Annotated in this window: 36 protein-coding genes and 1 pseudogene; 31 read left to right on the top strand and 6 right to left on the bottom strand. The window is 39.6% G+C overall.

Going from position 1 to position 41,231, the window contains the following annotated elements:
* Window positions 1-885 precede the first annotated feature (885 nt).
* The 11 genes from CQA63_RS07700 (at window position 886) to CQA63_RS07650 (ending at window position 13,930) form a co-directional block, all read left to right on the top strand.
* Window positions 886-1,080 carry a hypothetical protein gene (locus tag CQA63_RS07700; protein ID WP_104700102.1) on the top strand — a complete coding sequence of 65 codons (195 nt, stop codon included), beginning with the start codon at window positions 886-888 and terminating at the stop codon, window positions 1,078-1,080.
* 117 nt (window positions 1,081-1,197) lie between these two features.
* Window positions 1,198-2,577, top strand: a complete 1,380-nt coding sequence (gene pyrD / locus CQA63_RS07695; RefSeq protein ID WP_104700101.1) for a dihydroorotate dehydrogenase (quinone) — start codon at window positions 1,198-1,200, stop codon at window positions 2,575-2,577.
* Between the two features lie 3 nt (window positions 2,578-2,580).
* Entirely contained in the window at window positions 2,581-3,903 is a 1,323-nt protein-coding gene (locus tag CQA63_RS07690) for a M16 family metallopeptidase (RefSeq protein ID WP_411710158.1), read from the top strand.
* 6 nt (window positions 3,904-3,909) lie between these two features.
* A complete protein-coding gene (dapA, locus tag CQA63_RS07685; protein ID WP_104700099.1) occupies window positions 3,910-4,791 on the top strand; it encodes a 4-hydroxy-tetrahydrodipicolinate synthase in 882 nt (293 codons plus the stop codon).
* 29 nt (window positions 4,792-4,820) lie between these two features.
* A complete protein-coding gene (locus CQA63_RS07680; RefSeq protein ID WP_199770700.1) occupies window positions 4,821-5,591 on the top strand; it encodes an enoyl-ACP reductase in 771 nt (256 codons plus the stop codon).
* Between the two features lie 20 nt (window positions 5,592-5,611).
* Window positions 5,612-6,937, top strand: a complete 1,326-nt coding sequence (gene lnt / locus CQA63_RS07675) for an apolipoprotein N-acyltransferase (RefSeq protein WP_233706622.1) — start codon at window positions 5,612-5,614, stop codon at window positions 6,935-6,937.
* Between the two features lie 90 nt (window positions 6,938-7,027).
* Entirely contained in the window at window positions 7,028-7,792 is a 765-nt protein-coding gene (locus CQA63_RS07670; RefSeq protein ID WP_104700096.1) for a hypothetical protein, read from the top strand.
* A gap of 78 nt (window positions 7,793-7,870) precedes the next feature.
* The gene (locus CQA63_RS07665; RefSeq protein WP_104700095.1) at window positions 7,871-9,508 is read left to right on the top strand and encodes a tetratricopeptide repeat protein; all 1,638 of its coding nucleotides are present in this window, start codon (window positions 7,871-7,873) and stop codon (window positions 9,506-9,508) included.
* Between the two features lie 113 nt (window positions 9,509-9,621).
* Window positions 9,622-12,087 (top strand): DNA topoisomerase (ATP-hydrolyzing) subunit A, encoded by a 2,466-nt coding sequence (gene gyrA, locus CQA63_RS07660; RefSeq protein ID WP_104700094.1) that lies wholly within the window; start codon window positions 9,622-9,624, stop codon window positions 12,085-12,087.
* A 14-nt stretch (window positions 12,088-12,101) separates the two neighbouring features.
* Window positions 12,102-12,590, top strand: coding sequence for a hypothetical protein (locus CQA63_RS07655; protein ID WP_233706621.1), 489 nt, complete (start codon window positions 12,102-12,104; stop codon window positions 12,588-12,590).
* Window positions 12,587-13,930: a sigma-54-dependent transcriptional regulator gene (locus CQA63_RS07650; protein ID WP_104700093.1), complete on the top strand. Its 1,344-nt coding sequence runs from the start codon at window positions 12,587-12,589 to the stop codon at window positions 13,928-13,930. The genes CQA63_RS07655 and CQA63_RS07650 overlap by 4 nt, the downstream gene beginning before the upstream one ends.
* Here the strand turns inward: CQA63_RS07650 and CQA63_RS07645 are convergent.
* From CQA63_RS07645 to CQA63_RS07630, 4 genes are read right to left on the bottom strand one after another with little or no spacing between them, the layout of a single operon-like run.
* On the bottom strand, window positions 13,925-14,842 hold the full coding sequence (locus tag CQA63_RS07645; RefSeq protein WP_233706620.1) for a hypothetical protein: 918 nt from the start codon (window positions 14,840-14,842) through the stop codon (window positions 13,925-13,927). The genes CQA63_RS07650 and CQA63_RS07645 overlap by 6 nt on opposite strands.
* Complete coding sequence (locus CQA63_RS07640) at window positions 14,802-16,022, bottom strand: replication-associated recombination protein A (RefSeq protein ID WP_104700092.1); 1,221 nt, start codon at window positions 16,020-16,022, stop codon at window positions 14,802-14,804. The genes CQA63_RS07645 and CQA63_RS07640 overlap by 41 nt, the downstream gene beginning before the upstream one ends.
* A 9-nt stretch (window positions 16,023-16,031) precedes the next feature.
* Entirely contained in the window at window positions 16,032-16,394 is a 363-nt protein-coding gene (locus CQA63_RS07635) for a heat shock protein transcriptional repressor HspR (RefSeq protein ID WP_104700091.1), read from the bottom strand.
* A gap of 11 nt (window positions 16,395-16,405) precedes the next feature.
* Window positions 16,406-17,293, bottom strand: a complete 888-nt coding sequence (locus tag CQA63_RS07630) for a DnaJ C-terminal domain-containing protein (RefSeq protein WP_104700090.1) — start codon at window positions 17,291-17,293, stop codon at window positions 16,406-16,408.
* A 164-nt stretch (window positions 17,294-17,457) separates the two neighbouring features.
* Between CQA63_RS07630 and CQA63_RS07625 the strand changes: the two genes are divergently transcribed.
* The 9 genes from CQA63_RS07625 to CQA63_RS07585 all read left to right on the top strand — a co-directional run bounded on the left by CQA63_RS07625 (window position 17,458) and on the right by CQA63_RS07585 (window position 29,844).
* Window positions 17,458-20,331, top strand: a complete 2,874-nt coding sequence (locus CQA63_RS07625; RefSeq protein WP_104700089.1) for a RecB-like helicase — start codon at window positions 17,458-17,460, stop codon at window positions 20,329-20,331.
* Window positions 20,332-20,767: 436 nt separating this feature from the next.
* Window positions 20,768-22,300 (top strand): Na+/H+ antiporter NhaA, encoded by a 1,533-nt coding sequence (gene nhaA / locus CQA63_RS07620; RefSeq protein ID WP_104700088.1) that lies wholly within the window; start codon window positions 20,768-20,770, stop codon window positions 22,298-22,300.
* 22 nt (window positions 22,301-22,322) lie between these two features.
* Window positions 22,323-23,651, top strand: a complete 1,329-nt coding sequence (nhaA, locus tag CQA63_RS07615; RefSeq protein ID WP_104700087.1) for a sodium/proton antiporter NhaA — start codon at window positions 22,323-22,325, stop codon at window positions 23,649-23,651.
* 47 nt (window positions 23,652-23,698) lie between these two features.
* A complete protein-coding gene (gene yajC, locus CQA63_RS07610; protein ID WP_104700086.1) occupies window positions 23,699-23,995 on the top strand; it encodes a preprotein translocase subunit YajC in 297 nt (98 codons plus the stop codon).
* Window positions 23,996-24,009: 14 nt separating this feature from the next.
* On the top strand, window positions 24,010-25,770 hold the full coding sequence (secD, locus tag CQA63_RS07605) for a protein translocase subunit SecD (protein ID WP_104700085.1): 1,761 nt from the start codon (window positions 24,010-24,012) through the stop codon (window positions 25,768-25,770).
* A gap of 31 nt (window positions 25,771-25,801) precedes the next feature.
* The gene (secF, locus tag CQA63_RS07600) at window positions 25,802-26,773 is read left to right on the top strand and encodes a protein translocase subunit SecF (RefSeq protein WP_104700084.1); all 972 of its coding nucleotides are present in this window, start codon (window positions 25,802-25,804) and stop codon (window positions 26,771-26,773) included.
* A 9-nt stretch (window positions 26,774-26,782) separates the two neighbouring features.
* Window positions 26,783-27,124, top strand: coding sequence for a DUF6394 family protein (locus CQA63_RS07595; protein ID WP_104700083.1), 342 nt, complete (start codon window positions 26,783-26,785; stop codon window positions 27,122-27,124).
* A gap of 8 nt (window positions 27,125-27,132) precedes the next feature.
* Window positions 27,133-27,819: a hypothetical protein gene (locus CQA63_RS07590; protein ID WP_104700082.1), complete on the top strand. Its 687-nt coding sequence runs from the start codon at window positions 27,133-27,135 to the stop codon at window positions 27,817-27,819.
* A 9-nt stretch (window positions 27,820-27,828) separates the two neighbouring features.
* Window positions 27,829-29,844: a hypothetical protein gene (locus tag CQA63_RS07585; RefSeq protein WP_104700081.1), complete on the top strand. Its 2,016-nt coding sequence runs from the start codon at window positions 27,829-27,831 to the stop codon at window positions 29,842-29,844.
* 27 nt (window positions 29,845-29,871) lie between these two features.
* On the opposite strand, the gene CQA63_RS07580 is transcribed toward CQA63_RS07585, so the two are convergent.
* Window positions 29,872-30,321 (bottom strand): acyl-CoA thioesterase, encoded by a 450-nt coding sequence (locus CQA63_RS07580; protein WP_104700080.1) that lies wholly within the window; start codon window positions 30,319-30,321, stop codon window positions 29,872-29,874.
* Window positions 30,322-30,579: 258 nt separating this feature from the next.
* Between CQA63_RS07580 and CQA63_RS07575 the strand changes: the two genes are divergently transcribed.
* Both CQA63_RS07575 and CQA63_RS07570 read left to right on the top strand, forming a co-directional pair.
* Window positions 30,580-32,103, top strand: coding sequence for a flagellin A (locus tag CQA63_RS07575; protein WP_104700079.1), 1,524 nt, complete (start codon window positions 30,580-30,582; stop codon window positions 32,101-32,103).
* A gap of 284 nt (window positions 32,104-32,387) precedes the next feature.
* Window positions 32,388-32,807 (top strand): hypothetical protein, encoded by a 420-nt coding sequence (locus CQA63_RS07570; RefSeq protein ID WP_104700078.1) that lies wholly within the window; start codon window positions 32,388-32,390, stop codon window positions 32,805-32,807.
* A 218-nt stretch (window positions 32,808-33,025) separates the two neighbouring features.
* Here the strand turns inward: CQA63_RS07570 and CQA63_RS07565 are convergent, their stop codons facing one another.
* A complete protein-coding gene (locus CQA63_RS07565; RefSeq protein ID WP_104700077.1) occupies window positions 33,026-33,358 on the bottom strand; it encodes a c-type cytochrome in 333 nt (110 codons plus the stop codon).
* Between the two features lie 64 nt (window positions 33,359-33,422).
* Between CQA63_RS07565 and folD the strand changes: the two genes are divergently transcribed.
* The 9 genes and pseudogenes from folD to CQA63_RS07520 all read left to right on the top strand — a co-directional run bounded on the left by folD (window position 33,423) and on the right by CQA63_RS07520 (window position 41,045).
* Window positions 33,423-34,283, top strand: coding sequence for a bifunctional methylenetetrahydrofolate dehydrogenase/methenyltetrahydrofolate cyclohydrolase FolD (gene folD, locus CQA63_RS07560; RefSeq protein ID WP_104700076.1), 861 nt, complete (start codon window positions 33,423-33,425; stop codon window positions 34,281-34,283).
* Window positions 34,280-35,167: pseudogene (lepB, locus tag CQA63_RS07555) on the top strand (signal peptidase I); the annotation flags it as partial. The gene folD and the pseudogene lepB, both read left to right, overlap by 4 nt.
* A gap of 156 nt (window positions 35,168-35,323) precedes the next feature.
* Window positions 35,324-35,767 (top strand): ribose 5-phosphate isomerase B, encoded by a 444-nt coding sequence (gene rpiB / locus CQA63_RS07550; RefSeq protein ID WP_104700074.1) that lies wholly within the window; start codon window positions 35,324-35,326, stop codon window positions 35,765-35,767.
* Between the two features lie 13 nt (window positions 35,768-35,780).
* Window positions 35,781-36,125, top strand: coding sequence for a hypothetical protein (locus CQA63_RS07545; protein ID WP_104700073.1), 345 nt, complete (start codon window positions 35,781-35,783; stop codon window positions 36,123-36,125).
* 10 nt (window positions 36,126-36,135) lie between these two features.
* On the top strand, window positions 36,136-36,693 hold the full coding sequence (locus CQA63_RS07540) for an adenine phosphoribosyltransferase (RefSeq protein ID WP_199770699.1): 558 nt from the start codon (window positions 36,136-36,138) through the stop codon (window positions 36,691-36,693).
* Window positions 36,693-37,460, top strand: coding sequence for a DedA family protein (locus CQA63_RS07535; protein WP_104700071.1), 768 nt, complete (start codon window positions 36,693-36,695; stop codon window positions 37,458-37,460). The genes CQA63_RS07540 and CQA63_RS07535 overlap by 1 nt, the downstream gene beginning before the upstream one ends.
* Before the next feature lie 2 nt (window positions 37,461-37,462).
* Window positions 37,463-38,887, top strand: a complete 1,425-nt coding sequence (locus CQA63_RS07530; RefSeq protein ID WP_104700070.1) for a leucyl aminopeptidase — start codon at window positions 37,463-37,465, stop codon at window positions 38,885-38,887.
* Between the two features lies 1 nt (window position 38,888).
* A complete protein-coding gene (gene ychF / locus CQA63_RS07525; protein ID WP_104700069.1) occupies window positions 38,889-39,989 on the top strand; it encodes a redox-regulated ATPase YchF in 1,101 nt (366 codons plus the stop codon).
* Window positions 39,990-40,007: 18 nt separating this feature from the next.
* Complete coding sequence (locus CQA63_RS07520) at window positions 40,008-41,045, top strand: hypothetical protein (protein ID WP_104700068.1); 1,038 nt, start codon at window positions 40,008-40,010, stop codon at window positions 41,043-41,045.
* The last annotated feature ends 186 nt before the right edge of the window (window positions 41,046-41,231 follow it).

The raw sequence follows: 41,231 nt of genomic DNA, 5'->3' as shown, positions 1-41,231 counted from the left end.
AGAATCACCGCCTGATTCCCTAATACATTTGCCACTTTGTCAGCCCTAGATGGGGTGACAAGGACTGAAGAAACTAAATTATCTACTAGAGAAAGGGAAAGCAGGACTAGTGATTCTTGTGGAGATGCTTCACCCTTTTTGTAAAAGGCTGAAGCTGACAAAATTGGCTACCTTATAGGGTAGGCTTGCCCTTGTAAAGGAAATTAACTTGTAATCTCTTAGGGAAGGCGTAGCCTGATAGTCTCTAAATGAGCCACTAGAAAGCCAACAGAGATTCTTCACCTCCTAGCGGGGGGTTCAGAATGACAAGAGACGGGAGTCTTAATGGCTTAGAGAGAGATTCTTCGCTCAAGCAAGCTCCCCTTTAGAGCTGATAATGGGGCGAGAACTTCTAGTGGGTTTAATAGAGATATTTCGGGCATAAAGCCCTCTGCAAGAGCTTAAGCCTGCTCTATAAGGACACAAAATTTTGCCATAAGGGCTAAAGCGATTATTCTTAGATTCGGCACTAGAGACTATAATTTCTCCATACAAATGAGGAAGCGCAATGGGATAATGGCGTGATTTTGCATCGCCCTCATAATATTTCTATTGTTAAATTTTTACAAAAAAGGAGGTTTTTATGAAAAACAATAAATCTTTAATGCTTTTTACTATCTTGCTTGCTGTTTTTGTTGTGCCAAGTTTTATTTCAGCTACCGCTATTGCTTTACCCCTTATTGCCAAAGAACTGGAAAATTAAGCGAGTACTTTGCAATGGGTTGTGAATGCGTTTAATTTGTTTTTGCAAGTTTTGCGCTTATTTGGGGAGCAATGGCAGATAGATTCGGGACAAAAAATGTCTTTTGCTTGGTGTATTTATCTATGTGTTAGGCTCTTTATTTTTTGTTGCTAGATATAGCGTGTGTTTTAGCGGGGATTGGTGGGGCAAGTGTCTTTGTAAGTGCGAATCTTGCTATGCCTGAAGATAAAGCAATGGGACTTTCGGTGTATTTGCATTCTTTCTGTGCTGTTATGGGGGTTTTGGGTGTTATTTGTTGCTTCTTTTGTATGGCTATATGGAGATTGCTTAAGGAGTGAATTTAGAGGTGAGTATTGTGTTTTGTGAATTTAGCGCCTTTATAAAACAAGAGAGTTAGTTTATTTTTTTAGTTATAATAGTGTTTTTGTTTATTTTCCATATTGTAGAGGTGTTGTATGTCAGTGTATCAAAAGCTTTCGCCATATCTTTTTCGTTTTGATGCTGAGAGACTCCATTGTTTGGCTGAATGGACGCTTAAACATTTCGTGCCGCTGCCTTTGGTGCAAGATTGTGTTGTTTCACAACATTGCGTTTTTGATGAAAGTTTGCATATTCAGGTAGCAGGTATGAATTTTTATAATCCTGTGGGATTGGCTGCTGGTTTTGATAAAAATGCCACTATGATAAAAGGGCTTTCAGCATTGGGGTTTGGCTTTTTGGAAATTGGCACTATTACTCAAAATCCACAAGAGGGAAATGCAAAGCCACGTCTTTTTCGTTATGAGGAAGAAAAAAGCCTGCAAAATGCAATGGGCTTTAATAATGATGGCTCATCTAAGGTTGCTGCACGTTTAAAGGGATTGTATCCATACAGCATACCCCTTGGCATTAATGTTGGTAAAAATAAGGTGATTGCCCAAAGCGATTCATTGAAAAATTATGAAAATGTTTTATTGGATTGCTTGGAGGTTGGAGATTATTTTGTATTTAACCTTTCTTCCCCAAATACCCCCAAACTACGCGAGTTGCAAAATGTAACTTTTGTCCAAGAGCTTTTTGAAATGGCTCGCTCTCATACAAACAAGCCACTTTTTCTAAAAATCTCTCCTGATATGAAAAAAGATGAGATGTTAAAGCTAGTTGAAATGAGCATCAAAAGCGGTGCGAGTGGTTTAATTGCGACAAATACGACCATTGATTATAGCTTGATCGCTGGGGCTAAGGACTTTGGGGGCATAAGCGGTGGGGCTTTAAAAGAGAAGTCAAAAGAAGTGCTAAAGATTCTAAGTGAGGCGTTTTTTGGCAAAATAGCGATTATTTCTGTAGGCGGTATTGATAATGCCCAAGAGGTCTATGAACGTTTAAGGCTTGGTGCTTCACTTGTGCAGGTTTATAGTGGATTGGTTTTCCGTGGTCCAAGGCTATGTAGAGAAATTAATGAGGGGTTATTGGAGCTGCTTAAGCAAGATGGCTTTAGCACTATTGCAGATATTATAGGCTATGATATTACTCATCAGCCAAAGAGACGTGGAAGAAAGCCAAAGAATATACAACCTGAAGTGCGAGAAGTTGTAGCTGCTCCTAAAAAAAGAGGGAGAAAACCTAAAAGTGCTATGAGTACAGAGAGCATAAGTAGTCAAGTTGTGCAAAAAGATAGCACATCTAAAGTGCGTAATACTAAGACAAAGCAAGATAGGAGTGTAAATGTGCAAGCAAATAATGAGATAGCACAAGCACCTATTCCCACTAAAGAGGAGCCCTCTAGCAATATATTAGAAGATGATAAAAGTGTGTCATCTTTGCCTAAAGATGTGCAGAAAGATTCAAAAGAGTAGATTGTGAAGTTTTTTATTTTAGGAGTTTTGATGAGTATTTCTCATATTATCAGTCCTTATATTGGCATGACGGGGAGTTTATTACCCAAGCATTATAGTAAGACACTTGAAAATGGCTTGCAAATTGTAGTTATACCGCTTCATAACCAAAGCGGGGTGATTCAAACAAATGTGTTTTATAAGGTCGGTAGTCGTAATGAAGTGATGGGTAAAAGTGGTATTGCGCATATGCTTGAGCATTTGAGCTTTAAATCAACTCAGAATCTTAAGGCTGGAGAGTTTGATGAAATTGTCAAAGGATTTGGCGGGGTAAATAATGCTTCTACAAGCTTTGATTATACGCGTTATTTTATTACATCAAGCAGTGGAAACCTTGATAAATCTTTAGAGCTCTTTGCAGAGCTTATGAGCAATCTTTCTTTAAAAGATGAGGAATTTGCTCCAGAACGTAATGTTGTCGCAGAGGAGCGACTATGGCGGACAGATAATTCCCCTATGGGATATTTGTATTTTCGTTTTTTTAATACAGCTTTTGTGTATCACCCTTATCATTGGACTCCTATTGGCTTTATGGAGGATATTAAAGGGTGGCATATTGATGATATTGTTTCTTTTTATCGCACATATTATCAACCACAAAATGCAATTATAGTCGTAAGTGGGGATATTACACCTAATGAAGTGTTTGAGAGTGCTTCTAAATATTTTAGTGCGATTGAAAATCATGCCCCAATCCCTGAAGTTAAGGCGAAAGAACCCAAACAAGATGGAGCAAGAAGAGGCATTGTAAGGAAAGATTCTAAGGTTGAATATATCATTATGGGATATAAAATACCTAACTATTTAAGCAAAGACCAAGTCGCTTTAAGTGCGATAAGCGAGATTTTGAGTGCTGGGAAATCAAGTATATTCCAAAGAGAGCTTGTTGATAAAGAACAAATAGCAACAAGTGTATATGCTGATAATATGGAGCTTAGAGATGAGGGTGTGTTTTTGATTGTAGCGAGTGCTAAGCAAGGCGTGCATGCAGAAAAGATTGAGCAAGAGATTTATAGAATCTTAGAGGATATAAAGCAGGGTAACATTTCTCAAGAGCAGCTTGATAAGGTGAAAGTTAATACAAGGGCGGGCTTTATTTATAGCCTTGAGAGTGCTGCGTCTGTGGCTGGTCTTTTTGGGAGTTATTTGGTGAAAGGGGATATGACCCCATTGCTTACTTATGAGAGTGATATTAATGCCTTAAGCATAGAGCAGATTCAAGAAGTGGCGAAGAAGTATTTTACTGAAGATTCCTTAAGTGTGCTTATTTTAAAAGACAAGGAGTGATAGAGTATGGTTTTTGGAGCAATGAGCGCACTTATCACTCCTTTTAAAGATAATAAGGTTGATTTTGAAACCTATGAGAGATTGATTAAGCGGCAAATCGCTTATGGTATGGACGCTTGTGTGCCTGTGGGTACAACGGGTGAATCTGCCACACTCTCACATAAAGAACATATGGAATGTATAGAAGCTGCGGTGGAAGTTTGCAAGGGGAGCGGAGTAAAGGTGCTTGCTGGGGCAGGGAGCAATTCTACCAATGAGGCAAAGGAACTCGCACTTTTTGCTCAAAAATGTGGAGCAGATGCTCTCTTGTGCGTTACTCCATATTATAATAAACCTACTCAAAATGGCTTGTTTGAGCATTATAAGGCTGTAGCTCATGCTGTGGATATACCCGTAATGCTCTATAATGTCCCATCTCGCACGGGTGTAAATATTGAGCTAGAAACGGCAAAAGCCCTTCATGAAGAATGTAAGAATATTTATGCTATCAAAGAGGCAGCTGGGCTTATGGATAGGGTGGTGGCATTTGCTGCTAAAACCCCCACTCTTGCCCTTTTTAGCGGGGAAGATATGATTAATTTCCCTATACTTGCCAATAATGGAAAGGGCGTTGTATCTGTAACGGGCAATCTCTTACCCCAAGATATTGCAGATTTGACACATTATGCCATCAAAGGTGATATGCAAAAAAGCTATGAAATTAATACAAGACTTTATGAAATCAATAGAGTGTTGTTCTGTGAGAGTAACCCAATACCTATTAAAGCGGCTATGTTTTTAACAGGCTTGTTGCAAAATTTAGAGTATCGCTTGCCATTAGTAGCGCCTTCTAAGGAAAATATGGCTAAAATACAAGCAATTTTAGAACAATATGAGGTGAAATCATGAAAAATGCACAAACTTCTACGACAGATTTTATGAAGGGCAAAACGCTTGTGATTAGCGGGGCTACACGGGGGATAGGTAAGGCTATTTTATATAAGTTTGCTCAAAATGGCGTGAATGTCGCCTTTACTTATAATAAAAATGAAGAAGAGGCACGCAAAATTGCACAAGATGTTGAGAGTAAATATGGCATTAAGGCACGATTCTATCCTCTTAATGTGCTTGAGCCTGAGCAGTATGTTGAGCTTTTTAAAACAATTGATGGCGATTTTTCACGTATTGATTTTTTTGTATCTAATGCCATTATTTATGGTAAAAGTGTCGCAGGGGGCTTTGCGCCATTTATGCGCCTTAAACCAAGGGGACTAAATAATATCTATACAGCCACGGTACTTGCATTTGTGGTAGGAGCACAAGAAGCAGCTAAACGTATGAAGGAAGTTGGTGGAGGGGCGATTGTATCTCTTAGCTCAACGGGGAATCTTGTGTATATGCCAAATTATGCGGGGCATGGGAATTCTAAAAATGCAGTAGAGACAATGGTGAAGTATGCGGCTACTGAGCTTGGAGAATGGGGCATACGCGTTAATGCAGTGAGTGGGGGACCTATTGATACAGATGCACTTAAGGCATTCCCTGATTATGCTCAAGTGAAAGCTAAGGTTGAAGAAGAATCTCCGCTTAATCGTATGGGAACGCCTGAAGATTTAGCAGGGGCTGCATTTTTCCTTTGTGATGAGACACAAAGTGCTTGGCTTACTGGGCAGACAATAGTTATCGATGGTGGCACCACTTTTAAATAACCTTAATCTTGCTTTAGTATATGATGAAACCAAAGAATATGCCGCTTTTGCAGAGGAGGGCATTTTCATGGCGTGAAGTTGATACTTACATACCTGCTTTGATGTGGCTAGGAATCTCTTTAGCTTATGCTCTCTTGTGTGTTGCGCCTTTTTATGCCCAATGGCTTTATCAGCAATACACCACAGATGATATATCCCCACTTTTGGCTTCAATACTTGGTCTTTTGAGTGTGGCAAGTGTGCTTTTCACTCCCAAAAACCGCCGTTTTAGCGTGGGATTTTTTGTTGGAATCTTGTGGTTTTATTGGATTCCATTGGGTATGAGATATTTTGATATGGACCTTTTTATCCCAATAGTGATTATGTTAGAGGGGATATTTGTGGGGCTTGTATTTTATATCGGTTTATGGTGTGAATGCCTGCCCATACGACTTCTTTTTTTACTACTTTTAAGCTTTCTTATGCCGCTTGGATTTGATTGGATCGTGCTTGAGAGCGTGTTTGCTTATAGCTACATAGGGGTGGATAAGCTGAGTTTTGCCTTTGTCATACTTGCCCTTTGGCTGCTTGTGAAATATCAGACTTGGCGGAAACTTATTGGCATTCTGTGCCTTATTTTAGCTTGCGATTGGCATGGGATTATGCAAGATTTCTCTATAAGTATGCCTTTAAGGATAAAGCTTATTCAAAGTGATGTGAAGCAAGATCTCTCATGGCGCACAGAAGAGATGGATTTTATTTTTAGGAAGCATATTGAGGACATTGCAAGTGCGATTGAATCTGGCTATGATGTCGTTGTGTTGCCTGAGAGCGCCTTTTATGTACCGCTTGATTCTGTATATTTTACACATTTGGACACGCTTTTATCTTTAAGTAAGAAAATTGTCATTATCACAGGGGCTTTACGCGTTGAAAAGAGCGATGATGGGAGTTTATCTTATTTTAATAGTATGTTGAAAATTGATAATACCAATATAAGCTTTTATGATAAAGTCTTGCTTGTCCCATTTGGAGAATACCTCCCCTCTTTTTTAGAATCATTTATGAATGTATTTTTTCAAGGTATTGGCGGATTTAGTGCGGGGAAGGAATTTGGGTATTTTCATATTAAGGGTGTGGATTTTAAAAATGCCATTTGCTATGAGGGGACAAATGGCAGATTCTATGAAGATAATCCTCCATTTGTGATGATGATAAGCAATAATGCGTGGTTTGTCCCCAGCATTGAGCCCATTTTGCAAAAAAATTTGCTCAAATACTACGCACGTATCCACAAAAGTGTGATTTACCATGCGAGTAATCGTTCAGCAAATGCGGTTATTACCCCCAATATAAGCCCACTATAAGATAGTATGCAAGGTTGAAAAAACACTTTTAAAGCCGATGTTAGTTTGTTGTGGTATGATACGCAATTTCATTTTAACAAGGAGTGGAACATGGTTTCTTTGAAAAATATTACTTTAGCGCTTGCAGCAGCTTTTAGCTTAACATTTGGTGCTACAAGCAGCACTACCAATCTCAATACTGCTAAAAAGCAACTTTTGGGGAATTTTGCAAGCGGCTCGATTCTCAATGGCTCATCTCAAGCTGGAAGTGTGCAACGTTGGTATCTCTTCAATGAGGGGCATGTAGGTTATTCATATAGCAAGCTTGGAGCATTAACTTTGCATTCTGCAGATGTTGGTTATTCAGTTTATATTACTTCAATTAAATCAGCAAGCGGCTTACGCCCATATATTGGTACAGAAATTACCGTACCTATATATGTAAAGTCCTTAGGTGAGTCAAATGCGTTTTGGGCAGATAAAACAACAGGCTTGCCCGGAGACAAGGCGGTTATGACGGATTTAGGGTTTAATGGTTGGGGCATACAAGTGCCAGTGATTTTAGGTGTGCAGGCAGGGTCGTTTTATATTCAAGGTATGGTAGGGTATTCTTACCATAGTATTACCGATAATTTTTATGTAAGTGAAAGGCAAAATGATACTTCGCTTGCTAATATTTATCATGGTCTTACTTATGGGCTTGGTGTTGGAGCGAAGTTTTCAAATGTATTTAGCATAGGTGCTCGATATGTAATGGGTGAGCTTACAAGCTCTTCACGTACGCCTGAAGCTGGTATCAATGTAGATAGTGTGCGCACTAAAGATTTTAAAAACAACTATCAAAGATTTTCTGTTATTTTTGGTGTAGTGTTTTAAGACTTCTTTTTACTTCTTGCCATTTAATGGTATTTTTTTTGCTTCTCCCCCTTGAAATACCACAAGGGGTTTGGGAGCATGTCTCAACAAAGTTTTAATGTTATTTCAGCGGCTGATATGGCATATCAGCTTTATCAATCAAAGCAATATCATGAATGCGTAGATATGTGTATCCAAGTTTTGGCACTTGATTGTACTCGTGCTGATATATGGAATCTTGCGGGTATTGTGATGCTTGAACTTAAACTCTATGAGAGGGCGATAGAATATTTCACTCAAGCAGCCCAATCTCAGAGAGAACAACCTCATTATAGTATTAATCTTGCTGAAGCCTATCGCCGCAATGGTGAGCCCCAAAAATGTATCACACTTCTTTGTGATTTATTAAATACCCATAGTCAGCTGCAAGAGAATTCAAGTTTGCATTTTAATCTTGCAAAAGCATATTCAGATAAAGAAGATTCTCATAATTCCATTAAGCATTACACAATTGCCATTAAGCTTGACCCCAATGATTTAGGTGCGATGTTTAATCTTGCTAATGTGCGAGTAGGCTTGAAGCATTTTGGCGAAGCTATAGAATTATATCTCCATGCTTTGAGTAAGGGCTATCTTGATGCAGGTGTGAATCTAGCGAGTATTTACACACAAATGGGGCATTTTGGCGAAGCTATAAAGATTTATCAAGCACTCCATACGCACTATAAAGCTGATAGCGATTTTTTATTTAACTATGCCAATGCGCTAAACTATGCCAATGTAGATATGCAATCCACGCAGATACTTTACAAACAGGCTATTGCATTAAATGGTTTGAGGGCGGAGTATTATATTAACTATGCGCATTTTTTGTTTAAAATGTTGCAATTTGAAGAGGGTTTTAGAATCTATGAGGAGAGAAAAAAGCTCCCCAATATGATACCCCAGGACATTACGAATATATGGCAGGCTGATGTAGGTTTAAATGCACTTGTAAATCAGCATGTGCTTGTTTATTATGAGCAAGGCTTTGGCGATAGCATTATGTTTGCACGTTTTTTACCGCTTTTAAAAGAGATTGTAAAAAGTGTATGTGTGATTATACAAGAGCCGCTTATCCCGCTTTTTACAAAACTACAAATCCCTTGTGTAGGCTCTATAGAGCAAGTAGGGCATTATGATGTGGCTATTTCTCTTCTCTCTTTACCCTTAGCATTTGGAGTGAAAAGCATACAAGATTTACAAATAATGCCCTTTATGCTTAAAGAGAGAAGCCCGCATAATAAGGTGAAAAACATAGGCATTTGCTTTAGTACAGATTCTCAATTTAGCCAAGCCGCGAATAAAAGTATCCCCCTTGAGACATTAATGAACGCCTTGCAAGAATATGCCCCATTCATAAAACTATATTCTCTGAATAAGCCCCAATGTGATACATTAGCCACATATCATATTGCCCAAAGAGCGATGAATGATTTTGGCGATACTTATGAAATTATTAAAGATATGGATTTAGTCATTAGTATTGATACGGCTGTGGCGCATTTAAGTGCGAGTATGGGCAAGCCTACATTGGTTTTGCTTCATAAGCTTTATGATTGGCGTTGGGGTAATGGCATAAGAACTCCATGGTATGAGCATGTGATATGCTTTACACAAAGTAAAATGCACCATTGGGAAGATGTGATGCTAAATCTCAAGGCATATTTGAAAGAATGGCTTTCTTTATATCCCTAAAAGGCGTAAATCTATATCAACTTTTCTTATACATTTTTTAAGATTCTAGCCTATTTTTAAGCAAGATAGGCTAGAATCAGCGTTTAAAATACAAGCTTTGGGAGCGAGCCATAATGGAGAGTTTATTAGAAGAGAAAAGCATAGATATACAAATTGATGAATCAATTAAGGGGAGTTACCTTGATTATTCAATGAGTGTGATTGTGGGGAGGGCATTACCTGATGCAAAAGATGGCTTAAAGCCCGTGCATAGAAGAATTTTATATGCAATGAATGAGCTTAGTCTCTCCCCTCGCCGTCCTTATAAAAAGAGTGCGAGGATTGTAGGTGATGTGATTGGTAAATACCACCCACATGGCGATACCGCCGTATATGACGCGCTTGTGCGTATGGCACAAGATTTTTCAATGCGTCTTGAACTTGTCGATGGGCAGGGTAATTTTGGCTCTATTGATGGGGATGGTGCGGCTGCTATGCGTTATACAGAGGCACGTATGACAACTGCTAGTGAGGAAATGCTACGTGATATTGATAAAGATACCGTGGAGTTTGTGCCAAATTATGATAATACATTGCATGAGCCAGATGTGTTACCTACAAGATTCCCAAATTTGCTTGTAAATGGCTCAAGTGGTATTGCCGTAGGTATGGCGACTTCTATCCCTCCTCATCGTATTGATGAGATTATTGATGCGCTGATTTTTGTTATTGATAATAATACGCAGAATGTAGAAGATGTGCTTGATATTGTGCAAGGACCAGACTTCCCTACAGGTGGGATTATCTATGGGAAATCAGGCATATTAGAGGCTTATCGCACAGGGAGAGGGCGCATACGCGTGCGTGCAAAAGTGCATATTGAAAAGACAAAGACAAAAGATGTGATTGTGATTGATGAAGTGCCCTATCAAGTGAATAAAGCAAAGCTTGTAGAGCAAATCTCTGAGCTTGCTAAAGAGAAGATTATTGATGGTATTGCTGAAGTGAGAGATGAGAGTGATAGAGAGGGCATTCGTGTGGTAATTGAGCTTAAACGCGATGCGATGAGTGAAATTGTGCTGAATAATCTTTTTAAATCTACAGCAATGGAGAGCACTTTTGGAATCATTCTTCTTGCGATTAATAATAAAGAACCCAAGATTTTTAATCTTCTTGAACTTTTGCATATTTTTATTTCTCATCGTAAGACCATTATCATTCGTAGAAGTATTTTTGAGCTTGAAAAGGCAAAGGCTAGGGCACATATTTTAGAGGGATTGATTATCGCCCTTGATAATATTGATGAAGTGATTAAGACGATTCGTGCTTCAAAAGATACTGATGAGGCGAAAAATGCTTTAGTTAGCACATTTCATTTAAGCGAGTTGCAAGCAAAAGCCATACTTGAAATGCGACTTCAAAGACTGACAGGTTTAGAGCGCGATAAGATAAATGAAGAATACGCCCAGCTTCAAGAGCAAATCGCATATTTAGATTCTATCCTTAGAAGTGAAGAAAAGCTTAAAAGCATAGTCAAAGAAGAGCTTTTAGAAGTGAAAGAAAAATTCAGCACGAAAAGACGCACACAAATTGAAGAAGATTATGATGCCATTGATATAGAAGATTTAATACCTAATGAAAAAGTGGTTGTTACGATGAGCCATCGAGGGTATGTGAAGCGAGTGTTGCTTAAAACATACGAGAAGCAAAATCGCGGTGGTAAGGGCAAGGTGAGCGGCAATACGCATGATGATGATTTTATAGAATCATTTTTTGTAGCCAATACCCATGATACGATTATGTTTGTAACCAATAAAGGTCAGCTTTATTGGTTAAAGGTCTATAAGATTCCAGAATCTGGGCGAACTGCCATTGGCAAAGCGGTAGTAAATCTTATTCAGATTCAACCTGATGAAAAGATTATGGCGACTATTACTACTACAGATTTTAATGATGATAAATCGCTAGTGTTCTTTACTAAAAATGGTATTGTGAAGCGCACTAATCTTAAAGAATATGGAAACATTCGAAGCGTGGGGGTTAGGGCGATAAATCTTGATGAGAATGATGAGCTTGTAACAGCACATATTATTCATTCAGATGTCAAAGAGCTATTTATTGCTACTTATCATGGTATGTGCATTCGCTTTAGCGTTGATGAACTCCGTGAAATAGGCAGGGTGAGTCGCGGGGTAAGTGGTATCAAATTTAAGGTAAATGAAGATTATGTCATTGCTGCTACGACTATTACAAGTGATACAGATAAACTCCTTACCGTGAGTGAGCAGGGTATTGGTAAGCAAACACTCGCGGGAGAATATCGTTTGCAAAGTCGTGCAGGTAAGGGTGTGATTGTGCAAAAACTCACATCAAAAACAGGCAATCTTGTGAGTGTAGTCAATATCAATGATGAAAATATGGATTTAATGGTGCTTACAAGCTCAGGTAAGATGATACGTGTAGATACTGAAGCCATTAGAGAGGCAGGGCGCAATACAAGCGGGGTGAAGATTGTCAATGTAGGTAAAGATAAGGTAGCATATGCCAATACCTGCCCCAAGGAGCAGCAAGATGACGAGCTACCTAGCGAAGAGATATAGCCATTGCTAGGGTTATGAAGCATTTTCTTTGCATTTTTTCTTTTATTACTTTTGTGAATATGCCAAGCTTATTTTATGGGGCAAATGCACTTGATATGCTACCATATAATGAGAGCTTTGATGGCGCAGAGGTTGAATTGCTTATTTCATATAAGATGATAAGTTACAATCATCTTCCACAAGGTGAGGCATATAGAGTATCTCATGTGATGAATTATCAAGCGAGTAAAGGCTATAGGGTCGTTAGGGTATGCGAAATTGATGCAAGTAGGTATCCTCTTATGGATGATATGCCATATTTTATTACCTCTGTTTTAAAGCTTGAAAAAGAGCAGGTTTTGGAGTGTTTATTAGGACATGAAGTATATATACGTGAGAGTGCCAGTGGGAGAAATAATGCCCTCTCTTCTAAAATGAGGCTTGAGATACCATCCACAAGGGTGCTTGCAAAATTACTCAACAAAAGCATTATGGTTTATATCCTATCAAAGGAGCAAACATGAAGATAGCTATAGTAGAAGATGACATTAATTATCGTAAATCTTTAGAGACTGCATTTGAGGATTATCCGGAATATGAGGTGGTGAGTTTTAAGAATCCTAAAGATGCGCTAAAAAAGCTTGATGATAGTTTTGAGGTAGTTATTACTGATATTAATATGCCTCAAATGGACGGACTAAGCTTCTTGCAAGAGCTAAATGGTAAATATGAAGCCATTGTAATTACAGGTAATGCTTCGGTGCAAAATGCCATTAAGTCCATTCGTTTAGGGGTTAAGGACTTTTTGATTAAAGGCTTTGAGATAGAGGCATTGATAGAGGCATTGCAACGTACCCATAGACTTAGCCAAATCGCTCATAAGGTCAATAAACCTACACCTAAAAAAGATGGGCAGAAAGATTTTATAGCCACTTCACCCAAACTTGAAGAGCTTAAAGCCCTAGCCCTTAAAGTAGCACCAACTGATGCGAGTGTGTTGCTTTTAGGGCAGAGTGGAGTGGGTAAAGATGTATTTGCAAACTTTATCCACAAGCATTCCCATCGCTCTAAAGCTCCTTTTATAGCTATTAATATGGCAGCTATCCCCGAGCATTTATTAGAATCTGAACTTTTTGGCTATGAAAAGGGTGCTTTTACAGACGCGACAAGCACGAAAAGCGGTATTTTAGAAGATGCAAATGGTGGAAGTGTGTTTTTAGATGAAATTGGCGAAATGCCCCTTTCACTTCAAGCAAAGCTTTTACGCGTCCTGCAAGAGAAAACCCTCACACGGCTAGGGAGCTCAAAGCCTATTAAAATTGATGTGCGCTTTATCTCTGCTACAAATGCCAATATACAAGCCAAAATTGCCAAAAATGAATTTAGAGAAGATCTCTTTTTTAGACTGCAGACTATACCTTTGTTTATCCCTCCGCTTAAAGAGCGTAAAGAGGAGATTCTGCCATTAAGTGAATGGAAGCTCCAATCTGTATGTGCGCAATACAATCTCCCTATAAAGCATTTCTCCAAAGAGGCAAAAGATGTGCTTTTAGCCTATGAATGGTATGGGAATGTGCGCGAGCTTTTGTCTGTAGTGGAGAGAGCGGGGATTTTAAGCGATGGAGATGAAATTAATGCAAAGGATTTATTTTTAGAAAATCGCACTAAGGCTTTTGGGGCTATCAATCTCCCCAATAATCAAGCACATATTGAAGAAAATAAAGTCGCTAAGCTTGAGAGGGAGCTTATTGGGCAAATCCTTTTAGAAAATGAGTATGACTTGCAACGTTGTAGTGATATATTAGGCATAAGCATAGAGCTTTTAAGGCATAAAATAGCGCGCTATGGCATTAAGGTTTTATAATCTGGCTTGTTCGCTTCGTTTGGTTCCATCGACAAAAACATATCCAAAAGAGAGTGAAAAGCCCACAAAGAGATTGCTCCCTTGCTCTTGTATGTATCGCCCTTGCAAGAGATAATACTTAATAAAAGGGGCAATGGAGAGATTTCTATAGAGTTTTGTATCTACGCGCATTTCCATTTCAAGCTGATAGAGTGGATTATATGTATCAGGGGCAGAGCTATGGAGATAATGACGCAAGTTTGTATAGTAGTAAAATTTTGAATCTTTATTGATTTTATACTCTATTTTTATGCCGCTCTCCCAGCCATAATTTTCTGATTCTGTGCTTCTTGCGAAGTCTTTTTCATTAAAGATATTGATATGAAAATCTTTGAGATAGATTCCATCAAAAAGCTTGATACCCGCATTTAAGCGCGTAATTTGACGCCTGTTTTCAAAGCCACTTTGATATGTTGCTTGAAGAAATGGACCTATTTCAAACCCACCGGCAAACGAGGGGATATACCAGATTCTGTGTGTATAGTCTGTGGAGATAAGGATTCTATCAAGTGTAGTGTTGGTAATGCGCTCATTGCCCCTAGCTAAGGTAGTGCGTCCATATTCTGCAAGGATTGAGTTAAACACCACATGACGTGGGGCATAGAAATCATATCCTAAGTCAAAGTAAGCCTGTGTGAGAAGTTGGGAATCACCGCTAATGCGGCTATCAGCAAAGCTTGCATATTTATCTTGCCCCTCTATGCTTGTGGAGCTAATGTTTGTAGCAATGCGCCTTAGCTCAATATGCCAACCGCGTTTATCGGGGTTTGTATCAATTTCTGCTCCATATAAGGTGAGGGTAAAACACATAAAAATATATAAAAAAAAGCGATTATGATTCATTGTTTTTAATCTCTTGTTTAATTTTTTCACACCATTCATTGAGTGTTTTTTCAAATCCTTTTGTCGTAGCTTCTACAAAATTTAGAGGTTGTGTAAGATAGTCTTGTTTGACCCAGCCGCCAAAATCATGCGGATAGAGATAGTTTGTAGCTTGGGGCATAATATGAGGAGGCACCTCAAGAATGCAGCCACTTTTAATTGTATCCAAAGCTTTGTTAATGGCATTGTATGCGGTATTACTTTTTGGAGAAGAGGCAAGGTAGATTACGCATTGGGAGAGGATTATGCGAGATTCGGGATAGCCGATTTTGCTTACTGCAAGCATGGTGCTTGTCGCAAGATTGAGTGCATTAGGATTGGCATTGCCAATATCTTCACTTGAGAGAATAACAAGACGTCTTGCAATAAACTCCGGATTTTCATTAGCAGCAATTAATCGCGCAAGGTAATATATGCTTGCATTTACATCGCTTCCGCGAATGGATTTAATAAGAGCGCTAATAAGGCTATAGTGGCTCTCCTCCTCGCTTGCCCCATCATGGAGCGCAAAAGGGCGCAATGAGTGCAACATATCAAGTGTGATATGCTTCTCCCCTGTGCTTAAAGCCGCATCAAGGAGGTTGAGTAATGCCCTTGCATCTCCGCCACTTGAGCTAATGAGATAATCTCTCACTTCTTGCGTGAGTGTAATATCCTCTCCAAAATGCTTTTGCATATATGCAAGAGCGCGTTTCAGCACAGAATCTAAGCTTTGAGGGGAGAGTGCTTTGAGTTCAAAGAGAAAGCTTCGTGAGCGTATGGCATTGGTGAGAGAAAAAAATGGATTATAAGTGCTCGCCCCAAAGATAATAGCACTATAAGATTCCATAATGGGCAGCAGCACTTCTTGCTGGGCGCGGTTGAGACGATGCACTTCATCAATAAACACAAGGGGTTGGAATAAGCTCTGCTCATAGCCTTTAATAAATGTTTTAAGCTCTTCGATTTTAAAATGCACGGCATTGTAGTATTGATAGGGCTTTTTAAGCTCTTGGGCTATGAGTTTAGCTAGAGTAGTTTTCCCCACACCCGGGGGTCCATAGAAAAAGCAATGTGCTAGAGCATTATTTTTAATCATCTTAAAAAGTGGAGTATGGGGAGTGAGGATATGCTCCTGTGCGATAAACTCTTCTAGGCTCTTAGGGCGGAGCAATTCAGCAAGGTTATACAAGATAGCACTCTACTTTTTTTTAAACAAAATAATTTCATATGAGCTTTCATGGGTTTTGAGGACATTGTTTTTACCCTTTTGTTTGGCGAGATCCTCGCGCAAATCCCCTGTCATTCTATCAAGCTCATCAAGCCGCTCTTTCAGACGGAGGATAATATCCACCCCAGCGAGATTCACACCCATATCGCGGGTAAGTTTTAAAATCGTTTTGATTTTATCTATATCGCGTTGAGAATATAGGCGCATTTTGCCATCAGTGCGCCCGGGCTGGATAAGCCCCTCTTTTTCATATTGCCTTAAGGTTTGGGGGTGGATTTCTAAAATCTTTGCCACCACGCTAATAAGATAAACAGGTTCATCATAGCTATACATCTTTAGCTCCTTTAAGAGAGTTGTTCTTTAAGCAAGGTTTGTAATTCTGGGCTTAATGTATCACTATGGGGTAAAATGATATTAGCCTTGAGGTATAAATCCCCTGTAATGCCGGTTTTGCGATTTTTGATTCCCTTAGCTTTGATGCGAAATTTTTGGTTGTTTTTGGTATTGGGTGGGATAGTGAGTGTTACATCACCATAAAGTGTGGGGAGTGTAACTTTACCGCCAAAAAGAGCGAGTTTAAGGGATATATCAAAATCTTTATACAAATCATCATCTTGGCGTGTGTATTCTGGTGAAGGGGCAATTTGGACTTTGAGGAGCAAGTCTCCACTGCGTCCGCTATGCGCGTTACCCTTGCCTTTAAGTCGGATGGTTTCACCATCTTTAATGCCAACAGGGATTTTAATATCAAAGCTCCCGCTTCTTCCGCTATAATGATAGCTCCCACCAAGTGCTGCGCTCTCAAATGGGATTTTGATATGCTCTTGTATATCTAAATTGGGCATATCAAATCCCCCAAAGCCAAAATCACTACCCCCTCCAAAACCTCCGCCAAAGGAGAATCTACTCCCATTGCCGGCATTAAATCCTCCTTGCCCAAAGAGCGAAGAGAGCAAGTCATCAAGATTTACATTGCTGCCTTGTGCGCGAGAAAAGTCGTGGAAATTCTGCCCGCCAAACATCGCATCACCAAATCTATCATATTGGGCTTTTTTATTTTCATCACTTAATACCTCATAAGCGGCATTGATTTCTTTAAATTTCTCTTCTGCACCCTTTTCTTTATTAATATCGGGGTGATATTTGCGTGCAAGCCTGCGATAGGCTTTTTTAATTTCATCACTTGAGGCATTTTCATTAATTTCAAGTGTATCATAAAGGCTTTTTGACATAATATAGCTCCTTTAATTTGTCTAAATGTAAGTTAAGTTTAAGCGTTATTGTATCATAAAAGTTTAGTAAAGTGTAATCAAGGTTTGTTTTTTGAGAGGGTTTTAGATGTGTTGCTTTAAATCTCTTTGATACAATATAAGAAATTGCATAATAAAGGATATGTGTGAGAGAGTCATATAGTCAATACCTAGCATTGAAAGCTTCAGCAGGAAGTGGCAAAACTTTTAATCTTGCTTTGAGATTCATATATTTGCTTTTTTGCGGGGCAAATCCTAATCAAATCCTTACCCTTACCTTTACAAAAAAGGCTTCAAATGAAATGCGCCAAAGGATTTACAAGAATCTCCAAGAGCTTAAAACTTGCCTTGAAGAAAGAAATTATGCCAATAATCATATTTATAAAGATTTGCTGGAAAAAGGCTTAGGGCATGAGTATTTGAGTGAAAATATACAGAGGGTGTATAGGGAATTTATGGAGAGTAATCCACGTATAGGGACTATTGATTCTTTCTTTCATGTGATTTTGAAAAAATTTTGTTGGTATGTGGGTGTTTCTGCGTATTTTGAAGTTGGCTCTTTAGATGAAGATGCGATCAATGAATGCTTTTTAAATGTATTTAGCCCAGATGAGCTAGATAGTTTTGTGAATTTTTGCTTTTATCACGGGGTAAAAATTGGTGATTTTTTAACATTTTTGCAAGAGCTTTATAGCTTGCCGGCTAATGATGTAAAGAGGGCATTGCAAACATTAAAAGAAGCACAAGATTCTAGCTTATCTGCCCAAAGTATTGAAGCCATAGAATTGGAAGTAAAATCCCTTATGGAGAGTATAGCTGAGCATGTCTCCGATAAGAGAGCAAAGGATCATTTTTTAAATAAAACTTGCAGGGAGATTCCAAAATCAAATTATTTATTGCGATGGAGTGAGCATAGAGACTTAAAAAAAGACGCTTCAAGTCTAAATGCGATAACGCATGTACGCGATAGAATCGTGGAGCTTATGAGCGCATATTTTGTTAAAAAAGAGCAAAATGTATTGGGGTTGGTTAGGGCATATCTTGAGCTTTATAGGCAGAGTATGCAAAAGCAACTTCGAGCGCAAAATTACCTAAGCCATAGTGATGTAGCCTTAAAAAGCTATGAGCTTTTGCAATTAAATGATGATATGATGGACTTTTTCTACTTCCGCCTTGATGATAAAATCACGCATATTTTGCTTGATGAATTCCAAGATACCAATCTCATACAATATCAAATTCTCCTGCCTCTCATTGAGGAGATACGTGCGGGAGTAGGGCGTATAGGTGAGCGGAGTCTTTTTATCGTAGGTGATAAAAAGCAAAGTATTTATATGTTTCGAGGGAGTTTCGCGGGGATATTTGAAGAAGCGACTAAAAACTTCCATGAAGAGAATCTCCCCTATAATTTCCGCTCAAGTGCTGAGGTAGTGAGCTTTAATAATCAAGTATTTCAAAAGTGTTATAAAGATTATGAACCCCAAAGCCCCAAAGCTACCGATGATAGCCCCATAAAGCAAGGCTATGTGCGCATACTGCCCCAAGCAGAAGATGAAGATGCCCTAAAAGAGCAGGTATATAATGAGCTCCAAGCATTGCTAGATAATGGAGCAGATGAAAATGACATTACTATTTTGGTTTTTACCAATGATGATGCCCTCTCACTCAAAGAGCATATCAATATGCGAAATGCGAAAATTCAAGTTATTACCGAGACTTCAGCCTCATTATTTGATAAGGCAGAAGTTAAAGCTATGCTATATGCATTTGAATACTTCAAACTCTCCCTTGTCAAAACAGAGCAGTGGGGGTTAAGAAATGCACTCAAATTGTATGAAAAAAGGATATGCAAGCTTTTAGGCTATGCGTATGAAGATTCAACTAAAGTGTATGAGGTGTTAAAAAGTATTGATACTTCTCTTTTGCCCGCAGAGATTGTTCTTGCGTTGATTGAGGGCTTTGGGCTTAGCCAAAATACCGCCTTGCGCTTTTTGGAATTAAGCTGTGAGTATGTAAGCATAGATTCATTGCTTGAAGCTGTATCAAAGATTACTTGCAATGCCCCCGCTCAAAGCAATAGAGGGGTAAAAATTATGACTATTCATAAGTCTAAGGGGCTAGAGTTTAAGCATGTGATTGTATGCGATAGAATGCGCAAGCCAAAAGCCGATAGCAATAAATTTATATGCTCCTATCAGGGCATTCATATTCAACATATATATTACAAACTTCAAGGGAGAGAGAGGTTTGATACAAACTACGCCAATGCCTTAGAATCTTACAAAGAACGCCTAAAGCAAGAAGCCTATAATGTGCTTTATGTAGCCTTTACACGTGCAGCATATGGCTTAAGCATAGCCCCTATGCAAAGTAGCAAGCATAAAAGTCAATTTGAGATTCTATCTTTAGAGGAGAGATATGATGAGTTGGGGCAGTTTGATAGGGTAGAAAAGCCAAAAGAGCAACATATCGGGCAGAAAAATGTGCTCCAAGATATGCAGTATTTTGGCAAACAAAGCGAGTTTTTAAAGCATGAGAGAGAATCTCACGCAGAGGTGCTAAGCATAGAGCAATGGCATAATATTAAATTCGGCGAGGCATTGCATAGTGTATTTGAGTTGTATTTAGGTTATAAAATGCCAGAAGAGGATATAGAGAGCGTTTTGTTTAATCGTTATGGCTTTGCGCTCTCTAAAGAGAGCATTGCCCAAGCGATGAAATATACCCTTAGCTGCATACAAAGCCCGTTTTTTATGGAAATAAGTGCGGGCAAGAGTGTTGCGTGCGAGGTAAGTTATATTACAGAGGATTGCCTTTATCGCATAGATACGCTTTTATATGATGAAAAAGAATATTGCGTGCTTGATTATAAAAGTGGCACAGGCAATTTTGAGACACAAAAAGAGCAAGTGATGAGCTATATGAAGTTTTTAGATTCTATGGATTCAAGGCGCGTGCGAGGGTTTATTGTCTATCCCCTTAAGGAAGATAAAGAGAGATTTTGCGAAGTGAGCTTATAGGCTTTAGCTTCTAAAAGAATGGCTTTTTTAAGTCTCTGGTGATTTTGTTAGAGATTCTTCGCCTGCTACGCAGGCTCAGAATGACAATAAGTCTAACCTGCAAGAAAAAACGACCCCACAATGGAAATTATTTTGTCGTCTCTAGAGGGGAGCAAAGCGACCCAAAGAATCTCTGTGCATATCACTAGAAACTCGAGCAGAGATTCTTCGCCTGTTTCATAGGCTTAGAATGAGAAGAGGGGTAGAGCCTCTTGTGATTCTATTTTTTCTTTTCCATAAGAGGGGAGGGCATTTGTGTGCTTGCGGGCTTGACTAGCCTTGTGCAAATCAGTATAATGCGCCTTTGCAATAAATAACACAATTCACTCATTAATCATTGCAATCCATAAATATTTACTTTTCCAAACAAAACACAAAATAAGGAGTTTATTTCTATATGATGGAGGCTAAAATCACGCACAATAGGCATTCTTATGTCAAAGATAAATTACAAGAGAGCTTAAATCGCTTTATTACCCATGAGTCTTTTGGTGGGATTTTGCTTGCCTTTTGTGTTATTGCAGCTATGGTTGTGGCGAATTCATCATACGCAAGCCTTTATTTTGAGTTTTTCCATAGTGAATTTGGAGCATTTTTTGGGGATTCTGTATTAAAGATCAGTTTGCAGGATTTTATTAATGATGTATTGATGTCCTTTTTCTTTCTACTTGTTGGGTTGGAGATGAAGCGTGAAATGCTCTATGGAGAGCTGGCAGGGTTTAAAAAGGTAAGTTTTTCTTTTCTCGCGGCATTTGGGGGTATTATCTGCCCGGTATTGATTTATTTGCACTTTAATGTAGATACGATCTATCAAAGTGGCTTTGGTGTGGCTATGAGCACGGATACTGCCTTTGCTTTGGGGCTTATTATGCTGCTTGGAGATAGAGTGCCTAAGATTCTTAAAATCTTTCTTGTAACACTTGCTGTGGCTGATGACTTGGGTGCGATTTCAGTGATTGCTATATTTTATTCTGATAATATTGATATGCAGTGGATTTATGCCTCTTTAGTCCTTATAGCCGTGCTTATTTATCTTAATTATCGTGATACGAAACATCTCTCTTTATATTTTTTAGTGGGTATTTTACTTTGGATTTGCGTGCATCATAGCGGTATACATGTAACGATCGCGGCAGTAATCCTTGCTATGGCAATCCCGGGAAGAACGCGTGTGAATAAGCGCTATTTTATCAATATGCTAAAAGAGTTTGATAAAATGAAAGTCGCCACCAATGGCTGGAATGATGTTATACACGCGCGAGAAGTAGAGAAAATGGGATTTTGGAGGGGGAGCTTAAAAAATATCAAAAACTTTATGTTTGGCACTGAAAATGTGGAAAAAAAGATAGATATGGCAAAGACTTCTCAACTTGTGCATATGCTTGATACTATAGGCACTTACTCACGTTATGCCCAAAACCCCCTTATCCGCCTTGAAATTGCGCTGCAGCCTTTATGTGCATATTTTTTCGTGCCGCTTTTTGCCTTTGCTAATGCGGGGGTATCGCTTGAGGGGGAGATTGATATTAGCCTTAATAGCGTGATGTTAGGCACGATTTTAGGCTTGGTGGTTGGCAAACCTATAGGCGTGCTTTTATTTTGCTTCTTGGGTGAGAAGCTTAATCTTGCTACACGTCCAAAAGATTTGAATTATGCGCATATTTTATCTGTGGGTATGATTTCTGGCATTGGCTTTACAATGTCTATGTTTGTGGCAAATCTTGCTTATAAAGATGATGTATTGAGTATTGATATGTCAAAGATTTCCATTCTTGTGGCAAGTTCTATTGCTGCTATATTAGGGCTTTTAGCGGTATATTTAAGCACAATAAAGCAAGAAGAGAGGGAAGATAGCATTAGCGAAGAAGATAAAACACATAAACTTGAAGATGAGATTCAAAAGTTAAAAGACACACAAAGTGTTATATAACATTCTATAAAGGAGCACATTGATGAGGGCTAGGGCAAATAAGATTTCAGAGATGTTGAGTAATTTTATTCGTGCAGAATCGTTTAGTGGGATTTTTTTGTTTTTTTGTGCTCTGGGTGCGATGATCGTTGCAAATTCTCCTTTATCACATTTGTATAAGGAATTTTGGGAGCAACCTTTGGGGCTAGAGTTTGCTGGGAGATTTTATGGCTTTAGCATACATGATTGGATTAATGATGTTTTGATGTCCATTTTTTTCCTTATGGTGGGCTTAGAAATCAAACGTGAGGTGCTTTTTGGAGATTTATCAGGCTTTCAAAAGGCAGCCTTTCCTGTAATTGGCGCACTCGGGGGTATGCTTGCTCCGGGCGTGATTTATTATGCACTTAATATGGGCACTCCCTCCTATCATGGCTTTGGCATACCAATGGCAACAGATATTGCCTTTGCTTTGGGTGTGATTTTATTACTCGGTAAGCGAGTACCTTTGGCTTTGAAAGTATTTCTTGTAACACTCGCTGTGGCTGATGACTTGGGTGCGATTGCTGTTATTGCGATATTTTATCCATCGCCTGAGGGTTTGCATTTTGCATATTTATTTGCAGCGGTGGGGATTATCGCATTACTTAGCTTTGTGAATTTTATTGGAGTGCGGCATTTAGGTGTATATATAGGTATAGGCATTATACTTTGGTTTTGCGTGCATCATAGCGGCATACACGCCACTATTGCTGCTGTGGCTTTGGCATTTTGTATCCCTGTGAAGCCAAAGATTGAAAGTAAGGAATTTATCCAAGTTGTATATCAAATGATAGAGATTTTTGCCAATAAAGATAAGGAGCGCAAAAGTATTTTGCTTGATTCTGAACAAATGAGTGCCATTGATTTGGCAGCAAGGGATTTAAAAAAGGTGCAAAATCCGCTTTTACGCTTAGAGCATGCACTTCAGCCCATTTGTGCGTTTTTTATTATGCCGCTTTTTGCCTTTGCTAATGCGGGCGTGGATATTAGAGGTGAAGTGAATTTTGATATTGATCATATTATGCTTGGGATTATACTTGGGCTTGTTGTGGGTAAGCCTATAGGTATTGTGGGCTTGACATTTTTATGTGAGAAGTGCAAAATTGCCGCCCGTCCTCAAGGTGTATCATGGAGTCATATATTTGGTGCGGGAATGCTTGCTGGCATTGGCTTTACGATGTCTATGTTTGTATCAAACCTTGCTTTTGATGCTCCTCATTCAGCAGATGTAGCAAAGATAGCTATTTTGCTTGCCTCAAGCATTGCGGGGATAGTGGGCTCATTATATTTGCTTGTGGATTACCGCATAAGGGCTAAGATAAAATCTTAACTATTCTAGGATAGAATCTAAGATAATTTCACTCACAAAGGATTAAAATGGAAAGTGGAAATGGATTTCAAGAGACCTTAATATCGTTACTCCCTATTGTATTTTTCATCGCTATTTTTTACATTCTGCTCATTCGCCCAGCTAATGTCAAACGTAAAAAACACCAAGAGATGATTAATGCCTTGCAAAAGGGGGATAAGATTATCACTACGGGGGGGCTTATTTGCGAGATTGTTAAGCCTGAGAAGACATTTTTTAGCGTGCGTTTGAATGATGATACCATTGTGCGCCTCTCTCGCGAGTTTATTGCCTATAAACTTGATGAAACACAAGAATCACAATAAATGGATTGTGCTAAATGGCAAAGCAGCAACCTCCTTTAAGAGAGAAAACGTTCAATTATAGGCTTTGGTCGCTTATTATCGCTGCATTGCTTGGTGTTATTTTTAGCTTGCCCTCTTTTACTCATATAGAGGGTCGTAAGATTTCATTAGGGCTTGATTTACAAGGTGGGCTTAATCTCCTTTTAGGAGTGAAAACCCAAGAAGCCATAAAGGCGAGATTTGCTTCCTTAGCTTCTCAAATTGACTTTGATAGTAGGAAAGAGAAAATACTTATTGATAATCTCAAAGCCACCGATGAGAGCGTGAGTTTTGAGCTTTTTGACCTTGATGAAAAGCCCAAGTTAGAGAAGATTCTCTCCCAAATAAATGGCTTGCAAATACAGCAAAATGAGGGTAAATATCTCATTACCTTTAGTGCAGAGTATCAAGAGGAAATTAAAGATAATGCCCTAAAACAAGCCATTGGGACGATACGTAATCGCCTTGATGAATTTGGCTTAAGAGAGCCAAGTGTAACCCAGCAGGGCAAAGAAAATATCCTTGTGCAATTACCGGGCATTAAAACCATACAAGAAGAACAGAGGGCAAGGGATTTAATCGCTAAACCCGCACATTTGCAAATGATGGCAGTAGATGAGGAGCGCAATATGCGCGTGGGCACAATGAGCGAACTTGAAGCACAAAAATATAATGATGTGATATTGCCCTTTGTTTCATCTCCTGCTGTGCAAAAAATGGAGCAAAAGCTCCTTAACCTTAAAGAGCAACTTAAGGCAAGTAGTCCTCAAAGCCCATCACATACACAACTTGAGAATGAAATTGCCTCACTTGAATCTGAAATTCATCTTAAAAGAGTGCAAGATAATCAAATTATTTTGCTTAAAGCCGTGCCTATACTTGATGGCTCAATGCTTACAGATGCACGTGCCGCATTTGACCAAAACAACCAGCCCATAGTGAGTTTTAGCTTAGATTCCAAAGGGGCGAAGATTTTTGGTGAGTTTTCAGGGGCTAATGTAGGCAAACGTATGGCGATTGTGCTTGATGGTAAGGTGTATTCTGCGCCTGTTATCCGTGAGAGAATCGGCGGTGGGAGTGGTCAAATTAGTGGGGGCTTTAGTGTGGAGGAGGCGAGCGATTTAGCTATTGCTTTAAAAAGCGGGGCATTGCCTGCTCCTATGGAAGTGCTTGAGAAACGAAGTGTTGGACCAAGTTTGGGAGAAGATTCTATTAGGGCATCATTGATTGCTCTTGTGAGCGGATTTGTGCTAGTTGTGCTCTTTATGATGATATATTATGCCCTTGCAGGAGTGATAGCGGTAGTGGCATTATTGGTAAATATTGTGCTTATTATTGCGGTTATGGCGTTTTTTGGTGCGAGTTTGACACTACCGGGTATGGCAGGTATCGTTCTTACCGTGGGTATGGCAGTAGATGCAAATATCATCATCAATGAACGAATCCGCGAGGCATTGCGCGGGGGCTTTGGCATAGCTAAATCCATAGAAATGGGGTATGCCAACGCTTCAAGGGCGATTTTTGATTCTAATCTTACTACACTCATTGCTGCCATTTTGCTCTATGCCTTTGGTACAGGAGCTATTAAGGGCTTTGCTATCACTATGGGGATAGGCATTAGCGCCTCTATTTTAACTGCTATTATAGGCACTCATGGGATTTATCAGGCACTCATGGGGAGAATCCTTAAAAGCGGTAATACTGCATTATGGTTTGGCATTAAAGCACAAGCCCATTTGAAGGCACAAGAAAGATAAGACGGAGAAGTATAAATAGAGAAGGATAAAAATGGAAATTTTCAAAAAAGTTAAAATATATGATTTTGTCAAATATAGCTCTTATGGATTGATTCTCTCAACACTTTTAATTATCGCTTCTTTTGTGCTTTTAGGATTCAAGGGCTTTAACTTAGGGATAGACTTTGCTGGAGGGACTATCGTGCAGCTACAATACACCCAAACCGCACCACTTGCTGATATTCGCACACTTTTATCACAAGATGAGCGTTTTAAAAATGCGCAAGTAAGCGAGTTTGGCTCTAAAGAAGAGGTGCTATTAAAAATCCCCTATACCCCTTTAGATGTCAATGACGACATTGCCCATGATATTCTCTCACTTCTTGCCTCAAGTGGGGATTTTGAGCTTCGTAGGGTAGATTCTGTAGGTCCAAAGGTGGGTGATGAGCTTAAGCAAAATGGCATTATCGCCCTCTCTTTAGCATTTATAGCGATGATGATTTATATTTCTTTCCGCTATGAGTGGCGATTTTCACTTGCTGGTGTATTAGCTCTTGTGCATGATGTGATTATTGTCTCGGGCGTAGTGATACTTGTGGGCATAGATTTTAACCTTGATGTACTTGCGGCGTTGCTTACCATTATTGGCTATTCTATTAATGATACGATTATCATATTTGACAGAATCAGGGAGCAAATGCTTATTAAGCGGCAAAAAGATATGAAATATGTGATTAATGAGGCGGTATCTTGCACACTTTCACGTACATTACTCACATCTTTAACGGTGTTTTTTGTGGTGCTGACACTCTATCTCTTTGGCGGGGAGATTATTATAGGTTTTTCACTTCCTATGCTTGTGGGCGTTATTATTGCGACTTGTAGTTCGATGTTTGTAGCGCCACGTTTGGCTTTGATGTTTGGCTTTAGCTTAGAAGAGTATTATCAAAAAGAAGCCAGCAAGCTTAAAAGGCAGGAAGAGAAAAAGCGATTGCGTGCGATGTATGAGAGGGGCACTGTATAAGGAGTAGTCATGGATTGGGGTAAGGTTTTTTTTGTATTCTTTAGTTTAATGAGTTTGACCTTTACTTTAGGGTTTTTATATGAAAGCAATATTGTTATACTTTTTATCGCTACGGCTATTAATTTTATCGCTACGACTTTACGCATAGGGGTTAAAAATAGCCTATCAGCAGAGCTTTTTGCAAGCTCGTTAGTGGCGGATTTGCATTTAATACCTGCTTTTATATTTTTGCAAGTTTTTGGTGATATTGAAATTACCACCGCGCTTGTTATCGGCGCAGTGGTGGCGAATTTATTTTCTGTGATTTTGCTTTGCGTGGGTGCTGCAAAGAGCAAGGAGAGCGATTATTAAGGCAAGATATGAAGTTTATCTATAAAGCGGCTTTAGGCATAATATATGTATTTGTATGTACTGCTTGTGCTACCTATAAACTTGAGGTAGAAAATGTTAGTCTGTATAATCAAGGTGTGCAGATAGTAGATTCTATAAAGCCAAAAAGCAAGGTACGCCTTGAAGTGGGGCAGGATATTTTAGGAGGGCTTAATAGCATACCTTTAGCACTTTTTGTATCTGCACTCAATTTTTCCAAAGAGGCAGTAATCTTTGATAGAGAGAATGTAACGCTTTGGCAGGAAGATAAAAAATTAAAGCCCCTCAGTGATGGGGAGCTAAAAAATAAAACCTTTGATTATGGCTATATTGTAGAATCTTATCATCTCTCTATCCCCCCGCTACCTTTGCCTCCCTCTCCAAATCCACCTGTGATTATGCCCTTTATTTATCGGGGCTATATGGGGGGATTTTATCTCTATGATGAGGTAATGCTCTCTGCTAGAGATAGATTGTATGCGCAAATTAAGCTTGATGCCCAACGTATTAGACGTGCAGCAGTGCTCTCTAATACTTTAGCTAAAAATACTTTGCAAAATGAGCCAAGAGGGGGCTTTGTAATCTATGCGCCACAAGCCTTGCGTGATGGGCGTTTGAGCTTGCATGTAATGGTAGGTGATGAGGAGCATATTTTCACCTTGTGGCTTAGGAAATAAGGAGAGGGTATGAGGGTTGTGCATATATTATGCCTTGTGTTATATATGTTGGTGGGAGTTGCTTGTAGTGATACACCAGAAGATGAGCCTATTGAGGATATAGAGCAAACACTCTTTATATTGCAAGGAGATGAGAGCCTTGATACCCTTATGGAGAAAGTCCTCTCATATTACACTTCCATAGAGTATCTTAGCCCCACTATACCCAGCACGAATGATTTCCCCCAGATAGAAGAAAAGCAAGCCCAGATAAATACGCTCCTTTGGGAAGCCTATAAGCAGAATCGGCAATTTAGTATCGCTAGCTCCACGCTTGAAGTGGCATTAGGCTTAGAGCAAGAGTGGTATATATTATGTGCTTCGCTTAAACCTTATATGCTAATCCCTCCTAATGAGCGACTTCAGGTAGAAATAACCCTAAACCTCGCCCTTTTATTGCTTAATAATAATCAAGGCGATAGCAGTGCGCTAGATTCACTCCTTGAGAAGCAGTATCAAAATGCCCAAGAGAGTGGGAATTTAAATACGATTATAGAATTTCAGATTCAAGTCCGTCTTTTGGCGCTTTTTGCCCTCTATCATCTAGATTCTATTAATCAAAATATGGAGCATTTAGCAAGCCATAAGGTGCGTATGAGCCTAGAGGCGGATTTGGAGCATTATAGAGACTTCTTGCCCTATAGCCATTATGTGCTCTATAGTCGGGCATTTAAGCTCCTTAAAGATGAGATTTTAAAGCACCAAGCCCCTATGGATAGGATATTTCTTAAGCTTTTGGAATATCCTAAGTCTATTAATGTCTCTTTATTGGAGGGCGAGGATTTATATTTGCATATTGGGCGATTAAAAAGGGCTTATGCCTTATTTAAAATGCATGATTTGAGTTCTCCTGCGGCTAGAGAAATTATACAAATTGCACGCAATCCTTTAAAAAATGTCTATGATAATGCGATAAATGCCCACTATCTCTATGGTCTTGATTATTTGAGTTTGTCATTTTTAGGCGATGATACTTACACGAATTTGCCCCTAGCACTAAAATATTTACAACAAGATTTTAAAAGCTTTCAAATTTCTCAGCATTATTTTGACCCGAATCTCTTTCAAAACTATATCGCCTCTCTTTTTAGTGGGGCTTATATCCTCTCTGAACGTTATGAGAATCAAGTGTATTTTGATGAGATATTGCGTATCCTTAAAGCCGAGATAGAGCAATATAGTGATGTGATTAGTGATGATGATATGGAGCTTTATGAAGATGCGCTTTTTATTTTAGAGAAGACAGATAGGAGCAAGTTTTTAGCCATTATGCTTGTGGAGAGTACACCCGAAGATGAGGCAGGTTATGTTAAAGTCCCTCTAAGCCTCTCCCCGCAGGAAATTGCTCAAATTAAGCATATTATCTCAAAGGAGCAAAGTGCCCTCCAAGAAGATAGAATCCCTTGCCTCTCACCCCTTGAGGTGAGTTTTATGCTCTCTCTCATTTATCAAGCATATCGTGCGCAAGGTTTTGAGAGTGTGCCTCCAGAGATGTTTAGAATCCGCCTAGCTGAGGTCTTTGGCATAGCACGTTTTTATCAAAACCCCTTAAAGCAGCATTTGATTGATTTTGATTCTTTTATGCTTTTAGGCGTGGTCGATAAGCCATGCTATGTCGATGCTATGCTTGCAGATGAGGCTTTAGAAATGCTCAAAAGAAAAGAAGAAGTCTGCGGGAATAATTTGTATTTTGAGAAAGAAAATGCCTTTGTGATTGATAATCTCCTCCCCTCGCAAATCTTAGAGCAATCAAGCGATGGGAGGGTGTATTACCGCTTGAGGCTTGCAGATATGTATCTTAATACCTTTTTGTTTCGTAATGACGAAGATGCACTTCAAGCGTTTTTGGACTCAGAAGATAAGGGAGAGATTTTGGGCACTTTGCTGGCATTTTTCCCCGATATAAAGGAGTATTTGCATAATCGCCTCTCTCCCCAAGATGTGCAAAAGTTTATGCAAGGTGCCAAGCCTAAGGCTTGCCCTTAAAGGACTTTAGGCTTGTAGCAAGCTCTGCTATTGTGAGCGGAATTCTTTGCGTTTTTTGGCTTCTTCAAAACGTTTCTTTTCAATTTCTGTGGTGGGATTAAGCGGAGGGATTTGGACTTTCTTGCCTTTATCGATAGCCACCATTGTGAAGTAAGAGCTCACACAATGTGTAACAAAGCGGTTTTTAATATCTTCGCTAATTACCTTAATACCTACTTCACAACTGCTGCTGCCTACATAATTCACAGAAGCTAAGAAAATGATAAGCGAGCCTATGGGGATAGGATTTTTAAACACCATACCATCAACGCCAATAGTGACCACCCCACAACCACAATAGCGCGTAGCACAGGCATAAGCGACTTGATCAAGGAGCTTCATTAGCTCTCCCCCATGCACGACACCGCTAAAGTTCGCCATACTTGGCGAGGCGAGCACGCTCATTGTGAGACATTTAGGGTCAAATATATCTTCCATACAGAACTCCTCCTAAAAAGAAAAATTTATTTTAAACTTTGATTATGCAATGCAAAGTTATTACTTATATAAATAGATAAAGAACTTTAGCTACATTCTCTTATAATGTCTCTAAAAGTAACTCTTAGGCTTTGTCTTAAGCAAAGAATTTTTAAAAGACAATGAATAAAAGAAAATAATTTAAATTTTTTTCTCATCGCCGATATGTATTTCAACCAAAGGCAAGGACGCCCAAGGATAAACACAAAAGGAGTTACTATGGCTTTTCAAGTTAATACTAATATCAATGCGCTTAATGCGCACGCTCAATCAACCTTTACTCAATATAATCTCAAAAATTCAATGGAGAAATTGAGTTCAGGTCTTAGAATCAACAAGGCAGCAGATGACGCCTCAGGTATGACAATCGCTGATAGTTTGCGCTCTCAAGCAAGTGCGTTAGGACAAGCTATTCGTAATACAAATGATGGTATGGGCATTATCCAAATCGCGGATAAAGCTATGGATGAGCAAATTAGAATTCTTGATACTATCAAAACTAAGGCTGTGCAAGCCGCTCAAGATGGGCAAAGCACTCAATCTCGCTCAATGATTCAAATGGACATTAAACGTTTGATTGAAGGTTTGGACAATATCGGTAATACCACTACTTATAATGGTATGGCATTACTCTCTGGTGCGTTTTCTAATAAAGAATTCCAAGTAGGTGCGTATTCTAACCAATCTATCAAAGCCTCAATTGGTGCGACTACTTCTGATAAAATTGGGCAAGTGCGTATCGAAACAGGAGCCCTTGTAACTGCAAGCGGAGATGTAACTGTAACCTTTAAAAATGTAGATGGTGTAAATGATGTTACTCTAGAATCTGTGAAAATCTCTTCATCTGCGGGCACAGGGCTAGGAGTGTTGGCTGAAGTGATTAATAAAAACTCTGATAAAACAGGTATCCGTGCTCAAGCAAATGCTATCACTACTTCAGATAAGTCCATTGCAAGCGGAAGTATCGCAGGGCTTATGATTAATGGTATCTCCATCGGTGATATTATTGGCATTAAGAAAAACGATAGCGATGGTCGTTTGGTGCAAGCATTTAATGCTGCGACTATGCACACAGGTGTAGAAGCTTACACCGATAATCTTGGGCGCTTAAATTTACGAAGCACAGATGGACGCGGTATAGACCTTAAAGCTACAGGAGCAGTATCTGGGCAAGGAGAATTGGCTATTGAGAAACTTAATGGCGGGCAAGAACTCACAACTGGCTCTACAAACTATGGACGTCTCTCACTTGTAAGGACAGACGCAAGAGACATCGTGGTAAGTGGGACTAATATCTCGAGCACAGGCTATAATGATGAGGGCAGAGTAGCTCAAACAACTGCAAACCTAAGAGATGTAACAGGTGTGTTTAACGCAGATGTCAAATCTGCTTCAGGGGCGAACTACAATGCAGTAATTGCTAGTGGTGGTGCAGACTTAGGTGCTGGTGTAACAAGCCTTAGAGGAGCTATGGTAACTATGGACATCGCAGAATCTGCACAAAAAATGCTTGATAAAATTAGAGCTGACCTTGGTTCTGTGCAAGGGCAAATGGTGAGCACAGTAAATAACATCACTATTACTCAAGTGAATGTAAAAGCCGCTGAATCTGGTATCCGTGAAGTGGATTTTGCCGCTGAGAGTTCAGAATTTAGTAAGCTTAATATCCTTGCTCAATCTGGTAGCTACGCTCTCTCTCAAGCAAATGCTATCCAACAAAATATCTTAAGATTGCTTAACTAATAAGCTATGCTCCCTCTCCCTCCAAGACTGGAGGGAGATTCCCTCTCTCTTAATATATCTTTATTATTTTTCTATCATTCTTATATCAGTCTCCAAAGTAGAACTAGCTGAAATATCTTGGTGATATTTGCTTGCATTATTGCCATATTGAGCTAAAACTTATGTGTGAGTAATTTATAGGCATACTTGCATAAATTCCCATCCGCATCGATCACTTACGCTCCTTTAATACGACAAACTTAGCTACCCGTAAGGGAAGTTAGCTTGTCGTCACGAGGGAAGGTGTGAGTGGAGGCGAAGAATTGCTCTTATCTACTAAAGACTCTTTAGGGGAATCACCAGAAATTCTCCAAGTTTGTCATTCTGAGGGAGCACGAAGTGCGACCGAAGAATCTCTTTCAAACCTACTAGAAAGCCCACAGAGATTCTTCGGGGCTGAAGCCCCTCAGAATGACAACAAGTCCAACCCACAAGATAAAACTACCTTACAGGGGAAATTACTTTGTCATTCTGAGCGAAGCGAAGAATCTCTAAAGGAATCACTAGTCGCTAAGAGAGATTCTTCGCTTGATTCTCAAGCTCAGAATGACAAACTAACAACATTTACTAGAAATCCAAAAAGCAATGATTCACAGAAAGCCAAAAGCAATTATTCACCCCTTATCAGAGTTTCTAGTGATTCCAAAAGAGTTTCTTTGCTTTAGGGACGATTTATGCCAGAGATGGCACAGATTCTAAAACCACGCAAAGTAAAAAAGAGGCAACAAGAGAGATGATACATAGAGACTTTGAGATTTGCTTGCAAGAAGATACCCATAAGAAGTATAAGGGCTATAGGATTACTTTTGCTTCAAGTCAAGAGAGCAATTCAATGGAACTAATTTAAGGAGACTTGGGCTATAAAATACAAAAATAAGCTTGATTATGGGCGATAGAGATAGATATACATAGCCTTTATCTCCTCATCAGTGAGATAATACATAGGCATAACACCCTTTTGTCTATGAAGAGCTTGTGAGAAAGTGCTAAAGTCGATATTATTGATACGTGGGGCGACAAGGGACTTCTCTATGCCCTTATGTTTATACTTTGCGATTATGCCTCCCTGCCCTTTATCGCCATGGCATTTATTGCACGCTATGCCCCTTGGATTTTCATAGAGGTTTTTACCATATTCATTTTCCTCCATTGCTTGCTTTTGCTCTCCCATAAGAGAGGCTATTACTATGGTAAGCAGCATGAGTTTTTTCTTCATAAATCCTCTTTAACTTTAATATCTTATATTATAATACCAAAAGCACAATCACAAAGGTTTCAAAATGACATTGCTTGATGGTAAATCACTTAGTGCGGAGATTGAAAATAGCTTAGCTAAAGACATCAGCACACTTTCCCATAATGGCATCACTCCCGGTTTGGCGGTGATTTTAGTAGGGAATAATCCAGCGAGTTGTGCGTATGTGCAGATGAAAGCTAAGGCTTGCAAACGCGTGGGGATTTACTCCTTGACCCATGAAATGCCCTCCACCATTACAGAAGAGGAGCTTCTCTCTGTGATTAGAAACCTTAATGATAATCCCAATATCGATGGTATATTAGTCCAGCTCCCCCTGCCTCCGCATATTCAAACTGCTAAAGTGCTTGAGTGCATTGACCCTAAAAAAGATGTCGATGGATTTCACCCCTTTAATCTTGGGCGTCTTGTGGCTAATGTAGAGACCTTTGCGCCTGCTACTCCTCTAGGAGTGATGAGACTTCTTAGCCATTATGAGATTAATCCTAGTGGTAAAGATGTGGTAATGGTGGGTATGAGTAATATCGTAGGTAAGCCCCTAAGTGCTTTAATGCTAAATGCGGGGGCGAGTGTGAGCTGCTGCCATATTCTTACCCGCGATGTGGGGGCTTACACAAGAGGGGCGGATATTGTATGCGTAGGCGTAGGCAAGCCCGGCTTGATTAAAGCAGATATGATTAAAACAGGTGCGGTTGTTGTGGATATTGGTATCAATCGCTTAGAATCAGGAGGCATAGTCGGTGATGTGGATTTTGAGCCTGTTGCAAAAAAGGCTAGCTTTATTACTCCCGTGCCCGGAGGTGTAGGACCAATGACGATTGCTGCATTATTGCAAAACACCTGTAAAGCCGCACTTTATCGATTAGAGAAGAAGGAAGCAAGATGAAAAGATTTTTTAATGCCCTGTGGGCTTTCACTTCAAGCTGGAGTGGCACGATTATTATAGTCCTTGTGTTGATATTTTTTATTATGCAGGCGTTTGTTATCCCTACTCGTTCTATGGTGGGCACGCTTTTGGAGGGAGACTTTTTGTTTGTTAAGAAGTTTAGCTATGGCATACCCACGCCTCGTATCCCATGGCTTGAAGTGAATGTGTTGCCAGATTTTAGGGGTAATGGGCATTTACTAGAGGGGAGTCGCCCACAAAGAGGCGATGTAGTGGTGTTTATCCCTCCACATTTAGAGAAGACTTATTATGTGAAGCGCACCTTTGCCGTGGGCGGTGATGAAGTGATTTTTGATAAAGATGGCTTGTATTTGCACCCATTTGAGGGCGATGAATATGTAAAAAGCCATTATTCTTCACATATTATCGTGCAAAGACTAGGCAAGCTTTTCGTCAAAGACCCTTATATGGCAGAGCATCCGGGCATTTCCTATCAAAGTGTATTTTATAAAACCCCATATAGCAGAGAATATTACTTCGCAGATAAAGAGGGCAAACTCTATCAAAAGGTATGCGTTGAGGGAAAGGGCGATACCAATAGCGGAGATAGGGGTATAGAGTGTGATTTATGGAGTAGGGTATATAGCTCTGAGGGTATAGAATCTTTTATTGAGGATAAAAACCTTGCCTATACAGATATGAAAAATGGCGTGATAATGAGTGCGATGACAAAGCTTGAGGGTGATATATTTTATAAAAAAATTGCAGATGATGAGTTTTTTATGATAGGTGATAATCGCAATAATAGCCTTGATTCACGATTTTGGGGGAGTGTGCCCTATAGTAATATCATCGGTCAGCCGTGGTTTATATACTTCAGTATCAATCAAGCAAATAGCCAAGAAGCCCTCGCTGATGAGGATAAGACTAAGCGCTATACGATCCGCTGGGATAGAATGTTTAAGAGTGTAGATATGCTTGAAGAGGCACTAATGGAAGCAATGCCAAAAAGCAAGTAGGGCAAATACATAAGGTGAGTGATGAAAGATATAACATATTTTATTGGCACAGATCACGCAGGACTCTCTCTCAAAGCATTTGTGATCACATTTTTGGAGCAAAGGGGCTTTAGAGTTGTGGATTTAGCGCCTAAAGATACGCAGAGAGTAGATTACCCTGATTATGCTAAAAAGGTATGTCAAGCGATACAAAATGAGCAGGATAGGGGGATTTTGATTTGTGGAAGTGGAATTGGAATGAGCATTGCTGCAAATCGTTTTAAACATATTCGTGCTGCATGTTGCACTGATTCATATATGGCGAAAATGGCACGCGCACATAATAATGCCAATGTGCTTTGTTTGGGTGAGCGTATCAGCGGAGTGGGCGAAGTGGAATCTATCCTTGAAGCGTTTGTAGATTATGATTTTGAAGGCGGCAGACATCTTTTGCGTGTGCAAAAGCTAGAAACTATGCAAGATTAAAAAGGAGTAGGCAATGGGAGGAACATTTATCGCACAATGGTTTTTCTTAACGGGCTTTATTTTATTTGTGCTTTATATGCTTGTGCGGACATTTTTTTATCGCTCAGTAGCCCAAAAAGAAGAACGTAATTCTGCTGCGATGAAGCTTACCCTTAATGAAGCGGAGATTTTAATTCGCAAACATCAACTTCAGCTGCAAAGGGCATTAGGTAATATTGACATACTCACCCAAGAGATGAATGCGCTTAAAAATGAAGTTAAAGTCTTAAAATCGCGCAATTCTCAATATAGAATCGAAACTGACAAATATAAAGCTCGCATTAAAGACTTAGAGCAAAAAATCGAGGCATTACTCTAGGAAATCTAGCATTGAGGAAATAGGAGAAAAAATGGATAAACAAAAGATAGCAGATTCTATACGAGCCATATATGACTACCCAAAGCCCGGTATTATCTTCCGTGATATAACAACCCTCATAGGCGATGGAGAGATATTCCATGAAGTCATTGAATTATTGAGGCAACGTTATCAAAATGAGCATATAGATTTTGTAGCCAGCATTGAGGCTAGAGGTTTTATCTTTGGTGCAGCCCTTAGCTATGCCTTGGGGGTGGGCTTTATCCCCATACGTAAAAAGGGCAAACTGCCTTATACTACCATGAGCGGAAAATATAGCCTTGAATATGGCTTTGATGAAGTGGAGATTCATATCGATGCACTCAGAGGCAAGGCAGAGGCAAGAGTGGTGCTTGTTGATGATTTGATAGCTACAGGCGGCACAGCAGAGGCGAGTATCAAGCTTTTAGAATCTATGGGCGCACAATGTATAGAAGCGGCATTTTTAATTAACCTCAAAGGCTTAGGAGGGGAGCAAAAGCTTGCCCCCACAAGCGTCTTTAGCATTGTAGATTATGAGGAAAAATAATGAATCTTTGGCAGAAAATCACATTTGCCCTTAAAAATAATCCTAAAGGTATTTTTATATGGAGTTTGGTGCTTGTATTATGTATAGGGCTTTTTATTCTTTATAGAAATTCGGGCTTTTCATTAGAAGCATTTATTACGCATTTATGGGAGCAATATGTAGAAGATTGGGGTTATGTCATTTTGTTTTTTTGGGGGATTTTAGAGGGAGAATTAGGGCTGATTTTTGCCGGACTTGCTGTGCATGATGAGAAAATGAATTTACTTTTAGCGATTTTTGTCGCTGGTTTGGGCGGATTTGTTGGGGATCAGATTTATTTCTACATAGGGCGTTTAAACCGCAGGAGAATCCAAGAGGAATTCACTTCTCAAAAACGCAAGTTTGCCCTTGCACACTTACTTTTGAAAAAATACGGCTGGCCCATTATTTTTATCCAACGTTATATGTATGGTATGCGTACTATTATCCCTATGAGTATAGGCACGACGCGCTATAGCAGCCCCAAATTTGCATTTATCAACTTCCTAAGTGCGCAAGTGTGGGCGGGGATTACTATTCTTTTGACTTGGTATTTTGGGGAAGAGATTTTTGTCGTGCTTGATTGGTTTAAAGACCATCCTTATTTGCTTATCCCTCTTGCTATTTGTATTGCTGGAGGGGTGTGGTGGTATTTTCATTCTCAAACCAAAAAGGTTGATAAAAAAATAGCAAAAATGGAGCGCGACTTTAAGGATAAGGGTAAAGAGAAAGTTCATTTTAAGGAGTAGATATGAAAATAAGTATTGCAAAAACACAAAACAAAGCACTCAAAGCAAGTGCGAATATAGTGCTTCTGCCAAAGAGTGCCTTTAGCAAATCCGCATATGCAAAGGTATGCAAGCCTTTTGGCTTTGAGGGGGAGGGGAGGTTTTTTATCCAGCAGACGCACACCCTCCTTGTATGTTTAGAGGCTTTTGAGGTAGATTGCATAAGAGAAGCGGGGGCAAATGCGATTAGGTATTTTAAGGCATTGCCTTATGAGAATGTATATATTCACTTGCAGGGTAAAATGGATAATGAGAGGGTTTATGCGTTCTTTTTAGGAGCATTATGTGGGCATTATGAGCATATAAGCTATAAAACTAAGAAGCCCTCTTTGCGTCTTAAGGAGCTTATATTGCTTGATAGTAAGGGTGAGCTAAAAGATGGAGAATTACTATTGCAAAAGGCGCAGATTCTCTCTTGCAATATCAATGACGTGCGCGAGCTTATTAATACTATCCCTCAAGTTGCTACGCCTAAATATCTTGCTAAATATGCGAAGCAAATAAGCAAAGATATAGCTCATATAGAGTGCAAAATACTTGATGAGGGCGATTTAGAGAGAGAAAAAATGGGTGCATTTTTAGCTGTAAATGCCGCTTCGACTAACCCCCCTCGTCTGATACATTTAAGCTATAAACCTAAAAATGCCAAAAAGCGCATTGTGCTTGTGGGCAAGGGTTTGACTTATGATTGCGGTGGTTTGTCACTTAAGCCTGCAGATTATATGGTAACGATGAAAGCAGATAAAAGCGGGGGTTGTGCGGTTATGGGCATTATTAAAGCTATAGCACAGCTTGGGGCAAATATAGAAGTACATGCGATTGTAGGCGCAGCTGAAAATATGATAGGAGGCAATGCCTATAAGCCCGATGATGTGCTTTATAGCAGAGAGGGTAAAACTATAGAAGTGCGTAACACAGACGCAGAGGGGCGCTTGGTGCTGGCGGATTGCTTAAGCTATGCACAGGATTTAAACCCTGATATTTTGATTGACTTTGCAACTTTGACAGGGGCTTGTGTGGTAGCACTTGGTGAATACACAAGCGGCATTATGGGGCATAATGCAAGGCTTAAGGAGCAATTTGGCAAAGCCGCAGAAAAAAGCGGAGAACTTATGGCAGAGCTCCCCTTTAATCGCCATATCAAAAAACTTATAGAATCTAAAATTGCTGATGTATGCAATGTCTCTACTTCGCGTTATGGTGGAGCCATTAGCGCGGGGCTCTTTTTGAGTGAATTTATCCGTGAAGAATATAAGCAAAAATGGCTACATATTGACATCGCTGGTCCTGCATATGTAGAAAAAGAGTGGGATATTAACCCAAGCGGGGCAAGCGGAGCAGGTGTGAGAGCGGGAGTAGAGTTTATCCTCTCTCAAGCGAAGGCATAATATGGGTTTATCAATAGGTATTGTGGGCTTGCCAAATGTCGGCAAATCCACGACTTTTAATGCCTTAACAAAAGCGCAAAATGCAGAAGCGGCAAACTATCCCTTTTGTACCATTGAGCCCAATAAGGCTGTTGTGGCTGTGCCCGATGTAAGACTAAATGAGTTAGCTAAAATTGTAAATCCCCAAAAGATTCAGCATTCTGTGATAGAGTTTGTAGATATTGCTGGGCTTGTACGCGGGGCAAGCAAGGGCGAGGGCTTAGGGAATCAATTTCTTGCTAATATTAAAGAATCTGATCTTATTTTGCATATTGTGCGATGTTTTGAAGATAGTAATATCACGCATGTAGAGGGGCGGGTCGATCCGCTTTTAGATATTGAGATTATCGAGCTTGAGCTGCTTTTTGCGGATATTGCAAGCCTCAATAAACGTGTTGAAAAACTTCAAAAAGAAAGTAAAGCAAAAAAGGGTGAAAATCCCAACCTTAGCATAGCTTTAGAGCTTCTAGCACATTTAGAATCTTCCAAACCTGCTAGAAGCTTCCCCAAACGTGAGAGCGAAGCCTTTATTTCACTCAATAAGGAGCTAAGATTCTTAACCAATAAAGAAGTGATTTATGGTGCAAATGTAGATGAAGAGGGATTGGCACAAGATAGCATTTTTGTGCAGCAGGTGCGTGAATATGCGGCTAAACATGGCGGGATAGCCATTAAACTTTGTGCCAAAATTGAAGAAGAAATGGTAGGTATGGAGGATAATGAGAGAGCAGAATTTTTAGAATCTTTAGGGGCAAAGGAGAGTGGGCTAGAGCAAATCATCAAAGAGGGCTTTGCGCGATTGGGGCTTATTAGCTACTTTACTGCTGGAGTGAAAGAAGTGCGTGCATGGACTATAAGAGAGGGTGATAGTGCCCCAAAGGCTGCAGGCGTGATACATAAAGACTTTGAAAAGGGCTTTATCCGCGCAGAGTGCATTAGCTATGCAGATTTTATTAAATACGGCGGTGAAGCGAAAGCAAAGGAAGCGGGGGCTATGCGTGTTGAGGGGAAGGATTATATCGTGCAAGATGGCGATGTAATGCACTTTAGATTCAATGTATAAAATGCTTGGGGGGCAGGTATGCTGAGGATTTTACTTTTAACTTTAGGTGTGCTCTGCTATGCCCAGAATCTTAGTGAATCCTTTATGCGCCAAGCCTTTAGCCAAACAAGCAAGGCAACTTTAGGCGGGAATTTGCAGTGTTTTACACAAGCGCAATATCGGTATGCAAAGCTCCCTGCTGATTTGCTTAAAATAAAAAGTGAGGTCAATGCTGAAGCTAAGGCACTTACTTTGATTGTAGATTCCATTCGTAAGTCCCGCTCTATGAGCCTTAAAAACCTCCAAGATACCCCTAATCTCAAAGAGATAGCAAGTCTTGTGAATGTATCTGCTTTAGCAAAGTTATATTTGTTGCAGCTATCAAGTGAGGCAAAAGATGACTGCCCCTCTTGCAAACGTATCGCACAAGAAGAAATAGGCTTTATGCAAGAGGGTTTAGAGCATAAGGCAGGGCAGTTTATATGGCATACGCCTATAGAAAATCAGTCTTTAGAGCCTTTGCTTAGCCTTGAAGTGCATGCCATCCTTGGGGAGAAATTGCTTTGCCAAGCGCTAAAGAGTAGGGATAGTCTCTCTTTAGTTGGTGCGTATGCGCATTTTGCTATGGCTGGTTTAAACACGCGTGCCCTTAATGCCCTGCTTCTCTCCGCACATAGTGGGAGTGCCGATGCGGCGACGTTGATTGTATTTTTATTAGATAAGGGATTTTATCTCCAGCAAAATAAGATTGCAGCTACATTGCTAGAGAATACGATCGCACAAGGTAACTATCTCCAAGCCCTCCAAAGTAATCCTATGATTTTGAAAAATTTTGTTGTCAATGAGGGTAGCTCAATTGCTGATATTTTTGAGGATTTTATACTTTGGGAGCAGGCGGCTTTATCAAGTGATGTTCCTTGGCAAGAGAGCAATATATATAAAGCTGCCGCCTTGAGCAAGGAGAGTATATATCTTGCAAGCCCACCAAAGCAAAAGGCGATATATAAAGATCTGATTTCCTTTAAAGGGCAGCTTAAAAATGTTAAATCTTATCCATTTTGTCAAACCCGGAGGTAAGCCATGCCATTAACGTTTAAACCTTTTAGCGGGGGGGGGGGGATAGTAGCACCTCAAAGCTAGAATCTCCCCTTACTCATAACAATTCTACAAAACATTCCAATACTCAAAAACACTCCCAAACCCCCACTTCTATAAATCAAAGTCAAAGCAATACGAGTGAAGTCAAAAGTGAATCTCTCACTT

Source organism: Helicobacter marmotae (assembly GCF_003364255.1).
GTDB lineage: Bacteria > Campylobacterota > Campylobacteria > Campylobacterales > Helicobacteraceae > Helicobacter_C > Helicobacter_C marmotae.
Note: the sequence above shows the minus strand (reverse complement) of the source record. Positions and strands in the feature narration are given on the sequence as shown.

What these genes read in the sequence shown, in the direction of transcription:
- pyrD (WP_104700101.1), top strand. Translation starts at nt 1,198, where the DNA reads ATGTCAGTGTATCAAAAGCTTTCGCCATATCTTTTTCGTTTTGATGCT.
- dapA (WP_104700099.1), top strand. Translation starts at nt 3,910, where the DNA reads ATGGTTTTTGGAGCAATGAGCGCACTTATCACTCCTTTTAAAGATAAT.
- CQA63_RS07680 (WP_199770700.1), top strand. Translation starts at nt 4,821, where the DNA reads ATGAAGGGCAAAACGCTTGTGATTAGCGGGGCTACACGGGGGATAGGT.
- lnt (WP_233706622.1), top strand. Translation starts at nt 5,612, where the DNA reads ATGATGAAACCAAAGAATATGCCGCTTTTGCAGAGGAGGGCATTTTCA.
- CQA63_RS07670 (WP_104700096.1), top strand. Translation starts at nt 7,028, where the DNA reads ATGGTTTCTTTGAAAAATATTACTTTAGCGCTTGCAGCAGCTTTTAGC.
- CQA63_RS07665 (WP_104700095.1), top strand. Translation starts at nt 7,871, where the DNA reads ATGTCTCAACAAAGTTTTAATGTTATTTCAGCGGCTGATATGGCATAT.
- gyrA (WP_104700094.1), top strand. Translation starts at nt 9,622, where the DNA reads ATGGAGAGTTTATTAGAAGAGAAAAGCATAGATATACAAATTGATGAA.
- CQA63_RS07655 (WP_233706621.1), top strand. Translation starts at nt 12,102, where the DNA reads ATGAAGCATTTTCTTTGCATTTTTTCTTTTATTACTTTTGTGAATATG.
- CQA63_RS07650 (WP_104700093.1), top strand. Translation starts at nt 12,587, where the DNA reads ATGAAGATAGCTATAGTAGAAGATGACATTAATTATCGTAAATCTTTA.
- CQA63_RS07635 (WP_104700091.1), bottom strand. Translation starts at nt 16,394, where the DNA reads ATGTATAGCTATGATGAACCTGTTTATCTTATTAGCGTGGTGGCAAAG.
- CQA63_RS07630 (WP_104700090.1), bottom strand. Translation starts at nt 17,293, where the DNA reads ATGTCAAAAAGCCTTTATGATACACTTGAAATTAATGAAAATGCCTCA.
- nhaA (WP_104700088.1), top strand. Translation starts at nt 20,768, where the DNA reads ATGATGGAGGCTAAAATCACGCACAATAGGCATTCTTATGTCAAAGAT.
- nhaA (WP_104700087.1), top strand. Translation starts at nt 22,323, where the DNA reads ATGAGGGCTAGGGCAAATAAGATTTCAGAGATGTTGAGTAATTTTATT.
- yajC (WP_104700086.1), top strand. Translation starts at nt 23,699, where the DNA reads ATGGAAAGTGGAAATGGATTTCAAGAGACCTTAATATCGTTACTCCCT.
- secD (WP_104700085.1), top strand. Translation starts at nt 24,010, where the DNA reads ATGGCAAAGCAGCAACCTCCTTTAAGAGAGAAAACGTTCAATTATAGG.
- secF (WP_104700084.1), top strand. Translation starts at nt 25,802, where the DNA reads ATGGAAATTTTCAAAAAAGTTAAAATATATGATTTTGTCAAATATAGC.
- CQA63_RS07595 (WP_104700083.1), top strand. Translation starts at nt 26,783, where the DNA reads ATGGATTGGGGTAAGGTTTTTTTTGTATTCTTTAGTTTAATGAGTTTG.
- CQA63_RS07590 (WP_104700082.1), top strand. Translation starts at nt 27,133, where the DNA reads ATGAAGTTTATCTATAAAGCGGCTTTAGGCATAATATATGTATTTGTA.
- CQA63_RS07585 (WP_104700081.1), top strand. Translation starts at nt 27,829, where the DNA reads ATGAGGGTTGTGCATATATTATGCCTTGTGTTATATATGTTGGTGGGA.
- CQA63_RS07580 (WP_104700080.1), bottom strand. Translation starts at nt 30,321, where the DNA reads ATGGAAGATATATTTGACCCTAAATGTCTCACAATGAGCGTGCTCGCC.
- CQA63_RS07575 (WP_104700079.1), top strand. Translation starts at nt 30,580, where the DNA reads ATGGCTTTTCAAGTTAATACTAATATCAATGCGCTTAATGCGCACGCT.
- CQA63_RS07565 (WP_104700077.1), bottom strand. Translation starts at nt 33,358, where the DNA reads ATGAAGAAAAAACTCATGCTGCTTACCATAGTAATAGCCTCTCTTATG.
- folD (WP_104700076.1), top strand. Translation starts at nt 33,423, where the DNA reads ATGACATTGCTTGATGGTAAATCACTTAGTGCGGAGATTGAAAATAGC.
- rpiB (WP_104700074.1), top strand. Translation starts at nt 35,324, where the DNA reads ATGAAAGATATAACATATTTTATTGGCACAGATCACGCAGGACTCTCT.
- CQA63_RS07545 (WP_104700073.1), top strand. Translation starts at nt 35,781, where the DNA reads ATGGGAGGAACATTTATCGCACAATGGTTTTTCTTAACGGGCTTTATT.
- CQA63_RS07535 (WP_104700071.1), top strand. Translation starts at nt 36,693, where the DNA reads ATGAATCTTTGGCAGAAAATCACATTTGCCCTTAAAAATAATCCTAAA.
- CQA63_RS07530 (WP_104700070.1), top strand. Translation starts at nt 37,463, where the DNA reads ATGAAAATAAGTATTGCAAAAACACAAAACAAAGCACTCAAAGCAAGT.
- ychF (WP_104700069.1), top strand. Translation starts at nt 38,889, where the DNA reads ATGGGTTTATCAATAGGTATTGTGGGCTTGCCAAATGTCGGCAAATCC.
- CQA63_RS07520 (WP_104700068.1), top strand. Translation starts at nt 40,008, where the DNA reads ATGCTGAGGATTTTACTTTTAACTTTAGGTGTGCTCTGCTATGCCCAG.